This window comes from Nocardia sp. CY15 (genome assembly GCF_009829295.1).
GTDB lineage: Bacteria > Actinomycetota > Actinomycetes > Mycobacteriales > Mycobacteriaceae > Nocardia > Nocardia sputi.
In genome coordinates, this window is sequence record NZ_VUOT01000046.1 from 1 (window position 1) to 40,790 (window position 40,790).

The 40,790-nt window shown below is 66.3% G+C and carries 22 protein-coding genes and 3 pseudogenes; 12 read left to right on the forward strand and 13 right to left on the reverse strand.

Annotated features, from left to right (window positions below):
* Positions 1-147: 147 nt before the first annotated feature.
* Together GVY39_RS30855 and GVY39_RS30860 are read right to left on the reverse strand one after the other, a co-directional pair.
* Entirely contained in the window at positions 148-285 is a 138-nt protein-coding gene (locus GVY39_RS30855; protein WP_159930508.1) for a hypothetical protein, read from the reverse strand.
* A gap of 158 nt (positions 286-443) precedes the next feature.
* Positions 444-1,157, reverse strand: coding sequence for a hypothetical protein (locus tag GVY39_RS30860; protein WP_159930507.1), 714 nt, complete (start codon positions 1,155-1,157; stop codon positions 444-446).
* 579 nt (positions 1,158-1,736) lie between these two features.
* Between GVY39_RS30860 and GVY39_RS30865 the strand changes: the two genes are divergently transcribed.
* The 3 genes from GVY39_RS30865 (at position 1,737) to GVY39_RS30875 (ending at position 4,640) form a co-directional block, all read left to right on the forward strand.
* Complete coding sequence (locus tag GVY39_RS30865; RefSeq protein WP_159930506.1) at positions 1,737-1,892, forward strand: hypothetical protein; 156 nt, start codon at positions 1,737-1,739, stop codon at positions 1,890-1,892.
* A gap of 317 nt (positions 1,893-2,209) precedes the next feature.
* Complete coding sequence (locus GVY39_RS30870; RefSeq protein WP_159930505.1) at positions 2,210-3,706, forward strand: FAD-binding protein; 1,497 nt, start codon at positions 2,210-2,212, stop codon at positions 3,704-3,706.
* Positions 3,707-3,761: 55 nt separating this feature from the next.
* Positions 3,762-4,640 (forward strand): class I SAM-dependent methyltransferase, encoded by an 879-nt coding sequence (locus tag GVY39_RS30875; protein WP_201295412.1) that lies wholly within the window; start codon positions 3,762-3,764, stop codon positions 4,638-4,640.
* Positions 4,641-4,963: 323 nt separating this feature from the next.
* Here GVY39_RS30875 and GVY39_RS34840 read toward each other — a convergent pair.
* The 3 genes and pseudogenes from GVY39_RS34840 to GVY39_RS30895 all read right to left on the reverse strand — a co-directional run.
* Positions 4,964-5,195: pseudogene (locus GVY39_RS34840) on the reverse strand (YnfA family protein); the annotation flags it as partial.
* A 406-nt stretch (positions 5,196-5,601) separates the two neighbouring features.
* The gene (locus tag GVY39_RS30890) at positions 5,602-8,250 is read right to left on the reverse strand and encodes an AAA family ATPase (protein WP_159930502.1); all 2,649 of its coding nucleotides are present in this window, start codon (positions 8,248-8,250) and stop codon (positions 5,602-5,604) included.
* A gap of 1,558 nt (positions 8,251-9,808) precedes the next feature.
* Positions 9,809-10,462, reverse strand: coding sequence for a TetR/AcrR family transcriptional regulator (locus GVY39_RS30895; RefSeq protein WP_159930501.1), 654 nt, complete (start codon positions 10,460-10,462; stop codon positions 9,809-9,811).
* A 228-nt stretch (positions 10,463-10,690) separates the two neighbouring features.
* On the opposite strand from GVY39_RS30895, the gene GVY39_RS30900 reads away from it, so the two are divergent.
* The 3 genes from GVY39_RS30900 to GVY39_RS30910 all read left to right on the forward strand — a co-directional run bounded on the left by GVY39_RS30900 (position 10,691) and on the right by GVY39_RS30910 (position 14,455).
* A complete protein-coding gene (locus GVY39_RS30900) occupies positions 10,691-11,818 on the forward strand; it encodes a DUF5938 domain-containing protein (protein ID WP_159930500.1) in 1,128 nt (375 codons plus the stop codon).
* 8 nt (positions 11,819-11,826) lie between these two features.
* A complete protein-coding gene (locus tag GVY39_RS30905; RefSeq protein WP_159930510.1) occupies positions 11,827-13,380 on the forward strand; it encodes a long-chain fatty acid--CoA ligase in 1,554 nt (517 codons plus the stop codon).
* A 319-nt stretch (positions 13,381-13,699) separates the two neighbouring features.
* Positions 13,700-14,455 (forward strand): SDR family NAD(P)-dependent oxidoreductase, encoded by a 756-nt coding sequence (locus GVY39_RS30910; RefSeq protein WP_159930509.1) that lies wholly within the window; start codon positions 13,700-13,702, stop codon positions 14,453-14,455.
* A 786-nt stretch (positions 14,456-15,241) separates the two neighbouring features.
* Here GVY39_RS30910 and GVY39_RS34135 read toward each other — a convergent pair.
* Entirely contained in the window at positions 15,242-15,481 is a 240-nt protein-coding gene (locus GVY39_RS34135; protein WP_159930499.1) for a hypothetical protein, read from the reverse strand.
* Here GVY39_RS34135 and GVY39_RS30915 point away from each other — a divergent pair.
* A pseudogene (locus tag GVY39_RS30915) lies at positions 15,425-15,999 on the forward strand (transposase); the annotation flags it as partial. The gene GVY39_RS34135 and the pseudogene GVY39_RS30915 overlap by 57 nt on opposite strands.
* 57 nt (positions 16,000-16,056) lie before the next feature.
* Here the strand turns inward: GVY39_RS30915 and GVY39_RS30920 are convergent.
* The 7 genes and pseudogenes from GVY39_RS30920 to GVY39_RS30950 all read right to left on the reverse strand — a co-directional run.
* Positions 16,057-16,209 (reverse strand): annotated as a pseudogene (locus tag GVY39_RS30920) (hypothetical protein); the annotation flags it as partial.
* 3 nt (positions 16,210-16,212) lie between these two features.
* A complete protein-coding gene (locus GVY39_RS30925) occupies positions 16,213-17,289 on the reverse strand; it encodes a glycosyltransferase family 9 protein (RefSeq protein WP_159930498.1) in 1,077 nt (358 codons plus the stop codon).
* A 76-nt stretch (positions 17,290-17,365) separates the two neighbouring features.
* Entirely contained in the window at positions 17,366-17,638 is a 273-nt protein-coding gene (locus GVY39_RS30930; RefSeq protein ID WP_159930497.1) for a hypothetical protein, read from the reverse strand.
* 114 nt (positions 17,639-17,752) lie between these two features.
* A complete protein-coding gene (locus tag GVY39_RS30935) occupies positions 17,753-18,625 on the reverse strand; it encodes a hypothetical protein (protein ID WP_370523849.1) in 873 nt (290 codons plus the stop codon).
* A gap of 11 nt (positions 18,626-18,636) precedes the next feature.
* The gene (locus tag GVY39_RS30940; RefSeq protein ID WP_159930495.1) at positions 18,637-19,488 is read right to left on the reverse strand and encodes a cytochrome P450; all 852 of its coding nucleotides are present in this window, start codon (positions 19,486-19,488) and stop codon (positions 18,637-18,639) included.
* A 14-nt stretch (positions 19,489-19,502) separates the two neighbouring features.
* Positions 19,503-20,483, reverse strand: a complete 981-nt coding sequence (locus GVY39_RS30945; protein ID WP_159930494.1) for an NAD-dependent epimerase/dehydratase family protein — start codon at positions 20,481-20,483, stop codon at positions 19,503-19,505.
* Positions 20,480-21,769 carry a PfkB family carbohydrate kinase gene (locus GVY39_RS30950; protein WP_159989385.1) on the reverse strand — a complete coding sequence of 430 codons (1,290 nt, stop codon included), beginning with the start codon at positions 21,767-21,769 and terminating at the stop codon, positions 20,480-20,482. The genes GVY39_RS30945 and GVY39_RS30950 overlap by 4 nt, the downstream gene beginning before the upstream one ends.
* Before the next feature lie 320 nt (positions 21,770-22,089).
* On the opposite strand from GVY39_RS30950, the gene GVY39_RS30955 reads away from it, so the two are divergent.
* From GVY39_RS30955 to GVY39_RS30975, 5 genes are all read left to right on the forward strand, one after another.
* Entirely contained in the window at positions 22,090-27,291 is a 5,202-nt protein-coding gene (locus tag GVY39_RS30955; protein ID WP_159930492.1) for a non-ribosomal peptide synthetase, read from the forward strand.
* Positions 27,288-31,817: a type I polyketide synthase gene (locus tag GVY39_RS30960; RefSeq protein ID WP_159930491.1), complete on the forward strand. Its 4,530-nt coding sequence runs from the start codon at positions 27,288-27,290 to the stop codon at positions 31,815-31,817. Before GVY39_RS30955 ends, GVY39_RS30960 begins: the two co-directional genes overlap by 4 nt.
* A gap of 2 nt (positions 31,818-31,819) precedes the next feature.
* Positions 31,820-33,085: a cytochrome P450 gene (locus GVY39_RS30965; protein ID WP_159930490.1), complete on the forward strand. Its 1,266-nt coding sequence runs from the start codon at positions 31,820-31,822 to the stop codon at positions 33,083-33,085.
* A 121-nt stretch (positions 33,086-33,206) separates the two neighbouring features.
* Complete coding sequence (locus GVY39_RS30970; protein WP_159930489.1) at positions 33,207-34,310, forward strand: MupA/Atu3671 family FMN-dependent luciferase-like monooxygenase; 1,104 nt, start codon at positions 33,207-33,209, stop codon at positions 34,308-34,310.
* On the forward strand, positions 34,307-40,790 hold a 6,484-nt coding region (locus tag GVY39_RS30975), incomplete at its 3' end, for a non-ribosomal peptide synthetase (protein WP_159930488.1). The genes GVY39_RS30970 and GVY39_RS30975, both read left to right, overlap by 4 nt.

A 40,790-nucleotide genomic window follows, 5' to 3' on the forward strand; every position in this document is an offset into this window, starting at 1 on the left:
GCTACCGCCTCAAAGACCGAGACCTCGGCCGCGTCCCCGCGGCCAAAACCAACGACTGAAACCAACCAAAGGGTGGGTCAAGATTCCAGCGAACAAGCCGGGTCACGATTCGACCGACGTTGACACTCTAGTTCCAGGCGGTCTCATTCACCGGGGACAGGCCAGATCTGTCAGCGTCACCGCCCACTGGCGAAACTCGGCGCCGCGGGCGGCCCGCTCCACGATCCGCTTCTGCGCAGGTGGCCTGAAGAGGGCGGCGAGCGCCTCTATCTCCGGTTTACTCATTGACCGATAATGCCTTCTCGGCATGACGCGAGTAGCAGGCAAGTCCACCCGCACCGCTCCAAAGCGATCTTGAAGTGGGCTGGCCAACACGCCCACTTATCGGCGGTCAGGATCGGACTGGCTGTTGACCTTGATCGGCCAGACTAAGGAGGGCGGCCCTATCGGTCGCTGATAGTCGGATCGGACGCTTGGGAGGCGAGGAGCTTGTCGATCAGCTCGACTGTCGAGAGGAACCACCAGAAGACCCAGTCGAGGTAGGCCGGGTCGTAGTCGGCGCGCTGGTCGGCTCTGCGGTGGCGGATCGCGAATTTGTTGGCGATCAGGAACAGGGCGCCCTCATCGGCGCTGAGCAGTTCTTCTTTGAGTAGGGCGCGTCGCTCCTCGAGCAGGCCGGCCAATGCCACACAGGCACTGCGCTTGTCTTCCACTCCGGCACAGCGGCTGCGGAACAGGGCGATCGCGTGGGCAGTGACCGCTCGGCGTTCCGGGTCGGCTGTGGCCAGAGCGGCGTCGACCAGATCCGCGCGGGCGTTGTCGACCTCATGGACCAAGCGGCCGACATCTTCCCCGCTCTTCGCCAAGCGCAGGCCGATGCCGTTGCGTGCCAAGAGCCGGTTGACCGTCCATCTATAGGGGATCTGTGCAGGTCGTGGAGTGAACGCTGAATAGTGCCAGCCACAACCGCTGTAAGAGTGGAACCGGCGGCGCCGGGGCCGGGAGACCAGGTCGTGGAAGATCTCGACAAGGTCGAAGAAAGTGGCCTCATCCCAGGCCGCAGGACGGGGAGACCACAGGTTCTTCTTCCCGAGCCGATCTTCGATCAGAACATCGAGAACCTCATCTGGAAACGCGCCCGCGAAGTTGTCGTCCACACATGGATCTGGGGCCACCATCCCCAAATACCCGCGTTGCTGAAGGTCGTCCACCACAGTCCGCCAGTCACGCTGCGCCGAGTCGAGATCTCGCTCTAATACTGCAACGGCACTCGAGTCGGGTAGCGTGCCTGCGTGGTTGTGAATGTCGTTGCAGCGGAGTTGGATTCGTTGCACGAGAGGATCGGTTGCCGGTTCACGCGGTGAATGAAACGGACACAGGCGGGCCCGCGGCGGTAGCGGATTTGCAGCGCCTGGCGGCAGCCCCTCCTGCGGGACTTGTCCGCCGCGACGGCGTCTTCACCTGGGTCACCGGCCCCGAAGTACAGATGGGCGTGCCCAGTGTCGACGGGAATGTCCTGCTCGGCCAAATCCTGGCCTTTCTCGACGTCCCGAGCTTGGCTCTGCGACAGGCGCACCGAACGTCCGCTTCGTATTCGCGGTCGGTGAAACGGCGAGCAGGCGCCGCGGCGAACCCTCTTCTACCGAGGTCAGGATCGACCTCGAAGGAATCGATCGCGCGGGTGCACCGCTCAGCACGAGCCGCGCTGCCTCATCCACCCGGCGGGGCGGCGTCCCTTGACCGCACTCGGCGTCGCACTCGGGGTCGAACGACTGCTCAGCCTGCGCGGCGAGGTCGTGGCGCCGGGTATTCACACTCCCGAGGGCTTGCTCGACCCCGCCTACGCGATCGAGCGGATAGTCGAGATCGGCGCCAGCTTCCAATCGGTTTGAGCTACGGCAAATCGCCTCACTCCGCGGTGCATCGGGAGTCAGGGTTGTCAACAGGTGAGCGACATACGGCCATGCGTCGAGTCAGATGAGGGTGCCGCTGACGCCATCGGAGGCCTGTGCTGATACGTGTCTACTGATGTGCGCAGAATACCTACGCGCCGAGAATCGGGACGTGGTGATCGGCTACGGACGAGTCACCAGCGAAATGTACAGCGTCATGGGGCATAACAGCTGACCGCGACCTGCTACGCGCTGGTACGCGGCAGCGGGCGGTCCCGCTGATGATCCAGCGTCAGCCGCATGACAGGAGCGTCAAGATGTCCACTGAGTACGATCGGCGACGTTTCCTGTTGCGTGCGGGTGTCGGAGTGGCCGCCGCGGCCGCGGTGGTGGGATTCGATCCGGTCGGTCGGCGGTGGATCGGTACCGCGAGCGCCGAGGAAGCGATGTTCGCCGATGTTCCCGCGCTGGACGGGATGTTGGTCTTCGACGACGCCACTCGTACATCGGACTCGCTCGACCAAGGCAACATAGTCAGCCGCCGCCCGACCGCGGTGTTGCGCCCGGGATCCGTCCGTGACATCGCCACCATGATCCGGTACTGCGGGCAGTACGGCATCGAGGTCGCGGCACGGGGAGCGGCGCACACGGTGTTCGGCCAAGGTTTGGTGGCCGGGCTGCTCATCGAGATGCGAAGTCTGCGGCGCATCCACTCCATCGACGCAGACACCGCTGATGTGGACGCCGGTGTGCTGTGGCGCGAACTCACGGTCGCCGCCTTCGAGCAGGCTCGGCTGACACCGCCGGTGTTGACCGGATCGGTGGACCTCACCGTCGGCGGCACCTTGTCGGTGGGCGGGGTGGACGGCAATACGGGACATTTTCAGCGCGGCTTGCAGATCGACAACGTCCGCGAACTCGAGGTGGTGACCGGCTGCGGCGATATCGAGCGTTGCTCGACGGAGCGCAATCGCGACCTGTTCGAGGCCATGCTCGGCGGGCTCGGCCAATGCGGCGTCATCACCCGCGCCACGGTGGATCTGGTGCCCGTTCAGCCCATGGTCCGGGTCTACCGCATCCACTACACCGACAGCGGACGATTCTTCGCCGACCTGCGCACACTGCTGCACCGCGGCGAGCTCGACGGAATGTACAACCTGTGGATGCCCCCCGGCACCTCGGTGCTGTACGAACTCAACGCATTCGCCCACTTCGACCCGTCGCAGCCACCCGACGACCGGTACCTGCTGCGTGGTCTGGGTGTCGAGGCAGCGACACCGCTGACCCTCGATCTTCCGTACGTGGCGGCGATACAGTTCGTCGACGATGTCCTCATCGCGCCGCTGAAGGCGACACTGAACTGGGACCGGCTCGTCAAGCCCTGGTTCGATGTCTGGCTGCCCGATGAGACGGTCGAACAGTTCGTCACCGATGTCGTACCGACATTGGGTCTCGACGATATCGGTGTCGGCGGGTTCTTCCTGCTCATCCCGCAGCGGCGATCGGCAATGACCAGACCCTTCTACCGCGTCCCGAACCAGAGTTCCAGTGACTGGATCTACCTGTTCGACTTGCTGTCGGCGTCCATGACACCGGGGCCGGATCCCGCATTCGCAACCGCCAAGCTCGCCCGCAACAGACGCCTCTACGACAAGGCCGTTGCAGCCGGTGGCACACGATATCCGATCAGCGCCATCGAATTCACCATCGACGACTGGAAGAATCATTACGGTGACACCTGGCCCCGTTTTGTGTCACTAAAACACCGATACGACCCACACAATATCCTCGCACCGGGTGTCGGGATCTTCTGAGCTGCGCAGCAGTCGCGGCACATCACGGACCGACCGGGCAGATACACACAACTGGATGAAAGTCAGGGAGCGCCACCGACTTATGGACAACTCTGCGGTTCCGAGCCGCACAGCACTCATGGCCGCCGCCGCCCGCGCGGCTCATCTCCTTGTCGACAAAGAGCCGTTCATATTTCGTGATACGTTCGCCTACACATTGCTGGGATCGCAGGCCGAAGAATTGATCGGCGTTCACCGAGCGATCGACAGTCCCATTCTGGCGACGGCACGGACGATCGCGGCGACCCGCGGTCGTTATACCGAGGATGCGCTGGCACGTTCCGAGCTCCGGCAATACGTCGTCCTGGGGGCGGGGTTGGACTCCTATGCCGTCCGGTGTGGTGAATCGGATCTGCGCATTTATGAAGTCGATCATTCGGCGACCCAGTCATGGAAGCGAAAGACTCTGGAGGCGGCCGGTATTCCGCTTCCCGAAGGACTGACGTTCATCTCCGCCGATCTGGCGTCGGGATCCCTGCTGGACCGGTTGGGTGCGGCCGGTTTCGATTCGTCGTGTCCGGCGTTCGTCAGCTGGCTCGGCGTGACCGTGTACCTACCGTACGCCGCGATCGTAGACACCGTGGCTGCGATCGGGCAGTTCGCTGCCGGGAGTGAGGTAGTTGTCGAGCACATGCTCCCCGCCGACATGTGCGATACCCCGGGCCGTGAATTCGCGGAGGTAGGTGCCGCGGTGGCATCGGCAAATCTCGAATCATGGCAGACCTTCCTCAGCGCGACTGAGATGGCCACGCTATTGCAGGAGTATGGCTTCGACATCGTTCGACAGTCATATCAACGGGAGATGATCGAGCCTGGCTTGTGGATCCGTTCCGATTCATTGCGCCCGGTCAGGTCGACCGCGATCAGTCATGCCCGGTTGCCTGTCCACCCATAGGCAGGACTATTTGCCCCTGCACCTTCCAGCTGTCGGTTCATCCGTCGGCCAAGCGGCGGGGAGGCGTCGCGAACGGCGCGGCTGCGAACGGATGCCCCAGGGGGCTGCCACGACACTCGCCGAATCGTTGCGTGCGACAGCCGTTGGTCACTTCGGCTGGTGCGCTGCGAAAACAAGGTCATCGCAGTGGCGAAATCCGGCGCCTCGCGTGCCGTATGTCATGCAGTCCGCTGCGCGGACCGGTATCACGACCCTGACACCGCCCAGGTTATCGACGCCGGGGGCAGAACAGGGCTGGTCGGCTCGATGCCGTACGGCCATGCCCCAGCCCAGCGAGCCCGCGACGAACACGCCACCGTAGGCGGCGAGGATGCGGCCGAAGTGGGCGGCGGGTTGCACTGTGGCGACGAATCCGTAGAGCCCGAGGGCAACGACACCAGCGCCGATCCAGGCCCAGCCGCGATGTTCGCGAACACCGTGCCACACCAGCCGAGCGCCGCCGCTCTCCGCGGCGGCGGCCAGGGCGAACAACAGGATCGAACGCAGCACGGTCATGTCCACCGAGCCTACGAACCCGGGCTCAGGGTGCGGCGGCGCAGCCGCTAGGTTCACCCCAGTTCTCGCCGGTATCCGGATGCCACGGCCGGGTCCGGGTCGGCCATGGACGAGGCCGCGGCGGGTGCTGGCCGACAAGGGCTGTTCGACTCACGCGATCCGCGAGCACCGTCGAGGCGCGGTATCACCGCCCGATCCCCGAACGCAGCGATCAGCAGGCCCACCGTCGTCGCCGGGCAGTGCTGGTGGTCGCCCACCGACGTTCGATCCGACCGCATTCCGGCGCCGCAACGTGGTCGAACGCTGCTTCAACCGGCTCGAGCAGTATCGGGCCATCGCGACCCGATACGACAAGACCGCGATCGCCTACCGAGGCATGCTCGACCTGGTGGCTTGAGGACGAGCCCTAGCCGCGTCTGGGGCGAGCCGTGGTCGGCTCGGTGCCGGTCGGGACCTGTTGTCGGCGGGGTTGTCGGGGTGATGGTTTCTGCTCGGTCTGGCGTGTTCGTCGGGTGGTTTCGACTCGGACCTGGTCGATGACATCGCGGGGGACGTGTTCGATGATGTCCTCGCGTGAGGTGATGGCCAGCTTGTGGAGGATCGATGCGATCTGGGCGTCGATGGTCCTCAAGGACTTACCGCGGCGGGCGGCGATGGCGGCGTTGGTCCACCCGGCCGCGGCCAGGATGGCGACCTGTTGTTCGGCGGGGGTCAGCTCGGGCCAGAGCGAACTGATGGTCTTCCCTGGTGGCGTGGTGATGGTCAGGGTGCCCATGGCGAGTCGTTGCACCTCGTTGTGTTCGGGCCGCAGACGGCTGCCGCGGGTCTCGGCTGCAGTAAAAGCCTCGGTGCCGAGCACCTGACGGGAGACGGCAATGGCCTTGGCGGACTTCTCGGCAAAAGGCTGGAGCTGGTTGATATCCAGGCGGAGTTTGGCTTCTAGGGTTGTGGCTCCGCCCACCAAATGGGCGATTTCGGTGGCCAGGGCGACCAGCGTGTCATGATGGGTGTTTTCGACAGTGCTCGAGTCGGTGATGATGCGCGCCAACGACCAGGTTCGAACCTGCACCAGCAGCCATCCGCCCCACTGATCACCGGCAGTGAGTTGATATGCCAGCGAGGCCTGTTCCAGGTCTAGCGCTTCGACAGGGTCGCCATGTCGGGTCGAGGTGATCGCCCGGACGAGTTCGGCCCACGACTTTTCCCACAACGATCCCGACACACTCGCGTAGTCACAGTAGCGTTGGGTGATCTCCAGGGCCTGCTGCGCTGTCCCCAACAGACCCGCGGCCATCGCGGCGAACAGTTCGCTCAGCGACGCGGTGCCGCGGTCGCCGAGAGTATGGAACTTGTCCCGGGCTCGGGTGAAGACGGTGATGGCGCGGGCGTCGCCGCGGGCGAGCATTAGCTCCATCCCCCACGCGAACTCAACGGGAGCAAGCAGCCCGATATCGGTCTCGGCGGTCTGCCGCCAATTCGCTCTGGTGTTCGGGTCGGGGACGCAGGCGGCGACACAGTCCTCGAGAACCCGCTCGGCATCCTCATGGTTGCCTTGAACGACGGCGAGCCATACGAGAGCGGTCATGGCCCCGATCTGGAGACCAACTGGCTGCGGGGTCGACGCCCGGGTGGCGTCGAGACAGCGTTGAGTCCAGCGGCGCACTTCCCCCACCGAGCCGCTGATGAACGGCACACGTAAGGAGATCAGGCCGAGGCAAATCTCCAACCCGGTACCGGCCTGACCGGGGGTGGTGAGGCTGGTTTCGATCGCGGTCACAGTATTGGCCCAGGTCGTGCGCGCCCAATCCAATAGTTCCTGCCCCTCGGGGTCGGACCAGTTGGCTGCGGCGTAGGCGATTTTGTCGTGGTAGTAGCGCAGGTGCCGCTCGGCCAACCGGACGGGTTCGTCCACCCCGGCGCTGCTGCGGTGTCGCAGCCGCTGCTGCGCGAACACCCGCAGGCTCTCTACCAGGGAATACCGCGCCGTAGTGGCTGTTGTGTGCATCGACACCAGCGACTGGTCGACCAGTCGTTCGAGCAGGCCCTCGATCTCTTGCCCGACCAGACTTACCGCGGTGTTGCTGTTCTCGTCGTCGCAGCAGATGCTTTCGATGGCCTCCAGATCTGCACCCACATCCAGAGCGGTGCCGGTGGTGTCTTCGGGGTTGGTGTCATAGCCGGCGGCGAAGACCGACATGCGGTCGAACAGCAGCTGTTCGGTGTCGCTGCATAACCCATAGGACCAGGCAATGACGTCGACGACCCCACGATGCCTGAGGTCGACCCCGACCCGGAAACCGTGCGACCAGCGCAGGCGGGTGTCGTCGGCTCGACCGGTGAGCCCGTGCAGGATCATGGCCAGGGGCTGATGGCGCAATCGTGCGGCCGCCAACTGGATGTAGAGGGGGTAGTTGTGGATATGGCGGCAGATCTCAGCGGCGACGGCGATCTGGTCATTATCTGTGATCGGGCGCTCGACCAATTCGGAGCGCTGCCGGAACAGGGCCACGGCCTGTCGGTGAGTCAGCGGCGGCACCTGTATCAGGTATTCGTCGATCCAGCCGATCGGTTCGCGACTGGTCGCCACCACGGTCAACTCCGGTACGGTGTCGAGCAGGTCGGCGATTAGGGACGCGACGCCGGTGTGCACGTGTTCGCAGTTGTCGAGCACCAGCACGGTGGGTGCAGTGTGACCGGTGGTGTCGGTGCGGGTGAGAGTGTCGACCAGGGCCTCCCATGCCGATCGCCCGGAGAAATCGGCCTCGATCACCGCGTGGGCGACCTCTTCTACGATCGCGGTGGTGTCGGAACCCTTGGCCAGCCGTGCCAACCGCACCCAAAACATCCGGGTTTTCCTGGCGGCGGCTTTACCGTAGCGGTGAACGGCTTCGGCGGCCAGACGGGTTTTCCCGATACCGCCCCCGCCGGTAAGGGTGATCAACCGGGCAGGCCCCCGCAGCAGGGTGCTGATTTTTTCCAGCTCATGGTCTCGGCCGACAAAACCGGGGCCGGGCGCGGCCAAGTTACCTGCGCCGTCCCGACGCCTGGTCTGCATACCGTAGAATCATATTGCTCACGCGGATGCTGTGTCCTGCGGAGCGGTCCCGGCCAACCCCACAACGCAGCTACCCTCATGTACCTCTACGGCTGGTACAACAACCGGCGCATCCAGAAGAAGCTGGGTTGGCGATCACGGGACGAGTTCGAGGCCAGCTACCATCAACGGCTTCCAGCCGGAACCAGATAATTCGCTCTCCGGCGAGGCGGGTGCCTCTTTGCCAAGTCGAGGACAGGGCCGATGCCGTCGGTGCGCAGGTGGAACGAACTCGGTGAACGCTTCGACGAGTCGGGTTCGTCCGGTGGCTCGAGGATGCAATTCGTTGTGCGCGTTGCGCTTCCGCTCGGCTGGTTCGGCAGTGAACGCGTCACTGCCGAACTCGGTGCCGATCGTGCCCGGCTTATTCGGCTGAGCCGACGTCACCGCTGCTCATCGAGCGGCCGTGCCGCCACCGCCCGACAGGCTGCTGATCGCGCAGACCAGCGCCACGAACGGGTCGGTGATACCACCACAGGTCCTCAGCGCGCTGAGTGTCCGCGCGGGTGGCAGTCATCATGTAGCGGTAGACGCGGTCGTGGTGCTGGCGGTAAAGCGCTTCGAACGGTGCCCGTCCGGTCGGCTTGGCGCGGCGAAACCTCATATCACCCGCATCTGTGTGGCCGGCGGCAATACCCCCGCACCCGTGCACGGGCGCCGACCGGCGGAAACCTCGATGATGCAGGCCGACACCGACATCCCGCTGCGAGCCAGGTACACGACACGGCTGCCGTCTGCGGCTTCCCGCAGAATCATCCGTGTCTCCACGAGGCGTTGATAGCGGCGCACACAGCCGACGATGCTCAGCCAGACCCCGCAAAGCACCACACACAGCGCACCCCATAGCGGGCCGGCGGTCCACAGCACGTGGACCCAGGAAAGCGTCATACAAAGCAAACGGGCCACCACCGGAAAGGTAAATATCCCCAGCTCAGGGTGTATCGCAGGCTCGCCGCCGCCATATGTCCCCGACCATCGACATACTAGAATCCATCCCCCACGGCATGCCTGCAACCGTCACCATTCGTATCTGTCGCGTGTCGGTCATGACCGGCGGGGGAGGACCCCGCCGGGCGGGGCCGAGATCGGGCAGATCCGTATCGACGGAGACACCCCGAAGCCTCACCGGCTCGAGAGGGACACCGCGCAGCCCCTGGGGCGGCCCACCATCCAATATGCGTCGTCACCGGCCTGGAGCGGACCCGTGACGGTAAGAATCGTAGAGTCCCGCCGGTCCAGTACGGGTGACACCGCCGTGCATGCGCGTCGGAAAGTGGCGCGACAGCGTGTTCCTCGAACGCCGCAGCCCAGTGTGCTGACGGGTCGATCGTCCGCGGCTGCAGGGGGATACGGACTGTCTGAGGCCGTAGTCGTCGGCCAGTGGCGGATGGGTGTGTCGCACCACCCGGTCCGCGTCCGCGGCGTGATGATCATGCGGCACCGGCCTGCCTCGGACGAACTGCGTGATCTTTGTGTTCGCCGCGTGATCGGTCGGCGCCGAGATGTGCGCGCCAGCTGACTACCGTGCCGGTCGTGGCTGCGCGGGCGTGGCGTCGAGCATGGTGAATATCGCTTCCAGCTGGGTGCGGGCGGCGTCGATTCCGGCGGAGTCTCCCGCGAAGTGGTGCAGCAGCGCACGGTGGAAGACCCCGTCGAGCAGCACGTACGCGGCGGCTCGATCGAAACTGGGAGAGGTTCCGCGTAGCTGGCAGTAACGCGTGACCACCCGCCAGATCATCTCTTCCCGCCGCACCTCGATGTCGAGGACATCGCTGCGAAACGACTCATCGAACAGAACCTGGTTGCGCAGGTCGTACCAGAGCCGGTGAATCTGCGCGTCGGCCACCAGCGTGCCGAAATAGGTGGCGGCGAAAGCGTTGCGCAGCTCATCGGCGTCCATCGACGCCTCGACGACCTCGTCGTAGCGGGTCACACACACGGCTTCGAACAGCCGGACAGCGTGGGTGATCAGATCGAGCTTGCCGGAGAAGTAGTAGTGCAGGACGCCGTGTGAGTACTCGGAATTCTGCGCGATCTCCCGCAGGCTGGTACGCGCGTATCCCAGTTCGGCCAGCGTGTGCAAGGTGGCCTGCGCGAGCTCGGTGCGCTTGGTCTGGAACTTGTCCCGGGCGCGTTCTTCCACACGTGCACGGGCGTCAACGACTTGTGTCACGTGTCGAGTTCCTCTCCGGTGCATCCTGCGGTTCTTTCCGAGTGTAGACGGCCATCACGACCCAACTTTTGGACGACTGTCAAAAGAATTCTTGACAGTCGTCAAGACGCGACTCTAGTGTGGCGTGCAGCACATCGCGACGCGGCTGTGAGTCGCATCTCGGCGGTGCTTGTTCCAGCTGATCCGCTGCCGGGCGTGGCGGGCAGTCCCCACGAAAGGAATCTCTGCATGGCAACCGACAAGCGCGTCGTCGTCTACGGCGCTTCGGGCTATACCGGTCGACTGATCTGCGAATATCTGCGCGAGTACAACATTCCGTTCGTGGCCGCCGGGCGTGACTACCGTCGGCTGAAGAGCGTGGTCGATGCGGTTCCGGGCATCGATACTGTCGAGCACGACATCGTTGAGGTCGAGCACTCCGAATCCGCGCTTGCGGAAGCGTTCAAGGGTGCGGCCGTGGTGCTGAACACGGTCGGTCCGTTCGCGCGCTGGGGCCATCCGGTGGTTGAGGCGTGTCTGGCCATCGGCGCTCACTACATCGACACCAACGGCGAGCAGAACTGGATGATCGATGCCGAGCAACGCTATGGGGCCGACTTCGCGGCACAGGGCCTGGTCCTGACCCCGGGGTTGGCGCAGATGTACAGCATCGGTGAGATCGCAGCGAACATCTGCCTGGAGACACCGGGCCTGGACACGCTGGATATCCAGGTGTTCTGGAAGGGCCACCCGACGGTCGCCTCGACCAACACGATCTTGACCAATGCCGCGTTCGCCAAGTCGTACTACCTGGAACAGAACGAGTACATGGAGTGGCCAGCAGACGAGGGCCTGTACCAGGTCGTGGTGCCCGGTCAGCATGAGCTGGGGCTGGCGTTGCCGTGGGGCGGCACCTCACATCCGGTGTGGTTCAAGAACGACCCGCGGGTGGCGAACGCGCGAGCGTTGGGTGGTGTGATCAACCGCCCGTTGATGCTGGGCGTGCCGCAGTTGGTGGCGGCGGCGCTGGAACAGATGGAGGGCAAGCCGGAGGCGGAGAAGTATCAGATCATCGACACGATCTCCGCGTCGATCCGTAGCGAGACCCCGCCGCGGGAAAATCCCCGGATCAACACCTCCCTGGATTCGGTTTACGCCTCGGGTCCGCTGGGGCGGGTCCACTGTGTGATCCACGGCAACTGCAACTACAAGCAGACCGCGCTGCTCAACGCCTACGGTGCGGCCCACTTGCTGAAGGCGCCGCCGCGGGCGGTCGGGTTCGCCTCGAGCTGCCAGGCCTTCGGGCATCGAGAGCTGCTGGGCGTGCTACGTGCCTTCGGTCTCGTGCTCGACCCGATCGTCACCGCTCATAGCTGAGGCCGATGATGCGACTTTCGGACTATCTGGACAAAGGGGTCTCACTCGGGCGCGACGCGCCCTGCCTGACGGCCGGCGGCGTTACCCGCACCTACGGCGAGGTTGTCGACCAAACTGTCGCGATCGCCAGCGCTCTGCAGCACACCGGAATCGAGGCAGGCGACCGGGTCGCGGTCCTCTCGGCTAACGACCCGATAGCCTTGAACTGCGTGTTCGGCATCTCCCGGGCCGGAGCGGTGTGGTGCCCGGTCAATCCTCGCAACGAGGCCGAGGAGAACCGTCAGCTGTGCGAACTTTTCGGCTGCCGTTTCTTGTTCTTCCAATACGCGTTCGCCGACCTGGTTATCCGAATCCGCGACCAACTGCCGCGGCTGCAGTGGCTGGTATGCCTCGACGGCGAGGTCGAGGGCGCGGTGAGCTTGCAGGACTGGCTGTCGGACCATCGCGGCGATCTCGTTCCCGACCGCCGACCTGCCGATAGGCTGTGCATGCTCGCAGGCACCGGCGGGACCACGGGTCGCCCCAAGGGTGTGCGGTTGACCGAGGACAACATGATGACCTCGACCGCTCTGGCCTTGATGAGTTATCCCTTCGGTCACCGGCCGCGCTATCTGGCATTGGCTCCGCTGACGCATTCGGCAGGGGTTCTGACCTTCCCGATCCTCAGTCTGGGCGGGGAGATCGTCATCATGCCTGCCCCCGACATCGGACAGTTCCTCCGCCTGATCGAGCGCCACCGCATCACGCACGCGTTCTTGCCGCCCACCGTGATCTATGGGGTGCTCGACCACCCGGACCTCGACACCACCGATCTGTCGTCCTTGCGTTGCCTGTGGTACGGGGCCGCGCCGATGTCACCGACCCGGCTCCATGAAGCGTTGACGCGGATCGGGCCGGTTCTCGGGCAGTTGTTCGGTCAGACCGAGGCGCCGAACATGATCGCCACACTGGCTCCGGCCGATCACTTCCGTCCCGACGGGTCGATCGCGACAGAGCGCCTCACGTCGGCCGGCCGCCCGACACCGTTGACGACGGTAGCGATCATGGACGGCAACGGAACCCTGCTCGAGCCGGGGGAACGCGGCGAAATCGTGGTTCGCGGACCGCTGGTGATGGACGGTTACCATGACAACCCCGATGCCTCCGCCGAGGTGAGCGCCCACGGCTGGCACCACACAGGCGACATCGGATACCTCGACGAGGACAATTACCTCTACATCGTCGATCGCGCCAAGGATTTGATCATCACCGGTGGATTCAACGTGTACTCCGCCGAGGTCGAACAAGCGCTACTGGCTCATCCCGCGGTCAAGGAAAGCGCCGTCATCGGCCTCCCCGATGCGAAGTGGGGCGAGCGTGTCACCGCCGTGGTCCAATTGCGGCAGGGCCGAACGGTTTCCACCGAAGAGTTGATCTCGTTCGTCAAGGCCAGGATCGGCAGCGTGAAAGCTCCCAAGCAAGTCGAAATCTGGGACGATCTTCCCCGATCCAAGGTGGGCAAGATCTTGAAGAGTGAGGTGCGTAGCGCCATGCGCACAGAAGTACTGAGCGCGACAGACTGACACCATCGCCTCTCACCCGAACGGCTTCGCACGCCGACGGCGTTGCCGCATCGGGAATAGACCGCGGCGTAGGCGTATTCCGGTCTCGCAATGGGCCGTACGAACCGGCCACCACGACCTCTACGCCGATCGATGAGAATGCGAGACGGTCGGGATCATTCCCGGTAAGCCGCCACCACCGCGGCGATGGTTCATGAATCGCGCGGTGCATACGGGCCCGCGTCGGCGGACGATCGCCGTAACCACCGTGTGCGCGCCGGGATCGCAGAGATACCGGATCTGTCGGCAACAACATCCCAACGGAAAGGAACGAAAGAAAATGGCTGAGTTGAAAGACAAGCGAGTGTTCGTCACCGGATCCGGTGCCGGAATCGGCAAAGCGATCGCCGCTCTGTTCGCCGAGCGCGGCGCTCGTGTGGTGATCAGTGACATCGACGAAGGGTCCGCGGCCCAGGCCGCCGCACAGATCGGGGCCGCCGGGATCGCCAACTGCGACGTCACCGTCGAGAGCCAGGTGCAGACCGCGATCGCTCGGACTGTCGAGATCCTCGGAGGTCTTGATGTCTTGATAAATAACGCCGGAATCGAAATCTCCTCGCCACTGCTGCAACAGTCGACCGACAGCTTCGATCGCATCTTCGCCGTCAACGTTCGCGGCCCCTTCCTAGTGATGAAAGCCGCTATCGCGCCGCTCATCGCGTCGAAAGGTAATATCGTCAACATCTCTTCCATCGCCGGCATCGGCGGCAGTCCCCTGCTCGGCTCTTACTGCGCTACCAAGGCCGCGCTCATCCAGCTCACCCGCGTCGCGGCGGTGGAAATGCGGTCATCCGGCGTACGCGTCAACGCCGTCTGCCCAGGCTTCGCCGACACTGAAATGGTCGACCGGCTGATCCCGGATTTCGAAGCCGCGACCCACATGCCCTTCAGCGATCTCGTCGCTGCCAAACAAGGCCGACTCGGCACGCCCGAGGACATCGCCGAACTCACTGCCTTCCTGGCTTCCGACCGAGCATCCTGGATCACCGGCTCCCACTACGTGCTCGACGGAGGCCTCACAGCGTCGTTGGTCTGAGCGTACTCACGCGGGCTGACTGGTGCCGAGCGGGAGGCAGAACTGCAGCGAGAGTTGCGGCCGGTGTAGTCGCAACTCACGGTCAGCACGACGAATCTTCACTGTCATCGGACCGGCGTCGTCCCACATGCATTGCGCGCCGCGTTTCGTCGGATGCATCTTCACCCGAATGGCGTCGAGTTCGACTGCATGCTGATCGCCGAACCGACAACGATCAAGTCATCGAATTACGCGCCGAGACGCTGAAGCCCGCAGCGCCGCCGAGCCGACATGCTGTCCGGCGTGTGGTGCGCGGCTCTCTCGTGGCGTGCTCGGTGATGTCGGTGACCCACAATTGGTTCGGCCGTGATCGGGTGAACGCCCGGTTGACCAGGTCACCGGCGGTCGGAGTCTGATGCGTGGACGGGCCCGCTGGTTCTCCTGCCGCAGGGTCAGCGAATCGTGGACGGCCGCATCGCACATCGACATACTGCCGGGAACGGCTCGCTCACGGAGCTCGAGTTCGCAGCTCTCCAGAATGGATAGTGCGAGCAGATCCGCCATGACACCAGCGGCGGCGTGCTCACATCTTCATTGCAGCACGGCACGCTGGGTTTTTCGGATAGCTACTCTGCTCATGACACGCCGTCACCGACAGGCCAGCCCTCGGCTGCGCTGCGGCCCGGGTTTGTGTACCTCGCTGGTGTCGCATACATTCGTCTTGTTAGTAGCCGAGCGAACGCTCAGGTAGGATACCCCTGATCACGGCCCCTGGACCGGTTTGTCTGGTTCAGGGGCCGTGATTGGTTATCGCCGCCAATAGTTGATCATCGGTATAGGCGTGGTCGCCGACGAGGGAACCAAGTCGATCTGGGCCATCAACGGTAGTTCCGCGACGATCTCGGCGTTCATGGGCTGCTGCTTGCGTGCGGCATTGGTCTCACGGAGGTGGCCGTGCACGTGAATGCTTATGCCCGGCGGTTCGCTGGCCTGGGCGGCGCCGACTACGTCGATCTGTGGTGCGACGGGATCCACCTGAAAGTGCATCTCGAGCAGGAGAACTGTGCCTGCTGGTGATGATCGGCGTTCGTGCCGACGGCCGCGAAGACCTGGTCGCGCTCACCGACGGTTTCCGTGAATCGCGCGAGTCATGCGCGGATTTGCTGTGCGACTGCCGTCATCGTGGCATGCGGGCACCGGTGCTCGCCGTCGGCGACGGGGCGCTCGGGTTCTGGAAAGCGGTCCGGGAGGTCTTGCCCGACACTCGCGCGCAGTGCTGCTGGTTCCACAAGCAGGCCGATGTCCTTGCCGCGACGTGGAAGTCAGCGCATCCGGGTGCGACCGCGGCGATGGAGGAGATCTGCAACGCCGAGGAAATCGACCATGCGTAAGCCGCGATCAAGGCGTTCGGCATCGACTACGGCAAGAATTATCCGAAAGCTGTCGCGAAGATCGTCGATGACACCGATGTGTTGCTCGCCGCCGGGCCGGCGATGGCCTACAAGCTGATCGAGGCCGCTCGAACCCGCTGGCGAGCGGTCGATGCACCGTACCTGGTTGCCCTCGGCCACGGCGACTTCGTCGATGTCGCCCCACCGGAGCCCGGCCTGCTGAAGGCACCACGCGGCCGCGGATGCGGCGCTGCGCGAATCGCGGTGATGTTTGATCCGGGAGAATCGCTCCTCTTCGGCGAACGCGACGGGTTGCCCGTCGGCGACGAGGCAGGCGGAAGCGTCGTGGTGATAGGGACCGCCCAGCCCGAGCACGTACCCCATTGCTCAGCCCTCCGCGCCTGTGTTGGCGGGCACCGCGGTGAGCGAGTCGCGGACCGCGGCGTGCACGGCGGCGACGGGGATGGTGTCCATGCAGCCACCGACCCCGCCGCAGGCGACCTGGTGCGCGCATGGTGAACACGGCAGGCTCGCCCGCAGCGCGGTGACGGTGTCGGCGTGCTTGGGGATGACCTCCGCGCCGTTGCTCGGGCCCAGCAACACCACCACCGGCAGGTCGTAGGCGAGGGCGAGATGGAAGCCGAGAGAATCGCCGGTGACCATCGCGTCGCAGAAGTCCGGGACCGCGGCGAACTCTTTCAGCGGCATCGCGTCGTGGCGCACCCGGCCCTCACCGGTGTCCAACTGGCGCAGCAGTTTGTGGCAGACGTGCGCGTCGTCGGGTCCGCCGGTGATGATCAGGCGGTTGCCGTCGTCGAGCAGCCGTTGCCCGAGTTCGCTCCAATACCGAGCCGGCCACAGCTTCGTGGTCTTGGAGCCGCCGAGGTTCAAGCACACCCAACCGCCGCCTGTGCCCAGCCGCGCCGCGAGGCGGGCCCGCGCATCCTCCGGGATCACCAACTGGTACGGCTCGCCCGCGTACTGGTATCCAGCGACCTCGAAATACAGCTCGGTCCAGGTCTTTTCGTTGCCGCGGGTGCGGAAGTTGTTCCAGGTGTTCATGGCGAAGAAGTGGCGCGCCGCCTGCCCGATCGGGTAGAGGCAGTTGTGGTCGCCGCCGTAGGCCAGGCCGGCGCGGTGCTCAGCGCTGATACGGGGGATGAGCCCGGCGGCGGCGGGATTGCGTTCGAAGCAGTAGACCGCGTCGTAGTGTTCGGCGAGCAGCGTGCAGGCGCCGTCGGCGTCCCAGATCAGGACGCGGTCGACGTGCGGGATCATCGTCACGATCGGCGCGGACTCGGCGCCGACGAGCCAGGTGATATGCGCGCCGGGATGCTCGGCTTTGATCCGCGCTGGGAGCGGTGAGGCGAGGAGCATGTCGCCCATGCGTTTGAGCATCACGATCAGGATCCGGTGGGTGATCGGATCGTAGAGCAGCCGGGGCAGGGCCGCCAGTGGCGGCACGGCAGCCCACCGACGAAATGGCGGCAGTCCGGCTTCCAGTCGAATCCGTCGATCTCCAGTGTGATGTCGGCGGTGGTCATGGGGTCCTCGCTTCCGGCTGCCGAACATTTGGCATCAGATGCGCGAGTTCCTCGGCTGCGTGTTGGTCTTCGTTGGTGAGGTAGCGGGCGCGCAAGGCTGCGACCGCGTGGGCGACCGATTCGGGTGGGTCACGATGGATGACTGCGCAGGCCATGAGCACGGCGAGTTCGTCGGCGCCCGCACTGTCGAGACCGGCGAACGTCAGCTCTTGCACCCCCAGCCGCAATCCCGGCGCGCTCAGGTAGGGAATGCTGATGGCGTTGACCACGATCCCGGCCTCATACAGCAGCCGGGAGGCGGTTTCGGCACGACAGATTCGGTCGATGTCGACCCATACCTGATGCGATTGGGTGTAGCCGCGTTCGGCCGCGCAGATGGTGAATCATTGCTCAGTCAGGGCGGTGGCGAGGCGGCGTGCGTTGGCGACGACCGCGGCGGCGTAGTCGCGGGCATGGTCGGTCATCCATGCCACCGAGAACGCCAGCGCCGCGGGGTCGGCCAGGTGGCTGTGTGATATCCACCCGGCGGCATGATCGTCGATCCGGTCCGCCACCCCCGCATCGTTGGTCGCCACGATCCCTTTGCCGGTCGGGCCGGGCCAGGTTTTGTGGACGCTGCCGCCGACGCTGTCGGCTCCCTCGGTGAGAGGGTCTTGGAACACCCCACCGGCGATCAGCCCCAGAGTGTGGGAGCCGTCGTAGTGGATCTTCACCGGATCCCCGACCGCGTCACGGATTCCCTTGATGTCGTGAGGGAACAGTGTCATGAACGAATCCAGGTAGATCAGAACCGGTCCGGTGATGCAGCGCGCCTGCCGCGCCAGCGCGGCCACGTCGACACACCAGCTGGTCGGGTCGAACGGCAGAGGTTGCCAATGCAGGCCGAACCGGCGTGCGACGAATGCGGTGGAACCGTGCCCGCCGTCGGATTCGGCCAAGCTGAACACCGTGCCCGTTGATTCGGCCAGCGCGGAGATCGCGACGGTCATCGCCGACAGCCCGGAGATCGGCTTCACGTTGACATATCGCGCGCCGAGCAACGCACCTATACCGCGTGCGGCCGCTGATTCGAGTTCGGCGAGGTCGCCGCGACCTGGCCAACCCCAGTTCTCCTCGCCAGCACCACCGAAGCAGTATCGGATGCCGGCTTCGGTCAGGTAGGGCGCCCACGCGGGTTCGGGCATCTGATCTTCGCTGGCGATCAGGTGCAGTCGTTGTGAGCTTGCGGCCTGAAACCTGAGCAGACGCATAGCCATTTCTTCGACGTTCACCGGCGCACCGCCTCGATGCGGGCCTGCACCGAGCCCGCCGGGGCGCGCACCGGCTGAAACCGCGCGATCTGCGGTCGCTGACCCGCAACCAGGTCGATCCGGTGCCCGGCCAGCACTACCGCGGCCAAGAGCAAAGTCACCGCTTCGGCCAGCCCGCGGCCGGCACACGCATGCGCTCCCCGCCCGAAGGCCAGCAGGCCCGCGGCGCTGCGCGCCCCCTCGGGCCCACAGAACCGCTGCGGGCGAAACGCCTCGAACGCCGTGCCGGTGATGCGGGTGTTGACCAGGGTTTCGCGTACCAGCCGGTCCGCCGACTGCAACCTGATGCCGACCTCCAGCTGAACGTCGCCGAGTGCGTCGAGGAAAGGCAGGAGCGTTTCCGCGGTCACGAACTGCGGCAGGCTCTCCACGACCAGGCGGCGCACACCGGTCGCAGCGACTTCTCCGGCAATGTCGAGCTGCACATCCAATGGCACTTCACGGCGGGCGAAAAACGAGCCGTCGTTGTAGAGGGCGAGCATGTCGTATTCCGGCTCGTCGCTGGTGCGCGCCAGCAGCGAAGCCACCTGCTCACGCAAGCCATCGGCGTTGCCGCCGCGGCCGAAGTTGTTGAAATTGGTGAACGGGCACATGGTGCAGGTCGGCACCGAACATCCGCCCGACATGAGGATCGCCTTCTTGCGGCTGTGGGTGGCGCCGTCGGCGTCGCGGACGGTGTCGTAGCCGACAAATCGCGGCGACGGTGCGTGTTCGACCGGTGCGACTTGCCGAAGCGACTGCGACAACCTCGTGATCCGATGCCGTAGCGCGGACTCACCGTCGAGAACGCCGATTGCGTTGATAGACATAGCATTTTCCCCGATCACAGAAAGTTCACGAGCTCGCCCTGCGCCGTCGCTTGGGCGCGGGCGCGGTCGAACAGGGCGTGGGCATAGGCGCGGATCGTCGCCGTGTTCGCCGACGGCAGGCCAGGTAGCGCCGCACGCAGCCGGCCCATGTCCGCACAGGTCCAGTACTGGTAGCGGTCACGAACCGGGTTGGGCACCGGAATCATCGGAATCGGCGCCCCGGCCCATGCGGTGCACCAGCCCAATAGCGTCTGGAAGCGGACCGGAACTGCGGAGCCGAGGTTGTAGATTCCCGATACTCCCGGGTTGTCCAGCAAACGCACCAGCGCCGCCACCAGCAGCTGCACCGGGAGGTAGTCCCGCGCGGCGGTCAACGTGTCGTCGAACAACGCCACCGGTCGTCCCGAGGCCGCGGTGGTGACGATCTGCCACAGGATCGACGCCATCGGCCCTTTCGGGCCTTCCCCTGGGCCGAACACGTTCGTGTAACGCAGCCCGACGAAGTCCAATCCGGTCGTTTCCGCGCGCCGCCGCATCGCCTGATCCATCGCCAGCTTCGAGCGGGCGTATGCGTTCAACGGGCCCGAGCAGCGCATCCGATCTTCGGCATCGGATTCCATCGAGGCAGTCCCCGGCCCTACAACGCCGTACACGGCACCGGACGAGGCATACACCAGCCGCGTCCCAGACCTCGCGCACGCACTCGCGATCCGCTGCGGCACGGTCACATTCGCCCATTCCAGCCGCTCGTCCGCCGGGGTGAGGGTGTCGGTGATCGCCGCCTGGTGAACGACCACGTCGAACTCGCCTGCAGCGACCCTCGCCAGCACGGCCGGGTCGGCGGCATCCGTGGTGATCGACTCCCACCGGTTCGTCTCGCGGACCGGAGGCCGAATATCGACACCGGTCACCGACCACCCCGAGGCATGCAAGCCGGCCGCGGTGTGGCTGCCGATGAACCCGGTCGTACCGGTGACCAGCACCGTGCGGGTCATGACCGCACCGCCCCCGCCGCCGCGGCGCGCGCAATCAACTCGCTCGTGGACACCCCATCCAGGTACGGGCCGAGAACGACCTGGCCGCCGTGGCGTTCGATGACCGCGGTCTCGGGAAGCTCGGTGTGGCCATAGTCGCCGCCCTTGACCCACAGATGCGGCCGCACCCGCTCCAGCAGCTCGGCGGGGGTGTCCTCATCGAACACCACGACCGCGTCCACGCAGGCGAACGCCGACAACATCGCCGCCCGTTGGGCCTGCGGCACCAATGGCCTGGCCACGCCCTTGAGCCGAGCCACCGAGTCGTCACTGTTGAGCAACACCACCAGGCAGTCACCCATCGCGCGCGCGGCCTGCAACAGAGGGCGGCGTCCGTCGTGGAGCACGTCGAAGCAGCCACCCGTCGCCACCACCGTGCCCCCGGCCGCGCGCACCCGCTGCGCCATCGCGACGCCATCCACGCCGCGATCGACTTCCGGGCGCGGGTGTGGGCCCGGCATCCGGGATCCGGCGACGTAGTCGGTGGCCACACAGACCGCCTGCTGCACGGCCGTCGGGGCGATCCGGGCGCGGATCAGCTGCTCGAGCAGCGTGACCGCGAACCTGTCGCCCGCACCGCACGCATCGCCCTGCTCGCGCCGGGGTGCCGGGAACACCTGCGCAGGCTCCGTATCCCCGCCGACCAGGACAGCGCCGTCAGCTCCCAGGGTGACGACGGCATGATCGCAGCGCCACCGCGCCCGCAGATTCCGAGCACGGCGAACATCGGCGTCCAAATCGCTTCCCACGATGTCGTCGTCGGCGAGGCAGGTGGCTTCGTCCTGATTCGGCACGACGACGCTGACGCGTGGGATCGGTGCCGGTCCATGCCGGTGCGGATCCCACACGACCGGTACCCGGCCGGAAACGGCTGTCAGCAGCGCGCGCAGCTGCGGTTGCGCGGCGACCCCGCGCCCGTAGTCGGCGACCAGGACGCCGTCCGCCACGGTGAGTACCCGTGCGACGTCTGTCGGTGGATCACCGACCGCTGTCACCGGCGCGCAGTCATCGACCATCAGCAGGGTTTGGCCTCGCGCCCGCATCCGCAGTTTCACCGGCGTCGGTCCTTGGCTGGGAAGTTCGATCACCGACACTCCCGCCGCGGCGAGATCCGTCCTGATCCGCTGTCCTGGTTCGTCGTCGCCGAAGGCCGCCACCACAGTCACCGACCAGCCGTCGGTGGCGGCGAGCATCGCGGCCAGCCCCGCACCGCCGGGGCGCCACTGTCTCGCCGGCCTGCTCAACACCGGCACGCCTTCGGCGCTTGCGTTCGCTGCGGTCGGCTTGATCTGACGGACTGGAGCGACGGTGTCCGGGTGCCGCGACCTGTATCGAAACGGGCGGGTTGAGAGTCTAGCTATGTCCCTGCCGACTTCGCCGCGGTTACACCGCAGACTCTCACCGTCGGTTCCTGGGAGCGACATCAACCGGCGGAAAAGTTCCCAACGCCGAGGAGTCTCATTTGGCCGTAATAGAATTCGGCCCCACCTGGCGCCGTCCCGGGCTCGACTGAGCGGCCTGGCGATGCGGGCCAACTTGACGCTAGGTAGCTAGGCGGCTGAGACACTTGGTATCTCAAAGGATCAGCAAGGTCGACCACGAGTTCGCGGATTCGGGTGCGCGCACGTTTCCTGATCTTCTCGACGCCCGCGTCGGCACCGACGGTGATCGGATTGCGGTCAGTTTCGTTCCAGACGATGGTCCCGACCTGCACCTGACCTACCGCGAGCTCATCGACCGGGCCACGGCGATCTCGGGTGCGCTGCTTCGGACCGCTGTTCCGGGTGACCGCGCCGTGCTGTTGTTTCCCCCGGGTGTGGAATTCGTCTCCTGTCTACTCGGCTGCATGTACGCGGGTGTAGTCGCAGTTCCGGCGTACCCACCGCGCGACGCCCACGCAATACCGAGGTTGACTGCCATCGTTGGCAATTCGGGTGCGTCCATCGCGTTGACGACCACCGATCTACTGCCCTGGATCGAGAAGCTGCTCTCCAGCACGCCGGGTGGTCCACGGTGCGTCGCAATCGATTCCATAGTGTCGGTGTCGGACGGTGGTGGCCCGCAGGCGGTTCCGGGCCCCGAATCGTTGGCTCTGTTGCAGTACACATCGGGATCGACCGGCGCGCCGAAGGGCGTCATGGTGACCCATGCGAACCTGCTCCACAACTCCGCGAGCATCCATCACACGTTCGGCTGCACCCGGGACAGCGTCGCGGTGATCTGGCTGCCTCCCTATCACGACATGGGTCTTATCGGTGGCATTCTGCAGCCGCTGTTCGGAGGGTTTCGTACGGTGCTGCTGTCTCCCCTGGAGGTTTTGCAGAGGCCGCGACTCTGGCTGGAGACGATATCTCGGTATCGCGGAACCATCAGTGGGGGACCGAATTTCGCGTACGAACTGTGTTCGGACAAGGTTGGGCCCGACGATCGCCAGAATCTCGATCTGACGAGTTGGACCGTCGCATTCAATGGCGCCGAGCCGGTGCGGGCGAGCACTTTGACGAGATTCGCAGACGCATTCGCCGCGTCCGGGTTTCGGTTGTCGGCCTTCTATCCCTGCTACGGCCTGGCCGAGGCGACGTTGTTGGCGGCCGGTGGGGACAAGGCCGCGGAGCCGAAGGTCATCACAGTGCCCGATTCGACTCCGCTGGTGGCATGCGGCTCGGCGCCACCGTCGCATGAGGTGGTCGTCGTCGATCCGCACAGCGGCAGGCCGAGGCCGCCTTCCATGGTCGGCGAGATCTGGGTACGGGGACCGAGTGTCGCCCAGGGCTATTGGCGTGCGCCGGAGGAGACGGAGCGCATCTTCGGCGCACGGCTGGCGAATGATGATGAGGGCAGCCCGTTTCTGCGTACCGGAGACCTGGGCATGATGGTGGACGGGCAGCTCGTCGTCACCGGCCGCCGCAAGGAACTCATCGTTGTCAGGGGGCGAAATCTCTACCCACACGACGTCGAGTCGGCATTGGATCGCAGTCATCCCGCGATCCGGCGTGGCTGCGGCGTGGCGTTCGCCGTTGTGGACAACGAGCTGGAACAGCTGGTCGTCGTTCAGGAGGTCCGCGCGGAGCCGGGTCGCACAGAGCAGGAACTCGCGGACATCGTCACCGCCATTCGCGGCAGGGTCACCGCGGAAACGGAGATACAGCCGCAGCGGATAGTTCTGGTCCCGCCGAGAAGCATCCCCAAGACCTCCAGTGGCAAGCTGCGGAGGCTGGAGACCCGGCGTATGCTGCTCGACGGAAGTCTGGATGTACTGGCGGATAGTGGCGTCACCGGAGGCACGGCCGAGTTGGTATCCCGCGATCGCGGGAGTCTTCCGGCCCAGTCGGAACAGTTGCCGCTGCTGCTGGCCGAAGCCGTGCGCCGTGCGACCGGCGTTTCGATCTCACCTGCAGACTGGCACCGGCCGTTGATCCGGCTGGGCATCGATTCGCTCGCGGCACTGCGGATCCGGCACGAGTGCGAGGTTGCGTTCGGAGTTTCGCCGGACATCGCGAGCCTGCTCCGCGGCGATGTCATCACTGTGGCCGAGGAGTTGCGGACCCGCACGCGGTCTTCGAAGAGCTCCAGCGGGACCGCGCTGCCGGACGGTGCACTGTCGGCGGCCGAGACCGCGCTGTGGTTACTCGATCGGATGGGGACGGCCGGTACGGCATATCACCTGGCCCGAGCCTTTCATGTGCGCGGAGCAGTCGACCTGTCCACTATCCGCGCCGCGTTCGACGGGGTCGTGAGTGCTTGTCCGGCACTGCGGTCCCGGTTCGTCGAGCTGGACGGTGTGCCCGTCCGCATGGTGGACGACCATCCGGGGGAGTGGCTGTCCGTGGTCGACGCGTCCAGCTGGGACGAGGACCAGGTGCGCGCGGCCTGCCAGACGGAGGCTGATCGCGCGTTCGATCTGACGACCGGACCGGTCTTCCGGGTGCGGCTGTTCGATCGTGGTGCAGCCGCCCCGGTCGTCGTCGTCACGGCGCATCACCTGGCACTGGACTACTGGTCGTTCCTGCTGGTCATCGACCGTCTCCGAATCGGGTTCGCGGGTGGTGCCGCACCCCCCGAGCGGGCGGACGTGACACAGTACGCGCGCCGGGAAGCCGAGTTGCTGAACGGGCCGGAAGGTCGACGGTTGGCGCAGTTCTGGCAGACACGGCTCGACGGTGCCCCGGTCGGGATGCGGCTGCCCGCCGACCGCCCCGATCCCGGCGCCCGGGACGTGCGAACCGGCGGCAGGGTGATCCGTGAGCTGGACCCTGCGCTGTTCGATGTGATCACCGCTGTCGCGGACGTCACCTGCGCCACACCGTATTCCGTGCTCGCCGCGGCGTGGGCGGTGGTTCTCGGCGCATGGACCGGCGATGACGAGCTGGTCGTCGGGTGCCCCACGTCCGGCCGGACCTCGGCCGAATACGCGAACGTGGTCGGCTATTTCGTCAATCCCGTCGCACTGCGGTTGCCGGTGTCCGGCAATCCGGTCTTCGCGGATTTCGTTCGCCACGTCCACGGTGTGGTCATCGAGGCGCTCGCACATCAGGATTATCCGTTCGCGGAACTCGTCGCGCGGTCGAGCGGTCCGGCGGACCGCGGCCGCGACACATTGTTCCGAACCATGTGCCTGCTGTACCGCGATCTGCCGAACCGGCCAGAGGGGGCGGCGCTCTTCGCCCTCGGCGCGCCGGGGGCCCGGATCGCCTGCCACGACGTCATCTTGGAGAGCATTGCGCTGACCCGCGGCGCGGCTCAGGTCGATCTGACGTTGGTCATGGCGGGGGACAACGGACGCGCCGCCGTGCTGGTGGAGTATGCCGATATCTTCGAGCCGGGCACAGTCGCCGCCCTGTGCGATCGACTGGTCGCAGTCCTCGAGAGATTGCCCGGCGGCGCCGATCGCCGCGTCGCATGGTTGGCGGCTGCGACCGGCGCGGAACGTGCTCGCGTGCTTGCGGCCGCGACGACGGAGGCGGTTCCGTCCGCGGCGGAGTGCGTGCAAGACTGTTTCGAGGCGGCGGTGATGCGCGCACCACAAGCGATCGCGGTGGATCACCTCGGCGTACAAACGTCCTACAGCGAGCTCAACCGGCTCGCCAATCGGGTCGCTCATCGACTGCGAGCACTTGGTACAGCCCCGGAACAGCGGATCGGCATCCGGGCGGACCGCTCGGTCTGGACGATCGTGGCCATGCTCGGCGTGCTGAAAGCTGGCGCGGTGTACGTGCCGCTCGATCCCGCATATCCCGAGGACCGGCGGGCAGCGATGGCTACCGCGGCCGGAATAGCAGTCGAACTCGGAGCAGGCGCCGTCCACGTCGAATCGCTCTGTGCGGCAGGGCCTGCGGGGCTGGACGAGAATCCTGATCGTTGGACGACGCGATCCTCGGCCGCGTATCTGCTCTTCACGTCCGGCTCCACCGGTCGCCCGAAAGGTGTGTTGATCGAACACCGCAGCGTGGTCAACATGATCAGCGGGCAGGCAGCCGTACTCGGTCTGACTTCGAGTAGCTCCGTGCTGCAATATGCCTCGCCCAGCTTCGACGGCTCCGTATGGGAGATTTTTCCGGTCCTCGCGGTTGGCGGCACGCTGCGCTTAGCGGATCCTCGCTTATTGGTGCCTGGGCCCGACCTGATGCGATTGCTTGCCGACGGTGTGGACACCGTGGCCCTTCCGCCCTCGGTGCTGGCGTTGCACTCCGGCGCCGAGCTCCGGAACCTACGCGCAGTCGTCTCAGCAGGCGAGCAGTGCACTGCGGATGTCGTCGAACGCTGGGCAGGCGGTCGCAGGTTCCTGAACTCGTATGGCCCAACCGAAACAACCGTGTGCGCGACGACCCGGGAAACTGTCGATGGCCGGGATGCGGCACGGATCGGCCGAGCCGTGCCGGGGGCGTCGGTGTACGTGCTCGGTCCTGGGCTCGAGGTGGTGCGCCCAGGAAACATCGGCGAGATCTATGTCGGTGGTTCCGGCGTGGCCCGCGGATACTTCGACATGCCGGGACTCACGGCCCAGCGGTTCGTGCCGGATCCGTTTATCACGTCGGTGGGCGGGCGAATGTATCGAACCGGCGATCTGGCGCGGTTGGATTCCGACGGCGGTCTGGAGTTTCTCGGCCGGATCGATAACCAGATCACACTCCGCGGTCATCGCATCGAGCCGGGGGAGATCGAGGTGGTGCTCCTGGAACATCCAGCGGTCCGGGAGGCGGTCGTCGTGGCACGGGAATTCGCGCGGGACATCGCGTTGGTGGCCTACCTTGCGGTCGAGCCGACAGCTCCCGCCGCCGCGGAGTTCCGCGATCTGGCGCGGGCGCAGCTGCCGCGCCATTTGGTTCCCGCGACGTTCATGCTGATGCCTGCGCTGCCGCGCGGCGCGACAGGCAAGATCGACCGTGCCGCGCTGCCGCCGCCGGTGCCGGTGTTCGAGACCTCTTCGTACAGGCCGCCGCGCGAGGAGCACCAGCTGTTGGTGGCCAGGGTGTGGCAGGAGATTCTCGGCGTCGAGCCGATCGGACTCGATGACAACTTCTTCGATATCGGTGGGCATTCACTCAATGCCTCGCGCGTGCACGCACTTCTGCAGGAACGGTTGGGTTGGCAGTTCGGGCTGATCGAGCTGTTCGAATTCACCACCGTGCGCACGCTCGCGGCCCGACTCGCCGGGATGTCACCTGGCATTGAACCCGATAGTGCGAGCATCGCCCAGGTACAGGGCCGTGCGCGGCAACGTGCCCACGCGCTCGCGCGCCGCCGCGCCGCCCACAGGAGTGAGCAATGAGTGAATTCGATATCGCGATCATCGGAACGGCGGGACGGTTTCCCGGCGCCCCGGACATCGACGCGTTCTGGCGGGCACTGCGCGCGGGACGCGAGCTGATCACCCATTTCGAACGCGAGGACCTCATCCAGGCGGGTGTGCGCGCCGAAGATCTCGATCGTCCGGGCTATGTCGGCGCGCGCGGAGTGCTCGACGACGCGGACCTGTTCGATGCTGGTTTCTTCGGGTTCAGCCCACGCGAAGCCGAAGTGCTCGATCCGCAGCACAGGTTGTTCCTGGAGTGCGCGTGGGAGTCCCTGGAGGACGCCGGCCACGACCCGGCCCGGCACGACGGCCCCATCGGCGTCTTCGCAGGCGTGGGCATGAACACCTACCTGCTGAAGAACATCCTGCCCGACGGCGAACTGATGGCCGCGATGGGCGACTTCCAGATCATGACCCTCAACGACAAGGACACCCTCCCGACGCGGGTGTCCTACAAACTCGGCCTGCGTGGTCCCAGCGTGGCGGTGCAGACGAGCTGTTCCTCGGGTCTGGTCGCTGTTCAGTTCGCCTGCGACAGCCTGAACAACTTCGGCTGTGATATGGCGCTGGCCGGAGCGGTCGCGGTCAAATTCCCGCAACGGGTGGGCTACCGGCATCTCAAGGGTGGCATCGTCTCGTCGGACGGGCACTGCCGCGCTTTCGATGCGGAGGCGCAAGGAACGGTCAGCGGCGGCGGTCTCGGCATCGTCGTGCTGAAGCGGCTGGCCGATGCGCTGGCCGACGGCGACCACATTCACGCCGTCATCCGGGGCGGAGCGGTCAACAACGACGGCAACCGGAAAGTCGGCTACGCGGCGCCGAGCATCGTCGGCCAAGCCGACGCCGTCGCCGCGGCCATGGCCCACGCCGGGGTCGAGCCGGAAACGATCGACTACGTCGAAACACACGGCACCGCAACGCCGATCGGTGACCCCATCGAGATCGCGGCGCTCACCCGAGCTTTTCGCATGGGTACCGACGCCACCGGGTATTGCGCGCTCGGCTCGGTGAAGACCAACATCGGCCATCTCGATGCGGCAGCGGGGATGGCCGGCCTCATCAAGGTGGTGCGGGCACTACAAGCCGGGGAGATCCCGCCGAGCCTCCATTACGTGCGCCCCAACCCGGAGATCGATTTCGACTCCTCTCCGTTCTTCGTCAACACCCGGCTGCGTCCTTGGCCGGTGGCCGCGCACCCGCGCCGCGCCGGTGTCAGCTCGTTCGGGGTCGGTGGCACGAACGCCCATCTCGTACTGGAAGAAGCGCCCCGCTCAGATCGGATGACGACGTCCTCCACCGCATCGCCCGAGTTGCTGGTGTGGTCGGCTCGCGAGCCGGAGCGGCTGGACACGGCGCTCGACCGGTTCCGTGACTGGTTGCCGAGTGCTCCGGACGATGTCGGGCTCGGCGATATCGCGTTCACGCTGCATCGGGGACGAAGAGCCTTCGATCACCGGGCCGCTGCCGTCGTCGTTGACCAGGACGATGCGCTACAACTGCTCGACGAGCCGCTCCGGCCCGCGGTGCTCCGAGGTCAACGGCCGACCGCCGGCTCGCCGGATCTGGTGTGGATGTTTCCCGGCCAAGGTACGCAACGCGTTGCCCTGGCACCGGAGTTGTACCGTCGCGTCCGGCCGTTCCGCGAGACGATCGACCGATGCTGTGAAATCTTGCGCAGCACAGCCCAGCTGGATTTGGGCGCGGTCCTGTATCCCGTGGCGGACCCCGACGCGGCACGGGCGGAGTTACGCCGCACGCGCACCGCGCAGGCGGCCGTATTCGTCCTCGATTACGCGCTCGCGGCGACTTGGCAGTCGTGGGGCGCCCAGCCGGTGGCCATGATCGGCCACAGCCTCGGCGAGTATGTGGCCGCGTGTCTTGCGGGTGTGTTCTCCCTGGAGGATGCCTTGCGAGTGGTGGCGGCACGCGGCCGCCTCATCGACGGTCTCGCCCCTGGGGTCATGCTGTCGGTGTGTATTCCCGAGTCGGCGCTGACCGAACTGGTCCGCGACGCCATCGCAGTCGCCGCGGTCAACGGGCCCGAAAACACTGTGCTTTCCGGGCCGCCCGCCGACATTCTCACGCTGGAGCAGCAGCTCGCGGCGCGACAGGTGCCCTGCGCACGGTTGGAGACCTCGCACGCGTTTCATTCCCCCGCGCTGCGACCCGCCGCCGCGGAATTCGAACGTCTACTGCAGGGCACTCCGCTGCAAACACCACGGATACCGATCGTCTCCACCGTCACCGGCGAACTGTTGCGCCCCGAGGATGCCCGCGACCCGGCCTACTGGGCCCGGCAGATGGTGTCGACGGTGCGGTTCGGCGCGGCCGTCACGACGATGCGAGACGCCCATCCGCACGCCTCGTGGCTGGAAGTCGGTCCTGGGCAGTCGTTGTCGGGCCTGGTGCGACCAGTTCTCGCCGACCAAGAACACGCCGCGGTCGTGAGTTCGCTGCCCACCCCCGAACACGGATCGGACCTGCCGGCGCTGCTGGCCGCGGCAGGCAAGCTGTGGGTGCGCGGACACGAGGTGGATCTCGCGTCACCATATGGGGAGCGGCGCAGGCGGATGCGGCTTCCCACCTATCCGTTCGCACGGACAAGGTATTGGGTCGATCCGCCGGAGACACGCCCCGTGTCGAACGGCAGACAGTTGGCGCGCAGGCCCGATGTGGCCGATTGGTTCGCGGTGCCCGGGTGGGCACAGCGTCCGCTCGTGCCGCGAACTCGTCCCGGTCGGCAGTGGCTGATCTTCGATGACGGCGGCGCTGTCGGTGCGCGTCTGGCGGCGGAATCGACCGCCGCGGTGCGCGTGTCCACCGGCGGCGGGTTCGAGCGTAGAGGAACCCGGCATTATCTCGTCGAGCCATCCACCGCCGACGACTACCGGGCGTTGCTGCGCGCCCTGCGCGCCGACGGCATCGAGCCGACGGGCATTGTGCACGCCTTCGGGCTCGGTTCCAGCGCGGATTTTGCCTCCGCGCAACAATCCGGCCTGCACAGTCTGATCGCCTTGGCGCAGGCGATGAGCCTGCCCGGCGCGGGTGACCCGGTGCCGATCTGGGTCCTGACGCGTGGCTTGTTCGATGTCCTCCCCGACGACATGGTGACTCCCGAGCGGGCCACCATACTTGGTGCGGTCACGACATTCGCCCAGGAACGACCTTGGGTCCGGTGCGGCGTGGTCGACGTCGGCACCGCCGACGCCGCCGGGGTGTCGGAACTGATGGCCGCGGAAGCTACCCGGGGCAGTCCCGAACCGGCCGTCGCCTGGCGTTCCGGCCGCCGATGGGTGCGCACTGTCGAGCCGTTGCCGCTGGCCGAGTCCGACGGCGCGAGGATCGAACCAGGTAGCGCGAGCGCGGTCTTCGGCGGGCTGGGCAGTTTCGGTTTGCTCGCGGCTCGCCTGCTGGCCCGGCTGGGCTGTTCGCGTATCGCGCTGATCGACACCGCCGCGCCGACCGACAACACCCACCGTGCGCTCGAGCAACTGCGGGCCGACGGCGTCGAAGTGCTGGTCCTGGCCGCGGATATCGCCGACGAGCGACAGACACGAGAGGCGGTGCGCCACATCATTGCTCGCTTCGCTCGCCTCGACGGCGTGCTCCACGCGGCGGGCCCGCCGCCGCTGTTGGCGACGATCGAAGAGATGGACGTCGCCGAATGCGAGCGGCAGTTCGCTACCAAGGTGCACGGGCTGGTGAACCTCGACCGAGTGCTCACGGAATCGGCTCCCGGGCTCGACTTCGCGGTAATAGCCTCGTCGCTGGCATCATTCCTCGGCGGATCGGGACACACAGCCTACGCCGCAGCCGCGGCTTTCGCGGACGCATTCGCTCGAACTCGCAGAAAATTGCCTTGGCAGAGTGTCAATTTCGAAACATGGAACCTGAATGTCGAACAGGTCGATCCGGCGTCCGCTGGAGCGAGCCGTCTGGAACTGGCGATGACGCCGCAGGAAACCGCGGCTGTGCTGGCGAGAGTGCTGTCCACACCGGCTGGCGCGTTTCGCGAACTGATCGTCTCGACGGCCGACCCGGTCGAGCGGATACGTCGGTGGCTGGAACCCACCGACGAAGGCGCGACGTCCCAGCAAGGGCGGGCGACTCATCGCCGCCCGCACTTGGCCACGCCGTACGTGGCGCCGCGCACCGAGCTCGAATCCGCCGTCACCGTGCTGTGGGAGCACCTGCTCGGCATCGCCCAGATCGGTGTATTCGACAACTTCTTCGAATTGGGCGGCGATTCGCTGCTCATAACCCGTCTGGCCGCGCGGATCCGCGCGGATTTCCAGGTCGAATTGTCCTTGCGGCAGCTTTTCGAATCGCCTGTTCCCGCCGAGGTGGCGACGCTGATCGCAGAATCGCAAGCGGATCCGGACGACTTGGCCGTGGTCCAGCAGATGCTGGCCGAACTCGACGACCTGCCTGACGGTCAGGCGCTCGAGGTGCTCCGCAACGTGGGAATCACGCTGTCCGACGTCGGAGAACTGGAGCAGTGACGATGTCCGAACACCGTCTCGACGAGGTCGGAGCGTTCGACCGACCGGAGATCGTCGCCGATCCCTACGACTTCTATCGTGCCCTGCGCGAGACGCCTTCGCCGACCTACGACCCGGTGCTGGACGCCTGGCTGGTGGCCAAACATGCCGATGTCGTAGCGGTGCTGCGTGACCCGGCGTTCTCGGTGCGACGCAACGCTCGATTCCTCGAGGTGCTGCCCACTGCGACGGGTGAATTCGATTCGCTGCGCGGGTTCTTCGGTACCTGGCTCGGTTTCTCGGATCAGCCCGAACACACGCGCCGTCGAACAGCGTTCAGCAGGAAGCTGACATCGCGCACCGCGATGGGGCTCAGGGAGGTGATCCAGGACGCCGCGGACCATCTGGTCGCCAAGGCCGCCCAGCTCGGAGGCTGCGATGTGGTCACCGATTTCGCGCCGCTCCCGGCGGTCGTGATGTCCCGACTACTGGGTGTCGATTATGAACGGCTGATGTCGTTTCGGCCGTGGATCATGGACGTGGCTACGTTCATGCGAACACCGACACGCGACACCGCACGTCGAGCACAGCACGCCATCGAACAGTGGCGCCGCTGGTTGGACGATCATCTGGCGTGCTCCGGCGGTCAGGGCATGATCGCGTCGCTGGCCGCGGACGCAGGCCTGACTCGCGACGAGGTCTTCGCTCTTGTTGCCGCTGTGGTGACCGGCCCACCATTCCGCAGGTACGGCGAGAACGAGCCAACCGCACAGTTTCTCGCCAAAGCGATGTACCTGCTGTTGGAGCACCCGGATCTGCTTGCCCGCTTGCGCGCCGACCCCAGCCTGATCCCTGCCGCCGTCGACGAACTGCTGCGGTACGAGCCGCCGTTCCATTTCATCACACGCCAGGTCGAATCCCCGGTGCGGTTCCGCGGCGTGCGGATCGAACCGGGGCAACCGGTGCTGGTGCTGCTGGCGTCGGCGAATAGAGATTCGGCCGAGTTCACCTCCCCGGACGATATCCTGCTCGATCGACCAGGCGGCAGGCATGTGAGTTTCGGCTTCGGCGCGCACTTCTGTCTCGGCGCACCTCTCGCTCGCGCCGAACTCGAAGTGACCTTGGCAACGATGCTGCGCAGCTGGCCGAGTATCCGGCGGAGCGGGGACGTGTGCTGGCGAATGGAGTCGGGCGTACGTGCACTGGACGGCCTTTCGCTGGATCTCGACGGCGAGCCGGACACACTGCGTCTGCTGCTCGATCGACTGGAAGGAGACGGCGATCACTGATCTGACCGGACGGCTGGCCGGACTATCGCCGCGGCAACGTGCGTTGCTGGCGGCCGGGCTGGCGCGTAAACGCTCAGAAGACTCGCCCGCCCCATCGTTCGCGGTGCCTTCGCTGCCACCCGTGTCGACGAACCGGCCCCTGTCGTTCAGCCTGTTCTTCTTCTCCGACAATGCCGCGCACCGTCAGCAGCATCCGTACCGACTGGTGCTGGCTGCGGCAAAGTTCGCCGACGACAACGCTTTCGAGGCCATCTGGCTTCCCGAGCGCCATTTTCACGAGTTCGGCGGGCTGTATCCGAACCCCTCGGTCCTCGCGGCGGCCATCGCCGCGACGACGCGACGGGTACGGATCCGGGCGGGCAGCGTCGTTGTGCCGCTGCATCATCCGGCCCGCGTCGCCGAGGAGTGGGCGATGGTGGACAACCTATCGGGCGGGCGGGTCGATATCGCCGCCGCTTCCGGCTGGGCGCCTGACGATTTCGTGCTCTCGACCGTGGATTTCGAGCGGCGCCGCGACGAGACCTTCACCAGGCTGGACGCGATTCGCGCGTTGTGGCGCGGCGATCGGATCGACATGCGGCTCGGCGCACGAGCGAAGCCGTTGCCGATGGCCACGTTCCCCCGGCCGATTCAGCCCGAGCTCTCCGTGTGGATCACCACCGCCGGTACGCCCGAGACCTGGACGCTCGCAGGCGCGAAGGGCTACCACGTGCTGTCCGGCCTGCTGCAGGGAGATCTGGACCGGGCCGCCGCGAACATCGCCGCATATCGCAAGGCCAGATCGGACGCCGGACACGATCCGGCGACCGGCCGGGTGAGCATGATGATGCATACCTTCGTCGGGTCGTCGATCGACGAGGTGCGCCGGATGGTACGCGCTCCACTGCTGGACTATCTCGAAACCCATTTGAACCTCTACGAGACGATGCCGGGCATCCAGGCGCGACTCGACATCAACGCGGCCGATTTCTCGGCCGACGACAAAGCGGCGGTCGCGGAATTCGCCTTCGAGCGGTACTTCGTCGGCAACGGCATGTTCGGAACGCCCGAGACCTGCCTGGCGATGACCTCGCGCCTGCAACAGGCCGGGGTCGACGAGGTGGCGTGTCTGGTCGACTTCGGTGTCGACGACGACACCGTGCTGGCGGGTTTGGCCGGTATCAACACCCTTCGCCGGACGGTTCAGCGTGCGGCGTCGCACCCGGATGTGGAGGGCAGCTCGTGACGGACCTGTCGGAGAGAATCGCCGCACTCACGCCGGAGAAACGTGCACTGCTGGAAAGACTGGTGCGCGAGCAAAACTCGGTTTCGCGGCCGGAGACGCCGGCTTCGCTCGGGCAGGAACGGCTCTGGTTGCTCAGTCGCCTCGCACCTGGCAGCGCGGCCTACAACGAGTCCGTTCGCTACCTGCTGCGCGGGCCGCTCGAGGTCGCCGCCTTGGCGGCCGCGCTGCGTCTGGTTGTCCAACGGCACGAGGTCTTGCGCTCGGGTCTCGTGCTGCGAGACGACGGACTTCGCATGGTGCCGTCGCAGGATCTGCCGGTCCTGTCAGTGATCGAGACTACGCCGGCCGAAGTGGCCGGGCTGGCTCTGGCGGACGCGGGCACACCGTTCGATCTGGCACACCCGCCGTTGGTACGCGCCACGTTGTTCCACACGGCAGCTGAGCAATTTACGCTGTGCGTGACTGCTCATCACGCGGTCTGCGACGGATGGTCGCTCGGTCTCTTCATCGGGGAAGTGGTCGAGTTCTATCACGCCTACCACCGGGGTGAGTCGCCAGAGCCGGCGCCGCTCTCGACGAGCTATGCCGACCATGCGCGCACGGAACGCCGGCTGGCCGGCGCGGGTGCGTTCGACAGGCACATCGAGTATTTCGCGCGACAACTCCATGGCGCGCCGCCGTTGCTCGACCTTCCCACCGACCACCCCCGGCGGACGGCACACAGGGGCTTCGGAGCCCGGACACCCATCTCGGTGCCCGTGGACGCAACCGGTCCGCTGAGCGCGCTCGCGGGCCGGGAGAACGCAACCCTCTTCATGGCGAGCCTTACCGTCTTCGCCACCGTGCTCAGGCGCTATACCGGTGTCGAGGACATCGTGGTCGCCACGATGGCCGCCAACCGCCCGGCCGGCACGGAACGGCTCATCGGGTTCTTCGTCAACGCCTTGGCGCTGCGGATCGACCTGTCGGGGAATCCCACATTCGTCGAAGCGCTTCGGCGCGTGCGGGAAACCTGCCTGTCGGCATATGACCATCAGAACGCGCCGTTCGAGCGCGTCGTCGCGCGACTCGGTGTCGGACAGCAAGTGAGGCACGCCGCGCTGACTCAGGTCACCTTCAACTTCGAGAACGCTCCGGTGTCGCCGTTCCAGCTGGCGGGACTGACCATCGTGCCGCAGGACAATTCTCCGGGAACGTCGAAATCCGATCTGGCAGTGTCGCTTCGCATCGTCGACGGCGCTGTAATCGGGCACCTGGAGTACGACACCGACCTGTTCGACACGGACCGCATGGAGCGGATGGCACAGCACTTCCGCACTGCTTTCGCCGCGTTCGCGCACGCACCCACCGCGCGGCTCGCGGACGTGGATATCCGCTCCGCCGCGGAAATGCACCGGATCGCCGAGGTGAGCCAGGCGCCGGCGCTGCCTGCTGCGGTAGAGCCGTTCCTGACCCGTTTCGAACGCATGGCGGCCACGCAGCCGGACGCGCTCGCCGTGGTGTCCTCGGCCGAGTCGCTGACGTACGGTCAGCTCGCCGCGCGCGTCGCTGCTGTGGCGGATCGGTTGCGCGCTATGGGGGTCGAGCGGGATGCGCGGGTGCTGGTGGCGCTTCCGCGCTCACCCGCTCTTGTGGTGGCGATGCTGGCGGTGCTCCAGGCGGGAGGTGCATTCGTCCCGGTCGATCTCGCGCATCCGCTGGACCGGATCCGCCGGGTCGCCGAGTCCGCGCGCCCGGTGCTGGCGTTGGTCGACCGCGCCGACCGCCTCGCCGACATCCTGCCCGCCGTAGTCATACTCGAGACCGGCGAACACGAGTCGACGGCTCCCGGGAAGCTGCAGGCGCGCACCCGAGGCGCGGACGATCTGTGTTACGTCATCTACACTTCGGGGACGACCGGGCGTCCCAAGGGCGTCATGGTGACCGAGCGCGGCTTTGCGAACTACCTCGCGTGGGCAGCCGACCACTTCGGCAGCGCAGCGAGCGGCGAGACGCCGGTGCACACGTCGGCGGCGTTCGACCTCGCCCTGATCAGCGTGTTCGTTCCGCTGGCGGTCGGCGGCCGAATCCGGGTCTACACCGAGGCGCAAGACATTACACACGTCGCCGCACGGCTGGCGTTGGTGCGGGATATCGGTGTGCTGGCGACGACACCAATCCATGCCGGACTGCTCCGCGAACTGCTGAGTCCGGCCGCTCTCGCGAACGCACGCGGCACCCTTGCTGTCGGTAGTGAAGCGGTGCACAGCGAACAGCTGGCCGTGTTCCGCGCCTACGCGCCAGACCTGCGGATCATCAACCAGTACGGTCCGACGGAGACCGTCGTCGCCTGTGTTGTACACGAGATCGCGGCTGCCGACTCCTGGACCGGACCGGTTCCGATCGGGCGACCGATCTCCGGCGTTCGGGTGCGTGTGCTGGACCGATGGTTGCGGCCGGTGCCGATCGGTGTGCCCGGCGAACTCTATATCGAAGGTCCCGGCGTGGCACGCGGCTATATCGACGAGGCCGCCCGTACGGCAAGCAGATTCGTTGCCACCGAATCCGGCGGCCGGATGTACCGTACCGGCGACCTGGTCTGCTTCCGCTCCGACGGCGTCCTGCAGTATCTCGGTCGCTCCGACACACAGGTCAAGCTGCACGGCTACCGCATCGAGCTGGACGAAATCGACTCGGTCCTGCTCGGCTGTCCCGGTGTCCGGGCCGCGTCGTCAGCGCTGCGGCGCAACCGTTCCGGCTCGCCCTATCTGGTCGGCTATGTCGTCAGCGACGGCGGCGTGTTGTCGGACGAGGATGTACGCCGACACCTTCGACTCCGGTTACCCGCGTACATGGTGCCGTCGACGATCGTCGCCCTCGGGGCACTGCCGCTGACCGTGGCGGGAAAAGTGGATCGCGCCGCCCTGCCGGAACCGGGGGAACGGCCGCGTGCGCCGTTCGCCGACCCGCGCGGTGAGACCGAAGCGGCCTTGGCGCAGGTGTGGAGCGCGCTGCTCGGTGTGGACAGGGTCGGCCGCGACGATGACTTCTTCGAGCTCGGCGGGCAATCCGTCATCGCCGTGCAGCTGATCGCGCGGGTCGGTGCGGTATTCGACGTCGCCCTGCCGGTGCCTGCGGTGTTCGAGGCCACGACGCTGCGTGCGCTGGCGGATCGGATCGACGGCCTGCCACGCAGGTCGTCGGCCGACCGATTCCCGCTCGTGCCGGTGGCCCGCAACGGTTATCTGCCGCTCTCCTTCGCTCAGGAACGGTTCTGGTTCCTGGAACAGCTCAACCCGGGATCGCCCGCCTACCACGTTGCGGCCGTGCTCGAAGTTCGTGGACCGCTGAGCGTGGCGGCGCTTCGGTCGGCCGTGAATGCGGTTGTCGCACGGCACGAGTCGCTGCGGGCGACCTTCCGGCAGGCCATCGACGGAGAACCGGTGCAGGTTATCGCGCCCGTGCTGCAGATCGACCTACCGGTCGTCGACGTCGGGTCGCACCCGGACCGCCGCGCGGCCGAGATCGACCGGCTCGCCGCGGCAGAGGTCCGGCGGCCCTTCGATCTCGCATGCGGCCCGTTGCTCCGTCTGACGGTGTTGCGGGTGTCGGATGTCGAGCACGTGCTGCTCTGCACTCTGCACCACAGTGTGTCCGACGGATGGTCGGTGGCCGTGCTGACTGCGGAGATCGGCGCGGCGTACACCGCGAGCGTGACCAACCAGCCGTACCATCCGGCGCCACTACCGGTGCAGTTCCCGGACGTGGCTGTGCACCAACGTCGGCGACAGCGGGCGGGCGATTTCGACGACGACCTGGCCTATTGGCGCGACCGTCTGGCAGGTGCGCCCGCGGAGCTGGCGGCACTGGATGACAACACCGAGGAGGTCGGCGGTGCGTGGGTGGGATTCGAGTGTCCCGGCCCTGTGTGGCAGGCGGCGCTCGCGGTCGGTGCCGACGTCGGAGCCACCCCGTTCACGGTGCTGCTCGCCGCGTGGCAAGCAGTGCTGGCATACGGGAACGGCCAGGACGATGTCGTGGTCGGGGTGCCGATGTCCGGCCGCGACCGGCCAGAGTTGGAAGGCCTGATCGGACCGCTGCTCAACACGCTGCCGATGCGCGCCGACCTGTCCGGACAACCGAGCTTCCGCACTTTGCTGGAGCGGACGCGCGGCAGCGTCGTCGACGCGCTCGCTCACGGCGAGATTCCGTTCGAGCAGCTCGTCGAGACACTCGCTCCGGAGCGAAACCCGCGGAGCACACCAATATTTCAGGTGATGCTCGTGCTCCAGAACACGCCCCAGGCGACCTTCGAGCTGCACGGCCTTGCGGTCGAGTCGCGGCCGATGCAGACCGGGGCCGCGAAATTCGCCCTGACATTGACGGCCGAGGAGAGCGCCGGCAGACTGCGCGGGACCCTCGAATACGAGCGTGCCCGCCTCCGCCCAGAGACCGCGCAACGCCTCCTCGGCTACCTCGAGCGGATGCTGTGGCACGCGGGGCAGCAGCCCGACGTCCCGATCGCGGACCTCGATCTGCTCTCCGCGTCCGAGCGAACCGCGCTGCTGGTGGACCGGAACAACACCACAGTACCGATTCCGGAGGAGACACTCGCGAGTCTGTTTCAGCGGCAGGCTCGGCGCTCGCCGTCGGCGGTGGCGGTGGTGGACGCCACGACTGAGTTGAGTTACGCCGAGTTCTCCGGCCGGGTGAACCGGTTGGCCCGCTGGTTGATCGGGCACGGGGTCGGTCCGGAGTCGCTGGTCGCCATCGTGCTGCCGCGCAGCGTGCGATTCGTGGAGTGCGCCTACGCGACGGTGCTGGCAGGCGGCGGGTATGTGCCGATCGATCCGAACGCCCCTGCGCAACGCAGGGCGCTGCTGCTCGAACAAGTGTCCCCGGTCATCGTCCTCGATACGGAGGCGCTGGCGGGCATCGACCTGACCGGCTTGTCCACGGAACCGATCACCGACCATGACCGCCGGGCCCAGCTCCGGCCCGCGAACACCGCCTACGTGCTGTTCACCTCCGGTTCCACCGGTAGCCCGAAACCTGTAGCCGTGACACACGGCGCTATCGTCAATCAGCTGCTGTGGATGCAGTCGCGCTACGGGCTGACCGCGGATGATGTGGTGCTGCACAAGGCTCCGCTCACGTTCGACGTCTCGGTATTGGAGTTGTTCGGGCCGTTGCAGGTCGGAGCACGGATCGTGGTGGCGGCACAAGACGGTCACCGCGATACCGGCTACCTCGTCGACACGATCATCCGGCACGGGATCACCGTCGCGCATCTCGTGCCGTCATTGCTCGAGGTGTTCCTCGACGAACCTGGTCTGCGCGAGTGCCGATCCCTGGCGACGGTGTTCTCCGGTGGGGAAGCGCTCTCGGCCGCGAGTGCGCGGCGGTCGCTGGAGAGGCTCGGCGTACGGCCACGCAATCTGTACGGTCTTACCGAGACCGCCGTGAACGCAATGTCCTACGAGATCACTGGTCACGAGTCCGACAGCGTTCCGATCGGCGTGCCGGTATGGAATACCACGGTCGTCGTGCTCGACCCCTGGCTGCGGCTGGTGCCGACCGGTGTGGCGGGCGAGTTGTACATCGGCGGTGCGCAGTTGGCGCGCGGGTACGCGGGTCGTCCGGGCCTGACCGGCGCCACGTTCGTGGCCGATCCGTTCGGGTCGGGGGATCGGCTGTATCGCACCGGCGATATCGGCCGATGGAACCACGCCGGGCAGTTGGAGTTCCTCGGCCGGGCAGACCATCAGGTCAAACTCCGCGGCTACCGCATCGAGCCCGCCGAGGTCGAGCACGCGTTGCGTGGTGTGCCCGGCGTTCGCGCGGCCGCGGTCCACGTGCGAGACGAAGGAGCCGGACCAGCGCTGGCCGCGTTCATCACGGCCGCACTCGGCGTGACAAAGGATAAGGTCAGGAATGCGCTGGGCACTGTACTGCCCGAGCACATGGTGCCGACGCTCTTCACCTTCGTCGATGATCTGCCGCTGACACCCAGCGGCAAGCTCGATCGAGTCGCTCTGCGCGCCATAGCGATCGGATCGGCCGCTGAGCGCGTTCCGCTGGTCGCGCCACGCACACCGACCGAGCGGACGGTGCACGCGATCTGGGCGGAGCTGCTCAGAGACGAGAACTTCGGTGTCACTGACAACTTCTTCCATCTGGGTGGCCACTCGCTGCTGGCCACCCAGATGCTGGCGCGGCTACGCCGTTCCACGGGCGTTGCGCTGTCTGTTCGGGAGTTGTTCGAGGCGCCGACGCTCGTGGAGTTCGCCGCGCTGGTGGATCGGGCGTGTGCGGACGCGCCGAGAAGTATCCCGGTACCCGCGCTCGCCGCTGCCGTGCGGCCGGCGCGGATTCCGTTGTCGTTCGCGCAGCAACGGATGTGGTTCCTCAACCAGTTCGACCCCGCGTCGTGCGCCTACCACATCGTGCACGCGTTCCGGCTGTCCGGAGACCTCGATATCGATGTGCTGCGGGCGGCCG

Coding starts and splice junctions, on each gene's coding strand:
- GVY39_RS30875 (WP_201295412.1), top strand. CDS start 3,762: ATGAAAGTCAGGGAGCGCCACCGACTTATGGACAACTCTGCGGTTCCG.
- GVY39_RS30910 (WP_159930509.1), top strand. CDS start 13,700: ATGGCTGAGTTGAAAGACAAGCGAGTGTTCGTCACCGGATCCGGTGCC.
- GVY39_RS30900 (WP_159930500.1), top strand. CDS start 10,691: ATGGCAACCGACAAGCGCGTCGTCGTCTACGGCGCTTCGGGCTATACC.
- GVY39_RS30855 (WP_159930508.1), bottom strand. CDS start 285: ATGAGTAAACCGGAGATAGAGGCGCTCGCCGCCCTCTTCAGGCCACCT.
- GVY39_RS30905 (WP_159930510.1), top strand. CDS start 11,827: ATGCGACTTTCGGACTATCTGGACAAAGGGGTCTCACTCGGGCGCGAC.
- GVY39_RS30940 (WP_159930495.1), bottom strand. CDS start 19,488: ATGTCTATCAACGCAATCGGCGTTCTCGACGGTGAGTCCGCGCTACGG.
- GVY39_RS30935 (WP_370523849.1), bottom strand. CDS start 18,625: ATGGCTATGCGTCTGCTCAGGTTTCAGGCCGCAAGCTCACAACGACTG.
- GVY39_RS30945 (WP_159930494.1), bottom strand. CDS start 20,483: ATGACCCGCACGGTGCTGGTCACCGGTACGACCGGGTTCATCGGCAGC.
- GVY39_RS30965 (WP_159930490.1), top strand. CDS start 31,820: ATGTCCGAACACCGTCTCGACGAGGTCGGAGCGTTCGACCGACCGGAG.
- GVY39_RS30890 (WP_159930502.1), bottom strand. CDS start 8,250: ATGCAGACCAGGCGTCGGGACGGCGCAGGTAACTTGGCCGCGCCCGGC.
- GVY39_RS30870 (WP_159930505.1), top strand. CDS start 2,210: ATGTCCACTGAGTACGATCGGCGACGTTTCCTGTTGCGTGCGGGTGTC.
- GVY39_RS34135 (WP_159930499.1), bottom strand. CDS start 15,481: ATGCACTTTCAGGTGGATCCCGTCGCACCACAGATCGACGTAGTCGGC.
- GVY39_RS30960 (WP_159930491.1), top strand. CDS start 27,288: ATGAGTGAATTCGATATCGCGATCATCGGAACGGCGGGACGGTTTCCC.